At 43.3% G+C, this 57,671-nt stretch carries 46 protein-coding genes, 1 tRNA gene and 1 pseudogene (2 of these 48 cut by a window edge); 23 read left to right on the top strand and 25 right to left on the bottom strand.

Going from position 1 to position 57,671, the window contains the following annotated elements; all coding sequences use genetic code 11:
- The 7 genes from HJG39_RS14640 to HJG39_RS14610 form a co-directional block, all read left to right on the top strand.
- Nucleotides 1-306 carry the final stretch of a TonB-dependent receptor gene (locus HJG39_RS14640; RefSeq protein ID WP_268410142.1) on the top strand. 1,764 nt of this gene lie to the left of the window's left edge, so only the last 306 of its 2,070 coding nucleotides appear in the window; its start codon lies beyond the left edge, outside the window; its stop codon occupies nt 304-306.
- A 35-nt stretch (nt 307-341) separates the two neighbouring features.
- Nucleotides 342-950, top strand: a complete 609-nt coding sequence (pnuC, locus tag HJG39_RS14635; protein ID WP_268410141.1) for a nicotinamide riboside transporter PnuC — start codon at nt 342-344, stop codon at nt 948-950.
- Nucleotides 951-959: 9 nt separating this feature from the next.
- Complete coding sequence (locus tag HJG39_RS14630) at nt 960-1,928, top strand: phosphotransferase (RefSeq protein WP_268410140.1); 969 nt, start codon at nt 960-962, stop codon at nt 1,926-1,928.
- Between the two features lie 117 nt (nt 1,929-2,045).
- Nucleotides 2,046-2,122: transfer RNA gene (locus tag HJG39_RS14625), tRNA-Trp, on the top strand.
- 32 nt (nt 2,123-2,154) lie between these two features.
- Nucleotides 2,155-2,667, top strand: a complete 513-nt coding sequence (locus HJG39_RS14620) for a hypothetical protein (RefSeq protein WP_268410139.1) — start codon at nt 2,155-2,157, stop codon at nt 2,665-2,667.
- 36 nt (nt 2,668-2,703) lie between these two features.
- Nucleotides 2,704-3,159, top strand: a complete 456-nt coding sequence (gene rimI, locus HJG39_RS14615) for a ribosomal protein S18-alanine N-acetyltransferase (RefSeq protein ID WP_268410137.1) — start codon at nt 2,704-2,706, stop codon at nt 3,157-3,159.
- 160 nt (nt 3,160-3,319) lie between these two features.
- Nucleotides 3,320-4,066, top strand: coding sequence for a type IV toxin-antitoxin system AbiEi family antitoxin domain-containing protein (locus HJG39_RS14610; protein ID WP_268410135.1), 747 nt, complete (start codon nt 3,320-3,322; stop codon nt 4,064-4,066).
- Nucleotides 4,067-4,133: 67 nt separating this feature from the next.
- Here the strand turns inward: HJG39_RS14610 and nhaA are convergent, their stop codons facing one another.
- Entirely contained in the window at nt 4,134-5,333 is a 1,200-nt protein-coding gene (gene nhaA / locus HJG39_RS14605; protein ID WP_268410133.1) for a Na+/H+ antiporter NhaA, read from the bottom strand.
- 122 nt (nt 5,334-5,455) lie between these two features.
- Between nhaA and nhaR the strand changes: the two genes are divergently transcribed.
- From nhaR to HJG39_RS14565, 8 genes are all read left to right on the top strand, one after another.
- Nucleotides 5,456-6,373 carry a transcriptional activator NhaR gene (gene nhaR, locus HJG39_RS14600; protein ID WP_268410131.1) on the top strand — a complete coding sequence of 306 codons (918 nt, stop codon included), beginning with the start codon at nt 5,456-5,458 and terminating at the stop codon, nt 6,371-6,373.
- 244 nt (nt 6,374-6,617) lie between these two features.
- Nucleotides 6,618-8,201, top strand: coding sequence for a peptide chain release factor 3 (gene prfC, locus HJG39_RS14595; RefSeq protein WP_268410130.1), 1,584 nt, complete (start codon nt 6,618-6,620; stop codon nt 8,199-8,201).
- Nucleotides 8,202-8,206: 5 nt separating this feature from the next.
- Nucleotides 8,207-9,943, top strand: a complete 1,737-nt coding sequence (argS, locus tag HJG39_RS14590) for an arginine--tRNA ligase (RefSeq protein WP_268410128.1) — start codon at nt 8,207-8,209, stop codon at nt 9,941-9,943.
- 131 nt (nt 9,944-10,074) lie between these two features.
- Nucleotides 10,075-10,587, top strand: a complete 513-nt coding sequence (locus HJG39_RS14585; RefSeq protein ID WP_268410126.1) for a hypothetical protein — start codon at nt 10,075-10,077, stop codon at nt 10,585-10,587.
- Between the two features lie 460 nt (nt 10,588-11,047).
- Complete coding sequence (locus tag HJG39_RS14580) at nt 11,048-11,347, top strand: hypothetical protein (RefSeq protein ID WP_268410125.1); 300 nt, start codon at nt 11,048-11,050, stop codon at nt 11,345-11,347.
- Nucleotides 11,348-11,470: 123 nt separating this feature from the next.
- Nucleotides 11,471-12,250: a transporter substrate-binding domain-containing protein gene (locus HJG39_RS14575; protein WP_268410123.1), complete on the top strand. Its 780-nt coding sequence runs from the start codon at nt 11,471-11,473 to the stop codon at nt 12,248-12,250.
- Between the two features lie 86 nt (nt 12,251-12,336).
- Entirely contained in the window at nt 12,337-12,876 is a 540-nt protein-coding gene (locus HJG39_RS14570) for a manganese efflux pump MntP (protein WP_268410121.1), read from the top strand.
- A 355-nt stretch (nt 12,877-13,231) separates the two neighbouring features.
- Nucleotides 13,232-15,316, top strand: coding sequence for a hypothetical protein (locus HJG39_RS14565; protein WP_268410120.1), 2,085 nt, complete (start codon nt 13,232-13,234; stop codon nt 15,314-15,316).
- A gap of 88 nt (nt 15,317-15,404) precedes the next feature.
- Here the strand turns inward: HJG39_RS14565 and HJG39_RS14560 are convergent, their stop codons facing one another.
- Nucleotides 15,405-18,683, bottom strand: a complete 3,279-nt coding sequence (locus tag HJG39_RS14560; RefSeq protein ID WP_268410117.1) for a VPS10 domain-containing protein — start codon at nt 18,681-18,683, stop codon at nt 15,405-15,407.
- Between the two features lie 211 nt (nt 18,684-18,894).
- Here HJG39_RS14560 and HJG39_RS14555 point away from each other — a divergent pair, with 211 nt between their 5' ends.
- Entirely contained in the window at nt 18,895-20,766 is a 1,872-nt protein-coding gene (locus tag HJG39_RS14555; RefSeq protein ID WP_268410116.1) for a TonB-dependent receptor plug domain-containing protein, read from the top strand.
- A 95-nt stretch (nt 20,767-20,861) separates the two neighbouring features.
- On the top strand, nt 20,862-21,401 hold the full coding sequence (locus HJG39_RS14550) for a PepSY domain-containing protein (RefSeq protein WP_268410115.1): 540 nt from the start codon (nt 20,862-20,864) through the stop codon (nt 21,399-21,401).
- A gap of 53 nt (nt 21,402-21,454) precedes the next feature.
- Here the strand turns inward: HJG39_RS14550 and HJG39_RS14545 are convergent, their stop codons facing one another.
- The 13 genes and pseudogenes from HJG39_RS14545 to HJG39_RS14485 all read right to left on the bottom strand — a co-directional run bounded on the left by HJG39_RS14545 (nt 21,455) and on the right by HJG39_RS14485 (nt 38,569).
- On the bottom strand, nt 21,455-23,695 hold the full coding sequence (locus HJG39_RS14545; RefSeq protein WP_326849264.1) for a TonB-dependent receptor: 2,241 nt from the start codon (nt 23,693-23,695) through the stop codon (nt 21,455-21,457).
- A gap of 420 nt (nt 23,696-24,115) precedes the next feature.
- On the bottom strand, nt 24,116-26,134 hold the full coding sequence (locus tag HJG39_RS14540) for a flavohemoglobin expression-modulating QEGLA motif protein (protein ID WP_268410114.1): 2,019 nt from the start codon (nt 26,132-26,134) through the stop codon (nt 24,116-24,118).
- On the bottom strand, nt 26,118-27,161 hold the full coding sequence (gshB, locus tag HJG39_RS14535) for a glutathione synthase (protein WP_268410113.1): 1,044 nt from the start codon (nt 27,159-27,161) through the stop codon (nt 26,118-26,120). The genes HJG39_RS14540 and gshB overlap by 17 nt, the downstream gene beginning before the upstream one ends.
- 290 nt (nt 27,162-27,451) lie before the next feature.
- Nucleotides 27,452-28,225 (bottom strand): SDR family oxidoreductase, encoded by a 774-nt coding sequence (locus HJG39_RS14530; RefSeq protein WP_268410111.1) that lies wholly within the window; start codon nt 28,223-28,225, stop codon nt 27,452-27,454.
- A 1-nt stretch (nt 28,226) separates the two neighbouring features.
- Nucleotides 28,227-29,444: an MFS transporter gene (locus HJG39_RS14525; protein WP_268410110.1), complete on the bottom strand. Its 1,218-nt coding sequence runs from the start codon at nt 29,442-29,444 to the stop codon at nt 28,227-28,229.
- Between the two features lie 3 nt (nt 29,445-29,447).
- Entirely contained in the window at nt 29,448-31,316 is a 1,869-nt protein-coding gene (locus HJG39_RS14520; RefSeq protein ID WP_268410108.1) for a Vgb family protein, read from the bottom strand.
- Nucleotides 31,313-32,302, bottom strand: coding sequence for an NAD-dependent epimerase/dehydratase family protein (locus tag HJG39_RS14515; protein ID WP_268410107.1), 990 nt, complete (start codon nt 32,300-32,302; stop codon nt 31,313-31,315). The genes HJG39_RS14520 and HJG39_RS14515 overlap by 4 nt, the downstream gene beginning before the upstream one ends.
- Nucleotides 32,299-33,231, bottom strand: a complete 933-nt coding sequence (locus HJG39_RS14510) for a bile acid:sodium symporter family protein (protein WP_268410106.1) — start codon at nt 33,229-33,231, stop codon at nt 32,299-32,301. Before HJG39_RS14510 ends, HJG39_RS14515 begins: the two co-directional genes overlap by 4 nt.
- Nucleotides 33,232-33,325: 94 nt before the next feature.
- Complete coding sequence (locus tag HJG39_RS14505; protein ID WP_268410105.1) at nt 33,326-34,312, bottom strand: AraC family transcriptional regulator; 987 nt, start codon at nt 34,310-34,312, stop codon at nt 33,326-33,328.
- Nucleotides 34,313-34,368: 56 nt separating this feature from the next.
- Nucleotides 34,369-36,699, bottom strand: a complete 2,331-nt coding sequence (locus HJG39_RS14500) for a TonB-dependent receptor (RefSeq protein WP_268410103.1) — start codon at nt 36,697-36,699, stop codon at nt 34,369-34,371.
- A gap of 218 nt (nt 36,700-36,917) precedes the next feature.
- Nucleotides 36,918-37,263: pseudogene (locus tag HJG39_RS19440) on the bottom strand (GFA family protein).
- The gene (locus HJG39_RS14490) at nt 37,179-37,916 is read right to left on the bottom strand and encodes a DUF3307 domain-containing protein (RefSeq protein WP_268410101.1); all 738 of its coding nucleotides are present in this window, start codon (nt 37,914-37,916) and stop codon (nt 37,179-37,181) included. Before HJG39_RS14490 ends, HJG39_RS19440 begins: the two are co-directional and overlap by 85 nt.
- Nucleotides 37,913-38,569 carry a hypothetical protein gene (locus HJG39_RS14485; protein ID WP_268410100.1) on the bottom strand — a complete coding sequence of 219 codons (657 nt, stop codon included), beginning with the start codon at nt 38,567-38,569 and terminating at the stop codon, nt 37,913-37,915. The genes HJG39_RS14490 and HJG39_RS14485 overlap by 4 nt, the downstream gene beginning before the upstream one ends.
- A gap of 353 nt (nt 38,570-38,922) precedes the next feature.
- On the opposite strand from HJG39_RS14485, the gene prfB reads away from it, so the two are divergent.
- Nucleotides 38,923-40,021 (top strand): peptide chain release factor 2 gene (prfB, locus tag HJG39_RS14480; RefSeq protein ID WP_268410098.1). Its coding sequence is split into 2 segments (ribosomal slippage): nt 38,923-38,997 and nt 38,999-40,021, totalling 1,098 coding nucleotides; the frame shifts between segments, so codons are not numbered across the junction.
- Nucleotides 40,022-40,034: 13 nt separating this feature from the next.
- The gene (gene lysS / locus HJG39_RS14475) at nt 40,035-41,582 is read left to right on the top strand and encodes a lysine--tRNA ligase (protein WP_268410097.1); all 1,548 of its coding nucleotides are present in this window, start codon (nt 40,035-40,037) and stop codon (nt 41,580-41,582) included.
- 139 nt (nt 41,583-41,721) lie between these two features.
- Here the strand turns inward: lysS and HJG39_RS14470 are convergent, their stop codons facing one another.
- Both HJG39_RS14470 and HJG39_RS14465 read right to left on the bottom strand, forming a co-directional pair.
- On the bottom strand, nt 41,722-44,871 hold the full coding sequence (locus HJG39_RS14470) for an efflux RND transporter permease subunit (protein ID WP_268410096.1): 3,150 nt from the start codon (nt 44,869-44,871) through the stop codon (nt 41,722-41,724).
- A 2-nt stretch (nt 44,872-44,873) separates the two neighbouring features.
- Complete coding sequence (locus HJG39_RS14465; RefSeq protein WP_268410095.1) at nt 44,874-46,118, bottom strand: efflux RND transporter periplasmic adaptor subunit; 1,245 nt, start codon at nt 46,116-46,118, stop codon at nt 44,874-44,876.
- A 157-nt stretch (nt 46,119-46,275) separates the two neighbouring features.
- On the opposite strand from HJG39_RS14465, the gene HJG39_RS14460 reads away from it, so the two are divergent.
- Nucleotides 46,276-47,259 carry a LysR family transcriptional regulator gene (locus tag HJG39_RS14460; RefSeq protein ID WP_268410094.1) on the top strand — a complete coding sequence of 328 codons (984 nt, stop codon included), beginning with the start codon at nt 46,276-46,278 and terminating at the stop codon, nt 47,257-47,259.
- Nucleotides 47,260-47,269: 10 nt separating this feature from the next.
- On the opposite strand, the gene HJG39_RS14455 is transcribed toward HJG39_RS14460, so the two are convergent.
- A complete protein-coding gene (locus tag HJG39_RS14455) occupies nt 47,270-48,304 on the bottom strand; it encodes a putative porin (protein WP_268410093.1) in 1,035 nt (344 codons plus the stop codon).
- A 394-nt stretch (nt 48,305-48,698) separates the two neighbouring features.
- Between HJG39_RS14455 and HJG39_RS14450 the strand changes: the two genes are divergently transcribed.
- The 3 genes from HJG39_RS14450 to HJG39_RS14440 are packed head-to-tail and all read left to right on the top strand — an operon-like array spanning nt 48,699 to nt 49,926.
- On the top strand, nt 48,699-48,989 hold the full coding sequence (locus tag HJG39_RS14450; RefSeq protein WP_268410092.1) for a hypothetical protein: 291 nt from the start codon (nt 48,699-48,701) through the stop codon (nt 48,987-48,989).
- Nucleotides 48,990-48,994: 5 nt separating this feature from the next.
- Nucleotides 48,995-49,477 carry a hypothetical protein gene (locus HJG39_RS14445; protein ID WP_268410091.1) on the top strand — a complete coding sequence of 161 codons (483 nt, stop codon included), beginning with the start codon at nt 48,995-48,997 and terminating at the stop codon, nt 49,475-49,477.
- Between the two features lie 53 nt (nt 49,478-49,530).
- Nucleotides 49,531-49,926 (top strand): hypothetical protein, encoded by a 396-nt coding sequence (locus HJG39_RS14440; RefSeq protein ID WP_268410090.1) that lies wholly within the window; start codon nt 49,531-49,533, stop codon nt 49,924-49,926.
- Between the two features lie 137 nt (nt 49,927-50,063).
- Here the strand turns inward: HJG39_RS14440 and HJG39_RS14435 are convergent, their stop codons facing one another.
- From HJG39_RS14435 to slyD, 7 genes are all read right to left on the bottom strand, one after another.
- Nucleotides 50,064-50,300 (bottom strand): hypothetical protein, encoded by a 237-nt coding sequence (locus HJG39_RS14435; protein ID WP_268410089.1) that lies wholly within the window; start codon nt 50,298-50,300, stop codon nt 50,064-50,066.
- Nucleotides 50,301-50,502: 202 nt separating this feature from the next.
- Nucleotides 50,503-51,474, bottom strand: coding sequence for a sulfotransferase (locus HJG39_RS14430; RefSeq protein WP_268410088.1), 972 nt, complete (start codon nt 51,472-51,474; stop codon nt 50,503-50,505).
- A gap of 61 nt (nt 51,475-51,535) precedes the next feature.
- On the bottom strand, nt 51,536-52,471 hold the full coding sequence (locus tag HJG39_RS14425; RefSeq protein WP_268410087.1) for a LamG domain-containing protein: 936 nt from the start codon (nt 52,469-52,471) through the stop codon (nt 51,536-51,538).
- Nucleotides 52,472-52,689: 218 nt separating this feature from the next.
- Complete coding sequence (locus HJG39_RS14420) at nt 52,690-53,196, bottom strand: Mpo1 family 2-hydroxy fatty acid dioxygenase (RefSeq protein WP_268410086.1); 507 nt, start codon at nt 53,194-53,196, stop codon at nt 52,690-52,692.
- Between the two features lie 101 nt (nt 53,197-53,297).
- On the bottom strand, nt 53,298-53,906 hold the full coding sequence (locus HJG39_RS14415; protein WP_268410085.1) for a TetR/AcrR family transcriptional regulator: 609 nt from the start codon (nt 53,904-53,906) through the stop codon (nt 53,298-53,300).
- Nucleotides 53,907-54,073: 167 nt separating this feature from the next.
- The gene (locus HJG39_RS14410; protein ID WP_268410084.1) at nt 54,074-57,403 is read right to left on the bottom strand and encodes an amidohydrolase family protein; all 3,330 of its coding nucleotides are present in this window, start codon (nt 57,401-57,403) and stop codon (nt 54,074-54,076) included.
- A 233-nt stretch (nt 57,404-57,636) separates the two neighbouring features.
- Nucleotides 57,637-57,671, bottom strand: the end of a protein-coding gene (slyD, locus tag HJG39_RS14405; RefSeq protein WP_268410083.1) for a peptidylprolyl isomerase. The gene runs 445 nt beyond the window's last position; 35 of the gene's 480 nt are visible here — the last part of the coding sequence; the start codon falls outside the window, past its right edge; the stop codon is at nt 57,637-57,639.

The raw sequence follows: 57,671 nt of genomic DNA, 5'->3' as shown, positions 1-57,671 counted from the left end.
TTGCAGTCAGATTTAAGCGAAAATCTTCGTTTAAACATTGAAGCCGACGGTAAAGGCGAACATCGTTTTTCCGATGGTCATGATGAACTTTCGCCTTCTTATGTGCTTTGGCATGCTAATTTGTCGTATCAGCTAAATGATTGGCAGTTGAGTTTATGGGCTAAAAACCTATTTGATAAAACCTATTTTGTGCGTGGCTTTGGTGGGTTTAACAACGATCCAAGAGACGGTTATTTTCCTGAAGAGCCTTACTATCAATTAGGTGATGGTAGACAGGTTGGCATTAGCGCTGACTACCGATTCTAATCACGACCATAAAATAACTTATAAGAGAGGGTGTCATGGACAGCATAATCAGTGAAGTATCGGCGCTAAGCCTGCTTGAAATGATAGCGGCGATATTAGCCTTTGCTTACGTTTGGCTAGCGGCGAAACAAAATATGCTGTGCTGGCCATGCGCCTTATTCAGTTCCAGCATTTATACTTGGGTTTTCTGGGAGTCTGCGTTGCCACATCAGTCATGGCTGAACATTTATTATGTGTTGATGGCTTTATATGGGTGGCTTTCATGGCGCAAAATCGCTGCTAATCAATCCGTATCCAGCGTTAAAACGTTGAGTATCAAATGGCATTTATTGTCTATCGTTATTTTGTTATTCGCCACGCATTTATTTGTGCAACTGGGTGATGGTACAACACATATTTCGACGCAATACTTGGACGCAGGTGTTGCCGTATTTAGTGTCTTCACAACATTTCTAGTCACCCAAAAAGTCATTGAAAACTGGGGCTACTGGATAGTGATCAATAGCATTGCAACATACTTGTACGCATCTCAAGGATTATATTTCACCACGATCCTATTTATCGGTTATTTCTTTATGGCGATTTATGGCTTAAAGAATTGGCAGCAACAATCGAGAATAGAAACTGGCTCAATGACTACTTAAACTGGCCTCATGACTGAATCACCTTCTGAATCGTTGATTTTACGCCTGCACGAATTCTTGCAGTCTTTACCTTGGTTGCCGGCTGGTTATCAAGTTGAGTTGCAAGTTTGTGAATCCAGTAATCACACCTTTAAGGTGACTGCGGGTAAAGAGCGCTATTTTGTTAAACATTTTCATGCGACAAGTTTCATGCCTTTTGATCGCGTTGAACGGTTTGCCGTACAAAAAGCCTTGGCTAACTTAGCTTGGGCACCGCGGCCTTTGGCTTTATCAGACGATCAACTTTGGCAGATAGAGCAATTTGTTGAAGTGGAGTGCGATACGTTAAATAAAGCAGAGCAGGGCAATAGGCAAAAGGATGTCGTCTTTAAAATAAAACAAAAAACCAAAGAACAAACAGAAGTCAGTCATTTTGCTTCAATTCAAAAGCTCGCTGAAGTCATGGCGCTGCTGCATTCTAGTTTCACCTTAACGGCTGAGCCATCTATCTCAACATCAATCTCAAATAGTTCCCTAATCCCAAAAGAGATAAAAGAGCTTGCGTTGATCTCACATTGGCATTTGTATTTATCTTACATCGACAAAAGGAAACAAGACGACTATCTAGATGAAATCCATGCGCTAACGCCGCGTTGGCAAAGTATGGAGAAAACCACCTTGTGTCACCATGACTTTGCTCTGAATCATGTCGTTATAAATCCGAATCAACATATGGTGTTTGATTGGGAATATGCAGCAATCGGCCATCCTGCGTTTGATGTCGCCTGCGCGATTATGGCTAACAACTTCTCTTCACAAGAAGCGCAGTTCTTAGTATTGGCTTATGTAAAGTCTGCGCATCAACAAGGCTATCTTATAAATCATTCGGAAAAAGAGATTGCTGAGCAGGTCGCCGCAGCGAGGCCTTTAGTTGAGCTAACAAACCGCTTGTGGTTTGATGCTTACCATCAGCAGCTCCGTCAGCATTTAGCTTGTTAAATAGCCAGAGAAGACAATAAATAGTCAGACGAATCAATTAAGTGAAAAAAGCCCTTTACCTTTTTAAGTGCTTAGATATAATGCCGCAGCTTGTCGCAGATAAGCGAGTGTAACTCTAGGGGCGTAGTTCCAATTGGTAGAACAGCGGTCTCCAAAACCGATGGTTGGGGGTTCGAGTCCCTCCGCCCCTGCCACTCTCACAGAATATGTTGAAGTGGGTGAGTAAATGTCTAAGCAAAGTTATTTCCAAAAAGCGATACTTTCTGAGCTAGGCATTTCCTCGTGGCAGCTCTCAGATGTAACACTTTTATCTCCAGAGATTCAATCCTCCTCAGCTCAAAATTATCGTAAACAAGAATCTGTTCCTGATGAATCGATTACATCGGTTTATTCCGCACAGGAACCTAGTACCCAACAAGAAGCTCCTCCAAAAACATCCGTGGATGTAACAGGTAAAGTCGTCTTTGCTTCCAAAACGTTAGCAGAGAAGTTACCGCAATGGTGGGTGAAAGATGTGCTCATTACATTAGATGCCAACCAACATGATTTACTGATATTGGAAGATAACGAAATCGCTGCGAACGCTGAAAATGCCAAGCTTATTTTGATAGAGGAGCAGAGTGCGGCGTCAAGCATTGAATCGATTCCATCACTTACCTACAAAGTGACATCATCCTTAATGGATAGCGACGCTAAAAAGCGTTTATGGGATGTAATGCAAAACTCATCAAAGCGCTAATGTCGCAATAAGACAATTTAAAAGGGGACTTTGCTTGTGCCTGACCAACCTCAAATTGACGTTATTCCTCCTTCTCAATACCAAGACGCCTTTCAATTACAACTCAATTGCCATGTGTTTCCGTGGAGCGAAGGTCAGTTTGCTGATTGCCTTACCGAGCCATACTTTGGCTTCCAATTGCTGCAAAACGAGCAAATAGTAGGCTACTACATTGGCTTGAAAGTGTCGGTTGAAGTTACCTTGATGGATATTGGTATTGACCAAAGTGAGCGAGGGAAGGGGTTTGGTAAAATGCTATTGCAGCATTTCTTGCGTGAAAGTAACCGTTTGCAGGCTCATGAAGCGTGGTTGGAAGTGAGAGTGTCTAATATTACCGCTATCGCCCTTTATCATGATATGGGTTTTGAAGAAATCGAACGCAGAAAAAACTACTATCCAACAGAAAACGGCAAAGAGGATGCCATTATCATGCGTTTAATACTGGGGCAATAACCTGTACTTTTTGGCAGTTTAATTTTGTGATTCCCCGCAGGACAACACCCGCATTTTTCACCTTATTGGCAAGCGCTTATTTTCTCTTGCTTTCACACTTACATTCTTAAATAGTGCCTTGGATTACCTGCAAATTTTAGCTTTGATGAAGGTTCCTCCTATGGCAAACGATCTCCAGTGGCTTGAATCCCAACTTGCGCAACAAGGTGTGTTAGTCAGCGCTTATATTGTGGCTAACGGCATCTCCCACGACAACATTCAAACCTATATTGAGCAAGGCCAGTTGCAGCGGCTTTCCATCGGTTTATATGGAAAAGAGCAGCAAGATGTTAGTTGGCCTTATATTGTTAATGCGCTACAACATCAACAACTGATACCGGTTCGACTTTCCGGTATAACTAGTCTGAAAGTGCAAGGCATGATTAGTGAACCAATTACTTCTGGCGAGAAAATACAACTGGTTTCCAACCAATTTGAAAAGCTGCCGAAATGGGCGCATGAGCAATCGGTTTCAGTCGTGAATAAAGTCAGTCGAATTTTTTCGAAAACACCAGAAAACCAACTAACCAACGTTGAGCTGAATGGCTTAACGCTAGTGGCAAGCAGTGTTGAACTTTCAATTTTAGAATATTTAGAGCAAGTCACCGATGAGGCGCGTTTCGGAGCAGCGCTCAAGTTAATTCAGTCCATCGAATCCATTAATATCGATAATATGCTGTCTTTATTAATACATTCGGCATCGGATAAGGCGAACCGATTATTTTTACATTTTGCTTGTAAAACGCAGCAGAAATGGGCAAAAGCATTTAGCGAAGTCCCCGTTAGTGATGAAGTGGTTACGGTGATTCGAGATGGCATCGTGGATACTCGACATAACATTACAATCCCCGCATTTTATCCTGCTTAATAACTTTCCCCTCTTCCACATAAAAAAGGCCGTCCAAGGACGGCCAAAACTACGGATGTTGCTGTAGTTAGGGTTGGGAGACGGTTTTGGTCTTGGCTAATGCTTGACGATGCAAAGACCACTTCAAAACAAAAAATCCAACGCAAGCTGAAAGCATGGATGCGATTAAGATACCTAAGCGTTCATCAATCAGGGTGTTCTTGGTTTCATCAAAGGCAAGGGAGCCGATAAACAAACTCATGGTAAAACCAACACCACATAAGATAGATACGCCGTAAAGTTGTAAAAAGCTCATTGTCCGCGGTAGTCGAGCAATTCCCAATTTTATGCTGAGCAAACATAAGCCAAAAATACCCACTTGTTTACCCACGAATAAGCCCAGCGCAATACCTAAAGTGACGGGATGCATAACGGACTCAAGACTAATATTGCGTAAATCCACACCTGCATTGGCAAACGCAAATATTGGCAAGATAACGAAAGCGACTGATGGGTGCAGACTATGTTCTAAATACTTCACTGGCGAATAGGATTTGATTTTTTCTCGCGAACGCATAGGAATGAAAAAAGCGAGGATAACGCCAGCTAAAGTTGCATGCACTCCTGACTTCAATAACGCCGTCCAAAGCACTACGCCAACCAATATGTAGGCAGGAATATCAACCACTCGGCGTTTATTTAAAATCCCTAAAACGAGTAAACAAACTGCGGCGATAATCAATGGAACAAAGGCAATATTGTGGGTGTAAAACAGTGCGATAATTAGAATGGCACCGATGTCATCAATAATTGCTAACGTAACCAAAAATAATTTAACAGATGAAGGAACCGAGCGACCCAGTAACGCTAAAATACCCAAAGCAAAAGCAATGTCTGTGGCCGCAGGAATAGCCCAACCAGCGCGCGTTGCGGGCTCGTCATAATTAAAAAATGTATAGATAACAGCAGGCACCGCCATGCCACCTACAGCGCCAATCATGGGAAGTAATACATTTTGCGGGCGTGTTAACTGGCCTTCTAACATTTCGCGTTTGAGTTCAAGCCCAACAAGAAAGAAAAACACGGCCATTAAGCCATCGTTTATCCATAACAATAGGGGTTTATTAATGCCAAAATCGCCAATATGCACACCCGCTACAACGGAAACTAGCATGTTGTAATATTCAGACAGTGGACTATTGGCAACCAGTAATGCTAGGACTGTTGCCGCCATAAGCAGGATGCCGCTGGCTGCTTCGAGCCTGAAAAAATCTTGGAGTGAATTCATTGGTTTTGAGATTACCTCGTAAACGTTTTGAAAAATGGCTCTAGTCAACGTTGTGTTAATCTACTAACTTACATACCCAGAATAAACCTGCTTATTTCTGCTTCTGAATTCGGGAAATACGAATGATCACAAATATTAACTACAACCACTTTTACTATTTCTGGATGGTTAGTCGAGAAGGAAGCATTGCTAAGGCATCCAAATCTCTCTACCTAACCCCGCAAACGGTCAGCGCGCAAATCAGTTGCTTGGAAGAGCGCCTTGGCAACAAACTTTTTGAGCGCCAAGGGCGACAACTCGTTTTGACTGATTTTGGTAAAATAACCAAAAAGTACGCTGACGATATTTTTAGTCTAGCTGAAGAATGGTTAGAAACCACATCAGGTAACCATGGGGATTATGCGCAAAATGTAAAGGTGGGGATTTCCGATGCTTTGCCTAAATCATTGGTTTCTAAATGGTTGGCACCGGTATTACAGTCTAAACATAAGGTGAACATTACGTGTATTGATGGGGGACAGCAAGAGTTGTTAGCGCAGTTGGCAATACACAAACTTGATATGGTTTTTGCTGATATTCCAACGGACACACAATACCACTTGAAGGTGTACTGTCATGAAATCGAAAAAAGCGAGATTGGTTTCTTTGGTAAGGAAGAGTGGCTGAAACGCTTTACTCAACCATTCCCTCAATGCGTCACCGAGGAAAAGCTGCTTTTACCCGGCAAGCAAAGCCCGATGAATCGCGCGATTGAATACTGGTTGGCAGATAAGCAACTGCAAGTAACCATTGCCGGTCATGTTGATGACAGCGCATTGATGAAAGCGTTTGGTAATCGTGGCTTTGGTATTTTCCCTGCACCATTGATGGTGAAAAGCGAGGTGGAACGTAATTACAACGTCAAAATGATAGGCAAAATAGAGAATGTCTTTCAGTCATATTATTTGATAACACCAGAACGAAAAATTGCCAATGCGGCGGTAAACGAATTAGTTGCACATTTAACCTCAAAAAATAAACAAGAGGATGTACCCACCTAACAACGTAAAGCTCACGCATTGCCGTTTATGAAGCAGCATTTGGGTAGGTGATGAGTGCATTAAATCAGCCTCGCTATGTGTACTCATTGTTTACCCAATATTTTCTATCGTTTTCCTTAAGTTTTTGCTGATAAAAGAAAAGCAGGTTTTCATTTGAGCAATCATTGTTTATAGCGGCAAGATCAGGGAAAATAGCGCGCAATTTTTCAGTATTAATCGAAATTCAACCAGAAGATTTACATTCATGTCGAATTCAGTAGCGCAGGAAGTCGCCCGTAGAAAGACTTTCGCCATTATCAGTCACCCCGATGCCGGAAAAACCACCATTACAGAAAAGGTTCTTTTGTTCGGGAATGCCTTGCAAACCGCAGGTACCGTAAAAGGGAAAAAGTCAGGTCAGCATGCAAAATCTGACTGGATGGAAATGGAAAAAGAGCGTGGTATTTCTGTTACCACATCCGTTATGCAATTCCCGTATCGCGACAAGCTTGTTAACTTGCTGGATACACCGGGGCACGAAGACTTCTCAGAAGATACCTATCGCACCTTAACGGCGGTAGATTCCTGTTTAATGGTCATCGACTCGGCAAAAGGCGTAGAGGCACGTACTATCAAATTGATGGAAGTCACGCGCTTACGTACCACGCCAATTATCACCTTTATGAACAAGCTGGACCGTGATATTCGCGATCCAATTGAGTTACTTGATGAAGTGGAAGACATCCTCAAAATCAAGTGTGCGCCCATTTCTTGGCCTATAGGCATGGGCAAAGAGTTTAAAGGCGTGTATCACTTGTTACGCGATGAAGCGATTTTATATTCCACGGGGCAAGGTCATACCATCCAAGAAGAGCGCATCATTAAAGGCTTGGATAACCCAGAATTGGATGAAGCAATTGGCTACTACGCCGAAGAATTGCGTGAAATGTTGGAGTTAGTACAAGGCGCATCCCATGAGTTTAATTTAGAAGAGTTTTTAAATGGGGAACTAACGCCCGTCTTCTTTGGCACGGCACTGGGTAACTTTGGGGTCAATCATATGCTAGATGGCTTAACCGAGTGGGCGCCAGCGCCACAATCTCGCGAAACCGATGATCGAACTGTCCAACCTGAAGAAGAAAAGTTCAGTGGTTTTATCTTTAAAATACAAGCCAATATGGACCCAAAACACCGAGACCGCGTGGCGTTTTGTCGAATTGTCTCGGGCAAGTACGAAAAAGGTATGAAAATGCATCAGCCTCGTGTTGGCAAAGATGTACGAATCTCTGATGCCCTCACGTTTTTAGCTGGCGACAGAACCTTGCTCGAAGAAGCCTATGCTGGCGACATCATTGGTTTACATAATCATGGCACCATTCAAATTGGTGATACGTTCACCTCAGGTGAAAAGTTCCGCTTTAGCGGTATTCCTAATTTTGCACCAGAACTATTCAAACGCATTCGTTTAAAAGATCCGCTGAAACAAAAGCAACTTTTGAAAGGCTTGATTCAATTAGCCGAAGAAGGTGCCGTGCAGGTTTTCCGACCCATGATCAACAATGATTTGATCGTTGGTGCGGTGGGAGTGCTGCAATTTGATGTGGTTGTGGCACGGCTAAAAGCAGAATATAACGTGGATGCATTATATGAACATGTAAATGTGGCCACTGCGCGTTGGGTTTATTGTGATGACGATGCAAAACTCACCGAATTTAAACGCAAAAACGAAGTGAATTTAGCGTTAGATGGTGGTGATAACCTAACTTACATTGCACCGACTATGGTCAATCTATCTTTAGCGCAGGAACGCTATCCAGACGTGAACTTTAACAAAACTCGGGAACACTAAGCTTAATGAACATTCAGCAGTTACTTTTAGATAAATTCAAAGCCGCGTTAGTTAGCATTGGTGCACCAGAAAATGCTCCCACACCTTTAACACGAAGCACTCGTCCTGAGTTTGGCGAATATCAATTTAACGGTGCCATGGCGCTAGCTAAACTGATAAAACAAAAGCCACGTGATATTGCTGAGAAGATTGTAGCGGCGGTCGATCTTGATGGCATCGCAGATAAGCTAGAAATTGCCGGTCCCGGTTTTATTAATATTCATTTGCACCCCGAATTTTTGGGGCAGCAAATGGCAGCGCTGGTGGCCTCTGATCGCCTCAGTATTGAACCTCAGCAGCCGAAAACTGTTGTTGTAGACTATTCCTCGCCTAACCTTGCCAAAGAAATGCACGTAGGCCATTTGCGTACCACTATTATTGGTGATGCCGTCGTCAAAACTTTGGAATTCATGGGACACAAGGTGATTCGTCAGAATCACATGGGGGACTGGGGGACACAGTTTGGTATGTTGCTCGCACACTTGAGCGACAAACTTCAAGCCAACGAAGTCGCGGAAACGGCATTGTCTGACTTGGAAGACTTTTATCGTGAAGCTAAAGTTCGCTTTGATGAAGAAGACGGTTTTGCAGATCGCGCTCGAGATTATGTGGTTAGGCTACAGGGGGGCGATGAGCAGTGTATGCAGCTTTGGCATCGTTTCATTGATGTATCTGTTGCACACAGTGAAGAAGTATATAAAAAGCTCAATGTTAGCTTAACGCGCAAAGACATTATGGGTGAAAGCGCCTACAACGACGACCTTGCTAATGTAGTGGCTGAGTTACAAGAGAAGGGGATTGCCGTTGAAGATCAAGGCGCAAAAGTCGTTTTCCTTGAAGAATTAGCCGACAAAGAAGGTAATCCGGCTGTTTACATTGTGCAAAAGTCTGGTGGTGGTTACTTATATTCCACAACCGATTTGGCCGCTATCCGCTATCGCTCTGGTGTATTAAAAGCCGACAGAACGTTAATCTTAACCGATGCACGCCAAGCTTTGCATTTTAAACAAACCGAGATAGTTGCCCGTAAGGCTGGCTTTATGCTACCTGAGCAAAGCTACGAGCATTGTCCTTTTGGCATGATGTTGGGGAGTGATGGTAAGCCGTTTAAAACGCGTTCTGGTGGTACTGTTAAGCTTGCGGAGTTATTAGATGAAGCCGTTGAGCGAGCTGAAAAGCTTATTGCCGAGCGTAGCACGGATTTATCCGAAGCCGAAAGAAAAGAGGTTGCGCGCATTGTCGGGATTGGCTCGGTAAAATATGCCGATTTAAGCAAAAACCGCTCTACCGATTACATGTTCAACTGGGATTCCATGTTGAGCTTTGAAGGCAATACGGCACCATACCTGCAATACGCTTATACCCGCGTCATGAGTATTTTCAGAAAAGCCGATGTTGATTTGAATAGTTTGGATGCGCCTGTATCGGTCGTTGAGATGCAGGAACGCACTTTAGCAGTAAAATTATTGCAAATGGTTGAAGCCATCAACGTTGTTTTGGTTGAAGCAACACCGCATGTCTTGTGTACCTATGTTTATGAGTTAGCCAGTGCCTTTATGAGCTTCTACGAGGCTTGCCCAATCTTAAAAGATGATGTGGACGAGGCAACGCGTAACAGTCGCTTGATGTTAGCTGCTGCAACAGCAAATAGCATTAAGTTGAGTCTTGAACTTCTTGGTATCGAAACGCTCGACAAAATGTAACCTTTTTAAGCCACCTTGGTTGGCTTGGCAGTAAAACAATGGCATAAGGGGAGTTTTTTCTCCCCTTGCAGTATGGCATTCTTGACCGCTTCGGTCTCAATCTATCAAAAATAACTAGAAGGATGTTCTGTATGAAGTGGAAGTTGTTGTTGTCGTTTGTGTTGTTTTCCGTGTTAACTGGCTGTGCAAACGGGCCGTTATTTACCAAAGTCACACCAGAAGCGAATGAGTCGATATTTTATGTTTATCGAAGTTTCGACATTAATACGGTTGGCGAATGGCCATCTGTGCATCTAAACGGTAAACCTTTGGCAGTATTGCCAGAAGAGTCATACAGCTTCGCACGTTTAAAGCCGGGTAAGCACAACATTCAAATTTACAAGCATGGCATCGTAACGGGTGATAAAGAGCGTCCTTATTACGATGTTACCTTTGAAGTGTCAGCACGCTCAGAAATATACATGCGTTGGTCCAACTTAATGGGCAATCCAACCGTTATGTTGCCAGAAGGCCATGAAAGTAGCATGGTGTCTGTAAAATCGGTGGAGTATGGATTTGTCCATAAAGATTTAGGTCGTTCAGAAATCTCCGTGACAAAAATGGTAACACCTGAGCAATTGGGGGCCATCGAGGCGCTAAATTAAATTTAGCTATTCGGGTTTATTGCATTGTTTAAGGCGTCAATTTACGTTTCTTGATGAGTGTTAGAACAGGACTGTAGGCATAGATTGGCGTCTTACCTTTTTCACCATATAGCGTTAAAAATATTTATACCTTATTTAAAATCGTGAGCCGGTTCACAATTTTTTTAATTTAATTATTCTTTTCATATTTACACTTATTTCACATTGATGTTTTCCAAAAATGCTCCTTGAAAGCGGTTTCTAAATCTTACCCTCCTTATCTATAAAGCGTTTCCGATGAATGTTAATAAAATGTTTCTATTTCATTGATGTGTAAATAAAAAGTATTTTATTTACCTGTAAAATATATAAAACATTTTTTAATCGATGCCTATGAAACCTACCCGTCCCCAAGGCGTTCTAATAACAGGTATCCGTTGTTACTATTGGGTCTATGCAAGGTTAACTGCAAGGAGATAATATGAAATGTCCGCATTGTGGTACAAGTATCCAATTGTTTTCTAAAGCACTTAACAAGTGGGGCAGAGTTAAGAGTTGTCCATCTTGTGAAAAGAAGGTTAAGCTCGCACCGAGTCTAAAATGGCTGCTTATTTTATTTATTCCTATTGTTGCCTCCCATGTCTTCTTACTTAAACCTTATATTCTTGCGCTTGGTATAGATGGAGGAAGTTTCGCTTTCCTTTGGTATGTTAGCTTGATGTTACTAACATTAAGGCTGGATAATGCCGAAGATGAAGGATTTATTTATTCAAAGTTCTGAAAATTACCCAAAAGAGATTTTTCTTTTTCTCAATTACCAATAGGTCTGTCATACTGTTGGCAAGTTGGTCCGGCTATTGCTAGTCGGGTATTAAGAAGTTAAGACGGTTTTTGAGAAGGGGTTATGCGCATTTACCTACCACTCTTCATTATTTTTTTCCTTTTCGGATGCATACCGAGTGACGCTATTGCTGCTCAAAAGCCGGTTAAATTTATATTCTGCTACGAAAATAAAGAAGTCTTACCCCACTTTACGGGATCGGGTCGACGCGTGCCTGAGCACTTCCCCGGTGCTACGATTGAAATTATGCAGGAACTCAATAATCAGGTGGCAGCCGTGCAAATACAATTTGTGCGTTACCCGTGGAAACGCTGCTTGAGCGATTTACGAGATGGTTATGTCGACGGTGTCATTGGCCGCTACTCAGACGAGCGCGCAAATTTTGGGGTTTATCCTCGCAAATCCAGCGGTGATTTAGACAGCAGCAAGGCAATGTTGAGTAATCAAACTTGCTTCATTTTTAACCGTCGTCGTACAGACTTCACATGGGATGGTAAAACGCTAGTGATGAGTGCCCCGGTGAGTGTATCAGTTCCTAGCGGTTATCAGCTGATCCAAGATTTGAGCAGTAAAGGCTTGGAAATTTATGAAACGAATACAATAAATCTGGCTCATCGTCTTTTATTCAATGGTAGGGTTGATGCATCCGTTGCTAATTGTAAAGAGCAGAACTTACCGCTTGGCTTCGAGCACAATCCTATTCCCGTCGTCTCTAATTCTGGCTATTTAATTTTTAGTCAACCATTCTATAAAATGCACACACCTGCGGCGAAAGCTTTATGGGAAGCATTAGAAAGCCTTGATAAGGAAGCCTTCTACAACAAGTACGCCGATTACCATTAGGCAAGCGCAGAGCTCCTATACTTACCGCATTTATTTACTTAAAATCCCACGATGATGGTTAATCTTCTAAAGCTGGAATCAACATTGTGTTTGAAGTGAGCATTTTAGCATTGGCGTTAAGTATGGATGCCTTTGCCGTATCAATTGGCCTTGGCGCCAAACACTTATCCCGCACCTCTTCTTTGCCTATTATGGCTGGCGTTTATTTTGGATTATTTCAAGGCGTTATGCCGATGCTTGGCTACGCAGGTGGAATTGGCCTTTTGGGCTGGATACAAGATTACGCACCCTGGGTCGCTTTCATTCTGCTCTTATTAATTGGAGGCAAAATGATTTATGAGTCTTTTGCTGAAGGCATTGAGGATGACATTGCCCAAATAACTCACAGAGTTATGTTAATGTTGGCCATTGCTACCAGCATTGATGCTTTGGCCGCAGGTTTTTCTCTTACTTTGCTTGAAGTTGATGCATTCTTCGCCTGTTTCATCATTGGTGCGGTAACTGCGTTATTCAGCGCGGTAGGTGTCAAAATAGGCGCCAAGAGCGGCACTTGGTTAGAAAGCAGAGCAGAATTATTTGGCGGCATTGTTTTGATTTTGATCGGTTTTAAAATGCTTATTTTTTAAGTTTTAATTCTTGAAAAAGCTTTATTTTCAAATGTAATAATTTGTTTTTATGTGTTGATATTAACGCCTTTTTTTAAAATATAATTTGTATGAATTCTGTTTTTATTTCCTGAATATTTTCATAAGTATATGTAAAGAAAGGTTTTTTATTTTCTGTGAATTTGTTCTCAATATTGACAAGTAAAAAACATTTGAAAAATTCCACTTATTAAAATCCTCTAAAATTAACGTTATTTTATGTGAAAAAATATTATTTAATAGAGTCTTATGATTCACATTAAAGGTTTTTTAATTGACCTAAATGTGATTTGTTGTTTAGTTTGTCCTCGCTTAGTAAGTAAAAAGAGGATAAATAATGAAATTTTTAAAGCAGTTAAAACTCCACTGGTGTATACCGTTTTTAGGTATGCTGTTTTCCAGCTATTCACTCGCACTCACTCCCAAAGAAGCAGGGCAAAAAGGGATGGACTTTATCACCAAGGCTGCGGTGGACTGGCAAAATGCAAGAGGGGGAAGTGATAGATCTTGTTTCGCTTGTCATACCCAAGGGTTAAGCATTTGGGGAGCCTCAATTGGCACAACGCGTGGCTATACCGTAAACCAACAACATTTGGCTGAGTTGGTTAAAACCATTGTACGAGAACAGGATGCCGACGATCTTTGGCGTCATCACGGTGGGAATATTGCGCCAACAATGACCACAGCAATCGCTTCTTCTGGATTGGCTTTCTACGATAGAAGTGTGGCAACCGATGCACAGCAGACCTTTTTAAGTGGTGCAGAAAAGTTGTGGTCTCGGCAAGAAGCGAGCGGACGTTGGGTGTCTGATGGTGTTTGGAAGAACCATAGTTCAGAAGTCTTCCGTTTTGATAACAATAGCTCTGTTACCGCTATGTCGATTATTACAATGCGCAGAGCCTTTGAGATCACCAAAGCCCCGAAATATGAAGAATCCTATTTGAAAGCGGTAGAGTGGCTAAAAGGCGTTCAGCCATCAGATACTCAGTCGTTGGGTTATAAAATGGCAGGTTTAATCGAAGGGAAAGTTCCCAAGTCCGACGCTGCAATTCAATCCGTGATTACAACGCTAAAGGCAAGGCAAAACCCCGATGGTGGATTTGGCGTATATCAAGGAAGAGCAAGTAGTTCGTTTCAAACTGGCGTTGCGGTATATGCATTAAGGTTGGGTGGGTTAACCTCAACTGACAGTGCAGTTAGTCGAGGAGTTGCTTATTTACTTAATTCTCAGCGAGCCGATGGTTCTTGGCCTGTTGGAGCCGCCCAAATTAGCGCGAATGATAGAGTTGCGTCTAACATGTGGGCAGTAATCGCATTAGGGGAATTTGGTGAATTTGGCGTTGATATTCAAGCTACGCCAGAAGGCCAAGAGTTGCTAGCCTTTAGCGATACCCATCAGATTATCAATTATGTTTTTACCGTCACAAATACGGGGAATGCTGAAACGCCGGAAACCTTTGATATTAAATTGTCGGGTGGTTATCCCGGATTCCCAGCTGCATTAGATAAGAGCGTGGTGACGTTAGCATCGGGTGAATCTAACGATATTCATTTCACTATGTTTGCGCCGCCTAATTTACCTTTTGGCTTCCCTGTAACGCATTCGGTGATGGCGACATCGCAAGCACGCAGTGAAACCTTTGCCATTACCTCGGTAACGAGTGCAACACCACCACCGCCACCAGCAGTAGGACACAACACGAATGTGATGTTCATTGAAGGCGAAAATCTTGTTATCGACACCAATGATACCGTACGTTTAGCGGTTCATGTGATTGATACGCAAACAAACAGTTTTGTGGTAGGCAGTAGCGATCCAAACCAAAGCATCGGTAATGTAAGCTTCTTTGTTGGCGGCGTTAACATTGGCGGCGATAATGACGCAGACGGTGATGGCGTGTTCGAAATCTCTTGGACGCCGGGCTATAACTGGTCGAGTCTTGGTGATCAAAGCTTACTCGTCACTTACTCTGGTATTGATAAACCTGAGCCGCAATCGGATTTACTCTTTAGCTTTGCTATTTCTGCCATCAATATTGAAGCGGCACCTGTGACGCCAGAAGTAATTGCAGAAGAAGTCTTGGCTGATATTGCTGATGTGGTTGCGCTGCTTCCTGTGAATGCAAGTCCTGCCGTATTCAATCATTATCAGAGTGCGCAAGATGCTATTAACGCTGCACTAGAGGCGTTGTTAGTAGGTGATTCAGCCGCAGCGATTGGCTTCTTTGAAGATGCCATTTTGAGCTTGCAAGATGCCATTAGTAAAACCGATAAAGAGCGTTGTTCTGCTAATAAGAACACTGGTAAGAAAGGTAACAAAGGCGGTAAAGACTGTATCGAAGACGACTTAGCTGATTTAACCATTATGCAAATTAATAGTGTTATTGAGGTAATTCGACAAGCTATTGCGTTAATTGCATAAGCGTTAGCTTATTAAATATTTCACAATGAAAAACAAAAATGCCGCTGTTATTGAGCGGCATTTTATTTATGTAATACAACTTATTTCATTATTGGATAACAGGGGCGCCCATTGTCCACGGTCCACCTGCGTTAATGATGGATTGTTGTAGTTTAACAATCGCATCTTCTTGAAGTGCAGACACCCGTTTGGTTACTGAGTCTAACCCTTCCATTGCATATTTGAACTGGTCTTTATGTTGTTTCGTTGGGCCGTAAGATGATTGCAGCGCCGACATCGCATAACTAAACCTGCTTTCAATATTCGGGGGTTTAATTCCCATATTATTTCGTGACTCAAGTCCGCTAATTTCTTGATTAATTGCGTTAATTTCATCCTGAATATCGGCATATTGCTTTTCAAGAGCCGCTATATTATTCGGCGTTCTGTCAATGGCGGTACGAATCGACTTCATTTGTTCTTCTATAGTTTCCAAAACTTGAACTAATGCAGACGCTTGTCTTTCCGCAGCAACAATTTTTTGATTGAATGCAAGCACTTCCTGATGCGTCATATTTGGTAAAGTGCCTTCATAAATGGGCTCTAACTTGAATGAAACAGGTTCAGCTAATGGTGTTACTGTAGTGCCTTCACGTTTATAAAGTGTTGCGGTGTATGTGCCCGGAGCCACCATTAATCCTTTGCCTAACGGATCCCAAGGAGAGGGCTCTTCACCGGTTACAGCGCCTACTTTGGAATATGTCATGCCCCAAGTTACACGATGTAAACCTTTCTTATTGTCACCCTCAACACGATTCACAATATTGCCATTGGCATCGGTGATTTCCACATAAACAGCAGGTTTCGCTTCCTGATTTTCAGCTTCGATAGATTCCCAGCTTGGATATTTAGGATATTTCTTATCTTTCACCATGGCTTTTTCAGCTTTCTGGCGTTTTTCCTTTGCTGTTAGTAGGCTTTCTTTTAGGAAGTAAGTGAGTGTGGCGCCATGTTCTGGGTTTTTGGCTGCGAAGCGGTCATCACCATCAGATTTGGTGTGATTGCCGTCTAAGCGGAACCATTTGGTTGGGCGGCTAGGGCCAAATAGCAGCGCTTCTTTTTCCATGGCTTGTTCGGTTAACTTACGCAGTGGTGCGTAATCATCTAGGATATAAATACCGCGTCCGAATGTACCCAAAACAAGGTCATTTTCACTTCGTTGAATTTGTACATCACGAGTCGAGATTGTCGGCAAGCCGCCATTGAGTTCTATCCATTTTTGACCGCCGTTTACGGTGAAGAACACGCCAAATTCTGTTCCGATGAACAAGAGATCCTTGTTGACATGATCTTGCACTATACGCCAGACAAGGTGTTTTTCAGGTAGATCTTCGGCGAGTGATGTCCATTTCTTGCCCAAATTCGTTGACTTGATTAAGTAAGGCTTATAATCACCATATTTGTGGTTATCAAGGGCAACATATACGGTGTTAGGATCGAATAAGTCGGCGCGAATATCATTAACGTATGCCGTTTTGGGTACACCTCTTACCTTACTCAGATCGATCTTCTTCCAGTTTTTGCCGCCATCGGTTGTCACTTGAATAAGCCCGTCATCGGTTCCTACCCACAAAATATCTTGGTTAACCGGACTTTCCGCAAAGTTAGCAATGGTATGGAATTCGGACATGGCATATATATCCCAGCCAGCTTCCACGGACCAAGTTCTGCCCATCATTTCGCTGTGCATACGATTGCCATTTTTGGTTAGGTCGCCCGAAATGGGAGTCCAGCTGTCTCCACGGTCATCTGAGCGCCAAACTCGTTGAGAGGCGAAATAGATGCGTTTAGGGTCGTGTGCCGAAACATTAATTGGCGCATCCCAGTTATATCGTTCAGCCGGATCGCCGGGGAGTGGTTGTGGCTTGATGTAAACATTCTCACCCGTTATACGATCATGTCGGGTTAAATTACCTTGTTGCCACTGCGAGTAAAGAATGTTTGGATTGCCGGGTTCGGTCGCAGGTTGATGACCGTCGCCACCCAAAGTAAGGAACCAATCTTTATTTTTGATGCCTTCCGCACGGTCAGTTCGTGAAGGTCCGCCTTGCGTTGAGTTATCTTGGGTCCCACCAAAAACATGATAAAACGGCTTAGCGTCATCAACGGCAACCTTATAAAACTGTGAGATTGGTAGGTTGGCGATAAAGCGCCAGTTTTGCATTCGGTCGTGAGACATGTAAATACCGCCATCTGAACCGATAAGAACAAAGTCTGAATCGGTTGGATGGAACGCCATTGCATGATCATCAACATGCTTGCGCTTGTTATTGATAGGTATCCATGTTTTACCGCCGTCGTTGGAGACTTTACTGTAGTTACTGGCAATGTAAACACGGTCAAATTGGTGTTGATCAGCAAAAATTTCTTGATAGTAGTGAGGGCCCGTTCCACCGCCGACTTCATCAGACATTTTTTCCCAACTTGCGCCTTGATTTGCAGAACGATAGAAGCCGCCTTTGCGATTATCAGTTTCGATAGTGGCGTAAAGTACATCTGGATTGATAGGAGAAATGGCTAGGCCAATTTTGCCTTTATTGCCTTTCGGCAAGCCTGTTTTGAGTTCGGTCCAAGTTTCACCACCGTCATCAGAAGCATGGATACCAGCTCCTGGCCCGGTGCCAACGTAAGCCTCTATTTTTCTTTGACGAGACCATGTTGCGGCATAGAGTTTATTTGGGTTGCGAGGGTCCATTACTAATGAGGTAACGCCTGTCCACTCATCTTTTGGTGTTAATACCAGTTTCCAAGTTTTACCACCATCTACGGTTTTGTATAACCCACGCTCACCGCCACCACTCCATAATGGTCCTTGAACGGCTGCCCAGACAATATTTGAATCGTTCGGGTGAACAATAATATCTGAAATATGTTCAGATTGCCCAAGCCCCATGTTTTTCCAATTTTTACCGCCATCTATCGATTTATAGATGCCGTCACCGAAGCTAATATGTCGACCACCGTTATTTTCACCAGTGCCAACCCAGATAATGTCTGGGTTGCTTGGATCGATAGTAACATCACCCGTTGAATATACGGCTTGCTTATCAAATACCGGAGTCCATGTGGTACCGGCGTTTTCAGTTTTCCAAACTCCGCCAGAACCGACGGCAACGTACCATGTTGACGGGTTCTTTTGGTCCACGGCAATATCTGCAATACGACCTGACATATAGGCAGGCCCAATATGACGAAGCGTCATCGCTTCAAATGTCTTACTGCTAAACAGTGCCTTATTGTCGTCATCATTTTTTGTCTCTTTCGCTAAAGCATGAGCAGACGAAAGCATAATGGATGATGCTAAGGCTATCTTTATTAGGGTTTTCATTTCATTCCTCAAGTGGGCTAAATGCCAAATTTAGAGCAATATTACGTTAGGGATGATTTTTTATTAAAGCAATGTCGTTGAACGACCAAAATAGCCGTTTAACGATACTTGTTTGACAACTTCATGGGGCATGACTTTTGATAGCAGGCATTATTTGAAATTGGCCTTTCTTGGTTTTCCCAGTCCCTAGTGAAGTACATTTATCGTTTTTATGAATAAGAAAAATATGATTGTTTTGGCGCTGTTATTTAGCCAAGTCGCCGCTGCGAATATGTTGAATGAACACATAGAAGTAATAGGTCAGGCGCCACATTATCAACGTGCATTGCTAAATATTTTACCTGCTCAACAGCTCATTGATGAGAGCAGTTTCAGTGCAGACAGTGTGGCGACTTTGTTGGACCAGTCGCCGATTGTAAATTTAAACGGGCAGGGGGGACTATTCCAGTCGATTAATATCCGAGGCTTTGCTCGATGGCGTGTTCAAACCTTAATTGAAGGCATCCCCATTCATACCGAGCGCCGTGCTGGCACGGCGGTTGAGTTTATTCCGCCAAGTTTTATTGGTCAGGCTTTTGTAACCCAAGGTGCCGCTTCAACTCAACTGGGATCTGGTGCAATCGGTGGCGGTGTTGACTTAGTGTTATCCGCACCAGAAAACAATGCGGTAAAGCTTAATTGGGGACAGGTTGCTGACTACCGGGAAATACAGTTTGAAGGAAAAACCAATACCGACGATACACATTGGTTGGTGAATCACCGACACGCCAATAACAGTGAAGATGCTCGCGGTAACGTTATTCAAGATCGTTTTGAACAGCACAGCATTGCGCTACGACATCAATTAGATGCAGGTCGATTGCGTGAAGGTTTATTGTTGTATTCATCTGCGAATAATATTGCTAAGGCCAGTGCAGACGACCCCGCAAAGCGTTTTACACTGTATCCGAATAATGATCATTGGTTAGGGAAGTTGGATTTTGACTGGCTGAATGCGACGACTTACTTTCATCACGCTAAGCAACGCACAATAGTTGAGCGTCCAGCGTTGAGAACTAACAGCATTGATAATCAATTTCTCGATTTTGGCGCGCAAATCCACGATGATCCTCGCGTGGGTCAGTACCAATTGTATTGGCGTGCAGGCGTTGATGCGCGAACCAATGTGCAAGGTTTTGAACAGGAAATAAGCGCACAGGGCGATGATGTTTTTGCTCGGTTAACACTGGATGCCGAGCAATGGGAATCGTTTATTAGTGCGGAGTTTAGCCGAAATTTTGGGCAAGGTACTTGGATTGGTGGGTCGAGATTAGCGCAACAATATCAGCACGATAAATTATCTCAACACTCGCATTATGATACTAATCTAAGTGCATTTGCTGGCTACGCTCATCAATTTGCTCCCCATTGGCAGTGGTCTACTTATGTGAGCCAAGCTTATCGTGTACCTAGTTTGACGGAACGCTATTTCGATGGTTCGACGCCAAGAGGTCAGGTTAAAGGATCTTTACTGCTAGAGACAGAGACAACACTCAATGCCGAAACGAGTGTGTCTTATCGTCATGGTGGATTTGATGTTTCCATAACAATGTTTCAGCAGGATATTGATGATTATATTGAGCGCATTCGCGTTGCGGATGATATTCGGGCTTATCGTAATATTGATAACGCCACTGTCTCGGGGGGAAGCTATCAAGGGCGTTATCAATTTGCGCTAATGCAGTTGCAGTGGAAAATTCACTTTTCTGGTCAGTGGTTACACGGAGAAAACAACAGTGGGCAAGCGATTGCCGACATATCGCCCACTCAACATCGGTTATCTGTTGTGGCGTTAGGCGATCGTAGCCAAGGCTTTGTCACACTAACACATCGTCATTCAAGCGATCATCTTGTGGATGGAGAATTGCCGGTTTCAAGTGTGTTGATCATGGATGCAGGGTACCAATACCAAGTCAACGATAGGATGCAATTGGCGGTAAATTTGACAAACGTAACCAATCAGGATTATGTCACCTCTCGTGATGATCTGGCGCCATTTGCTAAAAGCCGAGACCTCAATATTTCATGCGAGTTTATGTTCTAGATGCTTGCATATCTTCTGGTGGCAAAATGAGACATTCGAAGTTTGCTATACAAAGCGCTATGATGCGCGCCAATTTTTAATTAAGAGTTGTGCCCTTGTTTAATTATTTACGACAATTCAGTCGCCGTATTCATTTATGGCTCGCATTAGTTAGCCTTATCCCTGCGGTTATCGTGATAAGTAGCGGGATATTGTTGCAAGTTAAAAAGCAATCGGATTGGATACAACCGCCGACACAAAAAGGCCAAGCCACTTCGCCAAGTATCGATTTTGAGCATATTTTATCTATTGCAAGGTCGATTCCAGAGTTAGGTGTTGCTGATTGGCAGCAAATAGACCGGCTAGATGTGCGTCCTTCAAAAGGAATAATCAAAATTCGGGCGCGTAATAGTTGGGAAGCACAAATTGATGCGGAATCAGGAAAAGTCTTACTACTTGCTTATCGTCGCTCAAATACGATTGAGTCGATACACGATGGCAGCTGGTTTGCAGATAGTGCCAAATTATGGATATTTCTACCGGCGGCAATTGCCCTATTGATAATGTGGTGTAGTGGCGCTATTTTGCTTTATACCACGTTAAAAAGTAAGTATAAAAAACGCCGCGCAAGGCAACACTATCACAAACCGGATTAGGGGTTTCAGCCACTTCCTTGCGGCTGATCCATGTTGGCTAATGTGTCTTAGAATTAAAGCTCAAGCTCTTTAAAGAAGCGTAAGCCAAATTCGCTACGGTCATTACTACGCACGATGCCAACAAAGCCTGTTTGCTGCAATCGCCCTTGATCGTAGATCTCGTTAGTGATGTTTTCACCGTATAAGCTAATAGACCAATCACCTTCAGCCGATTCATAAGTCACGTTAAAACCAATTAACTCACGAGAATCAATCACTTCGTTTGGATTGAAATTGGATTGACCTTGCATCTCATCACGGTAGGAATAGTCGGCGCTGAAGTTAATGAGGGCGCCACTGTCTAGCTCCATAAAGTAGGTTGGGGCAATCATAACTGTCCACTCCGGCGTCTGTGCTGGCGAATCGCCTTCACCAATACCAATGACACCCGCATCCACTTCGGTAATTTCTGCATCGATGTAACCCACCGCTGTACGAAGAGTAAAGTTGTCCGTTGCTTCCCATGTGGCTTCTATCTCAATACCTTGTGCTTCTGATTCACCCGCATTTTCAACGATGGTGACGAAGCCGCCGCCGGAGGTTGGGTCAGAAAATGGCAATGCTAGGTCGGTGTATTCTGTGTAGAACAAAGCTGCTAGGACTGATAAATCATCAGTAATTTTGCCCTTCAAACCAAACTCATAGTTGATAGCCGTGGTTTCATCAAAAGAAACAAATTGGTCAGGACCACCAAATGGACGCGGCGGGAAACCACCTGTCTGATAGCCTTTTTGCACTTGCCCGTACACGTTTAGGCCGTTGTCTAGCTGGTAAGAGGCGTTAATATCCCATGTTACTTCGCTAAAGTCAGCGGAAACAAATTTGCGCTCAGGGAAGCTCGGGAATAAAGCATTGGCTTCTTTTTCGTCACGGGAGTAGCGTAAACCACCACCAACACTTAAGCGATCTGTGAGGTCGTAAGACATGTTGAAGTAGGCAGCGTAAGCGTCTGTTTCTTGGTTTAGGTCGAAGTAGCCAAAGTCACCAAACGATGCAGTGACACCATCGTTTAACAAGCCATCTGGCGTATTAAATGGGCTGAATACCCACGGACCAGAGCGTGTGAAGCCGTCTTCGTTGAAGTAGTACAACCCTGAAACGAAGTCCCAGTTATCGTAAGTGCCGTTGATTTGTATCTCTAGTGAGTATTGATCTGCGCCGCCTTCCTCTGGAAATTCAGAAAGATTCAATGCTGTAGCATCATCGTCCAAACCGCCTTCGTAATCAGAAGTACGATAGCTGCCTATGAATTTGGCTGAAAGTGTATTATTGACCGTCCAATCGGCTGTCAGTGATGAGCCCCAGCCATCATGTGCTGTAGATTCAATTCCAGCAACGGTAGTGGCCAAGTCATCTGGGTCAGCAGGCAGTAAACTTTCATCCAGAAGCGGGAAGTCGCCGTTAAATGGGTCGTTTGGATCAAGCCCTCCTGTGAGTTCAATAGTATAAGGAGATTGACCCGACTCGTTGTCTACAGAGTCGAGAGACCACGTTAGTGTAAAATCATTGCTAACCGTCCATTTGGCTGCAAATCGACCACTGAACTCTTCTTCTTCACCGATTTCTTTTTCAGGATTTTCAAGGTTAATAGCGGTGCCAACACCGTTACGAGTTTTAAACGAGGCACTGCCAGAAATGGCAAAGTTGTCGGTTACATCCACATTTAAATAAACGTCTGAGGCCACGCGACCACGGCTACCAGCTTTAACAGAGAAGCTGGCAATATCTTCATCGCCGGGCTTTTTAGTAATCACGTTTACCGCACCGCCTAATGTATTACGACCATACAATGTGCCTTGTGGGCCGCGTAATACTTCAACACGCTCAATGTTGGGAAGCGACATATTCGCACCCATTTGGCGGCCTAAATAAACGCCATCAAGGTAAACGCCTACGCCCGGGTCGGTCGTAATAACGTGATCTTGCAGACCGATGCCGCGAATAAATACCGCTGCGTGGGCTGTGCTGCCCACGCCGTATCGGCTGATGTTTAAGTTTGGTACATACTTACCTACATCATCAATGTTACCGATGTTAGCCGCTTGCATCAGGTTCTCGCCTAATGAAGTAATCGCGGTAGGGGTTTCGAACAAGCTTTCAGTACGCTTACGCGCCGTAACCATAATCTTTTCAAGCGATTCATCATTGGTAGCTTTGGGGGCTTCTTGTGCTAAAAGTGGGGTGCTTAACAGTAAGTGCGTCGTTGCGGCTAAAAGGCCAAATTTAAAGGGAAGTGTGTTTTTGGGTGTGTGCATATAGTTGTGCTCCGCGTTGGATGACACCTGCACCAAGACTATGGATAAGAATATCCACTGTGTTTTTATTTTTCTTCACTTTTGTCTATGGTTTTTTGATACACCATATTTCGCCATTAAGTATTAATTTAATTCAAAAAAAATGATGTAAAAAAGGGCAGGTTTAGTCGTTATTATTCGATTTCCGTGCGGGTGGAAAGTGTACACTGGTTAAGCGTTAAAACGCTAACAAATATTGGAAATAAATTAAAAATACCTTCTTAAGTGGTAGATATGTTTACTTTTGGATTAATTAATTTCCTACTTTTGCCGTTGGAGCGTGGAGCAGGTTTATATCAGGTGAAATACCCTAAATGAGCCACAGTGGTTGTCAACCTGATATAAAGAGAGCGCCATTGAACAGATGACGCTCTTGGTGGATTAGATTGCCACTTGCTTGCTTTCTGTTCGACTCACAGTATTGACCAGATACGCCAAAATTTCTGGAGGACGGGTGGGGGTAGACATAAAACGCGGCAAAAATGTTGGTGATGCAATTAAGTTACGTTGCATCAACTCATTGATTAAAGGTAAGTATTTGAATCCGGTTTTACCAATGAAAAGCCCTGTTAGGTCCTGATTTTTATAGGTTTCAACAGCCGTGGTAAAGCCTTTTAAATATAAGTGATCTTTAGTAAATCCGCCGCCTCGATGAACCCTTACTGCCAATTTAAAGGCATTACTTTGTGGCATCTTATATTCTTCTGCTAAAACGTTATAAGTGTGTTTAAAGCTACCATGGTTCAGCATTTCTTTAACTGCGACCACACGTAAGGCTAAATCCTTAAGGCGAGATAAACGTAAATTACCACTTAAGTATTCACTCAATAAAGCCAAGCCTTCTTGTGTGAAAGTGTTGCCCGGTAAGCCGACAGAAAACACTTTTAATGTTTGCAAGTTGGCATTCAAGGTGGTTGCCATGTGCACACCAAGTTCATGTTCAACTAAACCACGGGCTTCCCAATCGGTTACACTAATTTGCTTACCCACATAAACCGTTTTTTTGCTATTCGACACCATGGCTTTAGCTGCTAAGTTAGCGCTGGTTTCTACTTTACATTGCATTCCCATTGCCTTGGCTTGTACTTCTAACATCGTCACTAAGGCATTGGTATCCAGCATGCTGACATCTTCGTTAGTTTCAAATTCCGCGGCATGGAGTAAAAACTGGGCGTGACGCTCATCTTCAAGTGTTGGCTCGCCATAGTATTTTAAAGAGTCATACAAAAACTCAGGCTGGCCTGCATTTGCGAGCATATCGATTTTTGTTGCCAATGAATCAATCACATCTCGGTACATTTTTTGAATGCCGGGATCGTTAATTTCATCAACGGGTAATCGATAAATGTTTTCCCTGAACAAATAGGTATCAATGTTTAACGGGCGATACAAAAATTGGGGTTGATAATCGCCATTATTGGCGAAGAAACGGCGCTTTTCCTGACGTATATTGGTTGGGTTAATAAACCGAAGGGTTTCTAAGTCCTTGGCAATTTTAAATAACGCTTTATCCACTTTGAGTAACGCTGGGTCGACCACATCCGACAACATATCGGTTTTTTTCGCACGAATTTTGCGAGTGTAGCCTCGGCTGAAATATGCTGCGGTATCGGTAAAGGATTCTTTAATACCAAGACTTAAGTCGTTAATAATGTGCTGATAGGGCTCGCCGCTTAACTCATCCATGTAAATTTTCTTAATTTCGGTTGGAACCACCAAGGTGTTTTGAAAACGGCTATTGACGTGAGCAATCATGTAACCACGCCCATAAAAAATATCGTTACATTTGGCTTTAATATTGTTGTTTGGTACGTCGATTTTGTTTAATCCGCGCTGTAAGTGACGGATGACTTTGCCCCAGCGGTCCATATCAACCTGCTCAACACCCAAATTGAATACCGGTAGCTCTCTATCATGACGTTTATAATTGTATGAGTGAACATCGTACACCAAGCAAGCACCGTAGCGTTTTTCGATGCTGCTAATGAGCGCATCCAAAATACGGTAGAAGCATTGATGTTTAGCTATGCTGCTTTGTTTCTCACGACTTGGTAAGGCGCTGCGCCACACTTGTTTTCCCCAAGCGCGCTTATAAATACAGGTGGCGATAGGGCGGTTCAAATCATACCGATAACGCGAATCGTGGCACACTAAAGTAATGGGCATGGATTGAACGAATTGGTCTGTGTGAGGATCTTCTTCATACAACCTTTCGTCTTCAGATAACAGACAATGTGCCGCGGCCTTTTCCGTAAATTGATGACCTGCGTGAACCGCAGTACAAATAACCGGTGCATAGGCTTCGACTTTTAGCGTTAGCGAACCGTCTTCCAGCGTAAGCTGAAAGACGTCTTGGTTGGCAATTTTATCAAGCAGGACCTGTTCAGATACTTTCTGCATCTTCAATCGCCTTACGAAATGCGTTTTTACGTTGAACGACCAGTTCTCTAGCCGCGACAACATTGCTAATAAAGTCCAGCACTTGTGTCTGGAGCTTGACGCGATTCAAGCGATTAATACGAACAATACCACCGGGGCTCAATACATTGACTTCGATGAGCTTACCGTTGATAACATCAAGACCAACGAAGTATAAGCCGTCCCTAACCAACTTAGGACCAATGGCTTTGCATAGCTCTTTTTCTTCCTTGTTGAGTTGGTGTTTCACTTCCTGACCGCCTGCATGAATGTTAGAGCGGATGTCGTTCTCAGACGGGACTCGACGCATGGCACCGATAGGCTCGCCATTGAGCATTAAAATGCGTACATCGCCTTTTTCAGCACCTTCAACATATTCTTGCAGAATGACGTAGTTGCCATTGCCATTAGCATTGCCGCCAATGTAGAAGTCCAATAATGAGCGAAAGCTTTGACGCGCCGATTTTTCAACCACAATCACGCCTTCACCACCAAACCCATTTAACGGTTTCATGATCATTTTTTCTGTTGCTGATTCAGCCAATACTTGCTCTAGGTACTCACGACTTTTAGATACGTGAGTGGTAGGAATGAAGCGGCTGGCTTCACCACTGAAAGAGGCAGGGTAAAGCTTGTTATTGGCAACACGTAACCCGTCAATATCGTTAAAGATAAAGGTATCGTTGCGAACAGAATCGAGGAAGTTAAGAGCAATGGTATCAAGAGGAGGATTGGCGCGCATAATAATGGCATCAAACCCCGCTAGCGGCAGTTTACTTCGCTTAAATTGTGCTTTGTTGTAAAAAGAAACACTGCTCGTAGGAACCTTATCCGAGCGTTTCAAAACATTACAAAAGGCATGAGGTACGCTATCACGAATGGTTAAGCTGTTTGGTGTGGTGATTGCCACAGTTAAACCGCGACTAGCCGCTTCGTGTATAAGGCGTAAAGTGGAATCTGTTTCGGGATCAATTCGTTCCCACGGATACATTAAAAAGCAAATTTTCACGTTAATTCATCACATATTTAAGGTTTAAAGCTACGCCGATTTGCGCTGACTTAATTCGGCGCGATTATGAGATCATTTTAGTCAATGACACAACAAAAAAAGTAGCCGAAAATTAAAAAATAATGTTGAATTATCGCTCAATTTGGCATCAAAGATGCTTTATGCCAGAAACTAAAGGGGATCGTCTTTTTAATTCTCTCACGAGTCAATGCAAAGGCGTTATTGTCAGGAAGCGAAATCAGGCTTATGAGCGGTGCGGCAGAAAGCCTTTTTAGTTATGTTGTGTACGTTTACAGAAACTCTTTTTTGGCGCTACTTTTCATCACTCGGCGATAGATAGACGGAAACAGCGTATTAAGCCAATATGCTAGTTTAGCAACGCGCCCCAGCCGTAAATAGTGCTGTTTGTTTTCGATGCCTCTCAATATCAATTGCGCCGCTTGGTCTGGTGAGATTTGCTGCCCATTAGTGCTTTTTTTCATTGCTCCGGGAGAGGATACGCCAGCGTTGACTTGCGCGGTTAATTCTGGACGCGATTTAACAAACGAAGGGGCCACAATAAAAACGTGTACGTGGTTGTCTTCTAACTCGCTTGCTAATGATAAGAAAAATCCCTCCATTGCGTGTTTACTGGCACTGTATGCACTTCTTCCATATAAAGGTGCGAATCCGGCAACACTGGATATTGCAACAATTTGCCCTTGCGATTTTTGCAAATAAGGAAGACACAAACGGGTAATATTCACACTCGCTGTAAAGTTGACGGCCATGATTTTATCGAAGGTCGTTTGTTCGGTGTCAGCAAAACGGCTCATATGAGTGATGCCCGCATTGTTGATTAAGATGTCGATATTACCAAAGCAACTAATCACCTGAGTAAAAGCAACTTGTAAAGCATCGGGTTGGGTGATGTCGACCTTTATCGATAAAAGGTTGTCCGCTTTTATTGAGGACGTGCTCATATCAAAGATGGCAACATTGGCGCCTGCTTCTAGGAGTTTCATTACCAGAGCCTGACCTAATCCTCCGGCACCGCCCGTTAGCAGGACTGTTTTACCTTTCACATTATATCGCATCGGAAAAGCGCTCTAGTTTGCGAAAGTGTGGCATGAAAAACCAACATAATACGACGCTGGAAACAATGAGCCCTGAAAATATCTGTAGTGCCATCATCGGAGTGAAAACTTGCGCTAGAATACCCGCGCCAATGCCACTTGCCGCAGGGATGATCTGGCTTATCATACTGTAGAAACTCATAATGCGACCACGATGGGTAACAGATGAATAGGCTTGAAGCCCAGCAACAATAAAGCTAATGCCGATTCCACCGCACAAACCTGCCACGATTAGCGTTAAAACCGATAAACTTAGTTCGTGTTCAATACTCAAATTACCAATGCCTACACCAGCTAGGGCAATACTCAGCAAAGTAAATTGACCAATGCGGCCTTTGTTTTTCATCCACATTGCTGTGATCCCTCCAACAATGAGGGAAAAGGCGATTAAGCTTAAATAATTTCCTTGGGCGACAGGGCTAAGTTGTAGGTGCTTTTCAGCAATAGATGGCAGGACAACTTGCATTGGCCCCATTAGCAGATAAGTAATACTGGCAAGTAATAGCAGCGCTTTTAAGAAAGAGGACTTCTTTACAAAAAGTAGGCTCGCTTTTATTTCATTGAGTGCCTTCTCTGCGGGCTTGCCGGTAAACTCAAATCGGAGCGGCAGTAGCAATGCACCAGAAAACGCAAACAGCAGTGCGCTGGTTAAAAATACGCTATTCCAACCAAATTGAAATTCAACTTGTTTTAATATCATTGGCGCTAAGCCAAAGCCCGTCATCACCATTAGGTTCAGCCCTATAGAGGCGCCGGTGAGCTTTTCTGGGGAGACATAAAAAGGAAGTGTGGCAAAACGTGCAGGGGCGACAAAAGACCAGCCGATACCGGAGAAAAACGCCGCCAGCAGGAGTAAATGAGGTTGGTACTCTGTGGCGGCTAAGGTGCCCGTGTATAGAAGGATTAACGAAACGAAGTAACTATTTTGTGCGATTAAAATAACGCGTCTTGGTGAGTAGCGATCGCAATACACACCAGCTATCCAGCCCAGAATCAACGGCGGTCCAAAGCATAAGCCATAACCAATCCCGGCTAACGCGTGAGAGTTAAACCGCTCTAATGCCAGAAAAATGATGCTGTAATTGATGATATGCCCACCAATAAATGCCAGTAAGCAGGACAACAAATATATTGGCAGATGTTGGCGAGGCGGGGCCGTTTTTTGCATCTATTAAGGTGCTCCCTTTTCCTGTGCTTTAGAAGCGTTAAGGGGCGAATGGTGTTGGCTGATACTCATCTCAGTTTTTGCCTCGTTGGTTAAAGCATTCGGCTGTACCCGGATTAACGTTGGTTGCGCGTCTTCTATATGCCAACTTGGGAAGCTAGAGTTGGAGGTATAAACATCACCATTAGGGGCAAATTCTACATCGCGTGTGAAAGTGACGCGTTTGGGAAGCGGGTAGTGAGACCAACTTTCGCTATTGATGTCGAAACGATAGAGTGCATCAGAAGTGTTACCGTTTACCCACACCTGATCTCGCGCTTTATCGACATTTAAGGAATAAGGCGTTTCGCTGCCTAAAGGATGCACAGGTAAAGGGTAATTGCTGAATGTTTCCGTTTTCGGATCAAATTTCACAATCATTGATTCAGGAAAGGCGGCTATCCATAAATTGCCTTTTGAGTCCGAGCGTAAGCGGCGTGGACCAACAAAAGGCGTGTCGTAAATGGTGATTTCATGGGTTTTGGCGTCAATTTTGCCAATTGAATCGGCGTGTAATCGTGCAAACCAAATGTCGCCATTGGGCGTAATGTCGATGCCGTAAGGCAAAGGAACACCTGTGGACTTTTCATCAATAGAAAACCAATTTGCTAGTGGCAAACCCCATTCCATCAGTTTAAGAATGACTCCCATTCCATTCACGGTAAGGGTTTCCCGCAGCCCCCGGTTTGGCAAGTCAAACATGGTGAAAGCTTGGGTTGAACGGTTAAATAACGCAACCTGATTCGACAACGCCATGGTAAACCACACGTTGTCTTGTTGATCGACGCGCACAGTGTGCGGGTAATAACCTTCTTCCATTTTGTGGTTAATAAAGGTTTTGTTTACCGGATCAAATTCAACCAAGCGTTGTTGGTAGGAGGTGGTGATGAAAATGTGCCCATCTTTCGGAGATTCAGCAAAAGAGTGAATTCCCGAAAATGCTTCGTGCTTTGGAAAGCTGGTAAGGCGTTTGCTCATTAAACCGCCGTGTTTATCTGTGTCTTCACGCTTGAGCTTGTAAACCACATATTTGCCAGTTTTTGGGTCGACCTCGTATAGACGATCTTGCAAATTATCGCCTACGTATACCAAACCATTTGAATGGTAGAGCAAGTCGTGCATTTGAGAAAACGCATCTCCTAACGGCCACTCTGTCACTTTTGTTTGTTGTAAATAAGGTTCCCAAGGCGTTGCAGAGGGGACTTGCTCTGGATTTTCATACAGCGTTTTATAGCCATTGAATAGCAAGCTCGGTAGCTTCTCTTGCGCTTCATCATGTAAACGAGAACCATAACCCACCATACGGTAAATCACCTCATGCCAATTTTCTTCAGGGCGAGGACGGCGGAAAAAGTGGGAACCTTGCTGGTGGCAAAAGCCACACTGCATCACGTAATGCTTTTTCAACATGTCATCGCCGCCCAAATCTAATTTGGCTAACCAAGTGTTCGCTGGGCGAGATTCAGCAAGCTTCAATGGATCAGTAATGGGCTGCAAAGTAACGGACAGATTTTGGTCTGGCGATAGAATGTGCGTGCTATCTTGGTGATCGGGAAACCGGACTCGAATTCGCACCTGCTGACCAGAATAAGCCGTAAAAGTGGCTTCACCTTGTTCATTGGTAAACTGTGTGAATGCCGCATTCGCTTGATTTTCAACGCCATGAGGGGGATAGCCTGAATCGGAAATATCCAGCGTTGCGCCGACCATAGGCACTTGCATTACCATCGCATTTGCTATGGGGGAGCCTTGAGAGTCGATGACTTTAATGGTGTTTTCAGCGTGAGCTTGAATGAAGCTCAAGCAGGTTAGCGAAATCAAAACCAAGCGTTTCATGCTAACTCCTTTTGGGTTTGTTGCTTAAGGAAGGCATCGAGCGCTTCAACGGTGTTGTATTGAAGCTGATGTGAAAAAGTCGATTTCAGCTTGCTGTTATCCAGTACCGGACGGAATTTAATAAATTTGGTTTGTTCGGGGCCGTATTGGCTTAAGCCTAAAGGTCTGGCGATACTAAGCGCGAATTTGATAAACCATTCTGGTAGTGGCAGGTAGGCTTTTTTCAAATGTTGCGCTATTTGTTTCATGGTCAGAATACCATCGCCCGCCATATTGAATTGCCCGGTAATATCCGTTTCCAACCCTTCCATAATGAAACTGACAACATCTTCGGACCAAATGAAATTAAACGGGCCGGGATACCCCATAAGACCCGTAATAAGTTTTTGTTGAAACAGGTTAACAACTGGGCCTTCAAAGTTAGGACCAAGAATGGCTCCGGGACGAAACACAATCTGTTTAAGCTCAGGGTGATAACGACGATACTGTGTCATGAGTGCTTCAATTTCAGCCTTATGAGCAGAATAGAAATAGTCGATATTGCCTCGGGTAGGCCGAGATTCAGTAATAATGTCTCGGTTTTCAGGGTAATAGCCGTATGCTGCGCCGCTGGTGGTAATAATAAACTTATCGACGCCTAACTCTGTACTTACTTCGAGTAAACGCTTTGTTGCTACAACGTCAATATCATAGGCGATATGACGGTTTATGCTTGGCGATAGTTGTAGTACCGATGCCAAATGCACAATTTGACAAGGGTTTATTTGTCGAACCCATTCTAAAAAATCCGGGGAACGTAAATCATAACGTTGATATTGTAGCGCACCTGCTTGTTCCTCTTTAGGAGAGAAGGGGCAGGGCTTAATATCGGTGGCATAAACGTGATTGCCTTGTTTATTGATCAAGCGCTCAACTAAACGTTTTCCTAAACTGCCTGCTGCACCTGTCACTAATATACGTTTCAGTGTGCCAGTGGTTTGACTCATAACAAAGACTCCTTAGCGCGAGAGGTCGCAACAGGATCAGGACCATTTGGCCAACGACTAAATAAATAGGCAACGGCCAATCCTGACACTAAGTGCCACGTTCCCCAAAATGCACTGATGAGCGCCATACCCGCCTCGGCATTAAATTGAGTAAAAACAATGGCAATAGCAAGTGAGGAGTTTTGCATTCCCACCTCGATAGTCGTTGCTTTTGTATCTCGGTTATTTAAACGAACTAGTCTGCCTGCTGAAAAGCCCAGCAAATAAGCAAGGGCATTGTGAAACAACACCACTAAAAACATGAGTTCGAAATGTGCTTTGAATGCATCTATGTTTCGATAAATGGCAATGGAGACGAAAGCAAATAAGGCTAATATGCTGGTGATTTTTAATATTTTATGCAGTATCGACGCGAATTTTTGCCAAAAAGCTTGAACAACTAAACCAAGCACAAGCGGGAGTGCTAATACCATTAATAGGTTAAGGAATAATGCGCCACCACTGACTTCAATACTCTGCATTAAGGCGTGAGTAGTTGGGTTGACCTGAGACCAAAATACAAAGTTGATAGGTAGCATAAAGGTCGCAAGGGCGCTGGAGGTGGCCGTCATGGAAATGGAGAGCGCGGTATTGCCCTTAGCTAGGTGAGTCACGAAATTGGAAACTGCACCTCCGGGACAGGACGCAACGAGTATCATACCAAGCTCGATGCCGGCATCTAGGTCAACAACAAGTGTTATTAAAGTGGTAAATAACGGGAGTGCAATAAATTGAGCGACTAAACCCGCGAAAATCGCAGTGGGCATTTTTAAAATGGCTTTAAAGTCACGCCAATGTATATCCAGCGCAACACCTAGAATCATGCTGGCAAGCACAATGCTGAGTAGCCATTGGGAGTTGGCATCGTAATAAATCGCGCTGGCGTCCATAACTCTTAACAAAATAATAAAACCGAGTAGGCAATTTAGTTAAAAAGGGCATGAAAGTCATGACTTTGCGCGCCATTATAGTGTCGTCTTGGGTTTATTCGTTGTTGCGATATTGTCTTGGTGTTTTGCCTGTCCAGCGTTTAAACGCCCGCTGAAAGGCACTTTGTTCCGAGAAACCTAGCATTTGGGTAATGTACACAATTTTGGTATTCGTGTTGCGTAAGTAACTCAAAGCCAACTCTTTACGAATGGAGTCTATTAAGCCTGAAAACGTGATGTCGTACTCACCCAATTTTCGTTGCAAAGTGCGTACGCTAACGTGCAGGTTCTGTGCTGCATCTTCAATTTCAGGCACGCCAAAGGGTAATTGATTAGTGATGAATTTGGTGACGCTTTCTACTGGGCGCCTTTCCGCGAGGCGATTTAATAAGCTATCGGCATGTTGACATAAAAGTGCGTGTACTTCTGGGTCATGGCGGTTGAACGGCTGGTTTATTGTGTCTTGATAGATTTTAATACCATGATAATCGCAACTAAAACGGACTTCGCAATCATAAAAATCTTCATAAACTCGCATATCGCTTTGGCATTCGTGACCGAAGTAAATACCAATAGGCTTAATTTTTTTATTACTCAGTTTGCGAGCCATTGCGGTCCAACCCGTAATGATTTCTTCTACGGTGTTGTGACTACAGGCATAGGAAGGCAGCCATTTTAATATGAGCTTGTTATTACTGATCTCTTGTAACGGCGTGCCCATGTTGCCGACTAAGCTTTGGTAGCGACGTTGGCATGCAAGTGCTTCTTTTATCGAAGGAGAGGTAAAGGCGATATAGCCCAATGTACCCCATCGGTCCGGTTCGATATTTTGGCCGAGTTCAAAGCCGATGGTTTTGCTATCTAAATGCCTTTCAGCAAAGGCGTAGAGGGATTCATAGAGTCGGATGTCGATGAGTTCGCCAGACACATTCAAGCTGGATTTGGTCATTCCTAAATGCGCTAACATCGCCTCTTTTTCTATTCCTTTAAGGGCTAGGTGATTGAGTAAAGAGCGCAGGGTATCTAAGGCAATTTTAGGCATAAACAAGCAAACGTTCGGGGCAATAAACGACTGACCCCGAACATAGCAGAAGTTAATTAAAAATTATACTGGAACTGGAGTGAAAAGCTGCGTCCCGGCTCTACCCAAACACTATAAAACCCCGGACCAATTAACGGCATATCGGTTGAATAATTGATTACCGTTTTGTCGGTTAGGTTCTTCGCGAGAAGGGCGACTTGCCATGAGCTTGCTGAGTCGTTTAGCGCGACTCGAGCATTCAGCTTGGTGAAAGCCTCTTGTTGGGTAAATGGGTTCAGGTCAGAGTTGGTGTAGTAGTCGGACTTGTAAATTACATCTAAATTAGCTTTTAGCTCATAATTACCAAATATTTCCGTGTAATATTCAAGGTTCAAGCTACCACTAAACTCTGGGGCAAATGCATTGGTTTTGCCTTCAAGATTACAAGAAACGCCATTAGCTTCTACGTTGTCTGGCACTAAAGTGACACTGGCAAAACATTTCGCTCCTGTAAATTCATCCCATTCGAAATCTAACCAGCCTACGCTACCACTTACGAGCCAGTTGTTATCAATTATCCAACGCCCGTCAACCTCAACACCAATAGATGATGCTTCACTACCATTCTCAACAAAAAAACCGGTGTTACCATCGAAAACTGACGTTTGCAGATCTTCAAAGTCCATTGAGAAGGCGGCAATATTTAAGTCGGCATCACCGTCTAGTAAGGTTAATTTAGCCCCAATTTCGTAGGCGGTAACTTCCTCATCTTCAAACTCGAAGTCATTGGGATGATTGGCTCTGGCGTCAAAACCTCCGGCTTTCGTACCTGTTGAAACTGACGCATAAATCATAGCGTCGTCCATCTTATATTTAATATTAAGCGAAGGCGTAAATTCATCTTCTGAACGACTGCCGTTAATGTCGTGATCGAGGAAGTTCTGTGGCGCAAGAACAACTTGGGAGTACACTGCCCCGGGCAGTCCTTGTGGGAAGGCTTCTGCAATAACAGGCGCTTGGACTAATGGTAAATCGACAATACGGGTCCGTGTTGTCGGGTCAACCGCAAACAAACTACGCACACCATCTTTATCTTCAGATGAGTAGCGTAAACCTAACGTTGCTTGCCATTGTTCCGTGAACGCATAATCTAGTTGTGCGAAGGCTGCCCATGTTTCAGATTCCACATTAAAGTGGCGATCGCCAAGTACATTTAACGGATAAACGAGATAATCTTCTTCATAAGTGAGTGATGAGTCTTGATAGTACACGCCCGCAATGTAATTAAACTTTCCATCGAAGTTAGAAGTGATGCGAAACTCTTGGCTGAGTTGGTCAAATTCTTCGTCTCCTCGCACTCGGAAGACTAAAGGCAGAGCACCATGGTCGCCATCATCAGACTGCTCTAGGCTGTAATCTTGCCAACCTGTAATTGAGGTGAATACGTAGTTGTCGAAGTCGACTTCCATATTCAATGTTAAATGGTCTGCTTCAAAATCAGTTTGCTCAATTTCACCTAATAAGGGGTTGGCTTTGTGGGTGTTGTCGTCAATGATGACGTCTTGAAGCTGGGCTAAAATCGGGGCGCCGCTGGCGATAATAGCGGGTTCAACGAAGGCTTGGCTATTGGTGAATCCATCAGACTCATTTTCATCGTGTTGAGCCGTCAAGGTGATTTTGGTATTTGATAATGGTTCCCAAGCAAGCGTCAAGCGGGCAATAGCTGTGTCGTTGGCGACTTCTTCTTGACCACTTAAGGTGTTATCCATAAACCCGTCAGTGTCTTCAACTTTTACTGCGAGTCTGCCACTGAGGGTATCTGTTAAACCGTTAGAAACTGCCGCTTCAATGGTTCGGGTATTGAAGTCGAAGTTGTAAGTGGCGTTTACGTAGCCTTCAAAATCTTGCGTTGGTTTGGCGTTAGTTAAGTTCAATGCTCCGGCGGTGGTGTTTTTCCCAAACAAAGCACTTTGTGGCCCGCGTAAAACTTCAACGCGCTCTAAGTCCAAAAAAGCGCTACGCATTAGATGAGCTCGACCACGGTAAACACCATCTACATAAGTGCCAACCGTTTGTTCAAATCCTTGGTTTGGCCCAGAGCCTAAGCCACGCATAAATACGTTAAAACCTTGGGAGGTTTCGCTAATGCTAAAGTTGGCAATGTAAGCGGAGAGTTCTTCTGAATCGGCAATGTTATTTTCGAGGAGTTTATTTTTGTCGATTGCCGACATGGAAATTGGCACTTCCTTTACATTTTGAACTCGCTTCTGCGCTGTAACCATAATCACTTCTAAGCCACTATCTTGTTTTTTGTTTTCTTGGGATAAGGCTGGATAAGCGGATGTAGCGCATAGAGTAGCGGTTAACGCCAAAGCTACTTTGCTAACACTAAAACGACGATTAAGCATGTTGTTTCCTCTTTTGGCGTTAAAGCGAATTCAACAAGCTAAGAACTAGGCCACATTTTGAACTGCTATAACGTAGTAGGGTATAGGTTGAGTTTTTTCTTTTAAAAACAGTAATTCATCGTGCTTCGAAAATAGTGACTCATGACGCCAAGCTGGTGGCATGTGAAGTTAATAAAATGTAAATGGTAGGTAAGGGGCCGTTATTTTAGGCCCGGTTCCTACTTTTCGGAGTGGGGGAGTTGTGCGTCTAGGTCATCCCAGTTGGCTTTGGATGTCACAAAATTATGGGAAAGCGGACGCTCTGAAATGTCTGAATCTAAAGAGCCTAATCGTAGTCGCCACTTTCCCGGATATTTGGCATTTTCACTGTAAATTGGTGTGCCACAATTGGCGCAAAAGTGCTTTTTTACCTGTTTCACTTTCATAGGATGTTAACTTGTTGCTGTTATCCGCTAGCGTTAATTCGTCGCTATCACACGTTATTTCCCAAACACGATTAGTCGAATAAAGATGCCGATGCTGGATGTCAGTGTGACGGATAATAAAGAACCAAGTAGGACATATTCGGTTAAGTTGTGGTTCTTCGCAGTGTTCAATTCTCCAAACCTGAAAATAGATTTTGCCGCCAAAATAAAGCCGATAACTGAATACTGTTCAAGTACAACGAAGGTTAAAATTAATGTTCTTTCCAAATAACCAATCATCTCGCCGCCGGCCATGAGGCCCTTGTTTTCACCAGATTCTTGTGGTGTATATTTCTTTAAAATTTGGCTGATTAAAATTGATGATGGCTTAAATATAAAAACGTAGCCAAGTAATAGCATGAGGTGCTTAGGCGTTAATGCTAAATCAATTAGCTTGTTTATGCTGTTATCGATGTTGGCGGCATGTAGCGTAACTAACGCTAAAATAACAATGTGAAGCGCTTGGTCGATGATGAAATAACGCAGCCCTTTTTGGTAGGTTTTCCAAAGGTCAATAAGCCAGTGAGACAAGCTCACAAGTAAGAATAATACAAATGCTGAGCGCCAATCTGAGATAATTAACTGTGCCGCAATGCCAGATAGCACACCGTGCAATAGTGAGTGCAGCAGCATTTTTGGAGAGCGGGCGTGTTTGTTTAGTTTGTCGTTTACCCATGAGGTTGGCTGACAGTAAAAATCAACCAAAAGGTGGATAACTAAAAGTGCGCTAAATAACGTGATAAAACTGTTCACAAGAAAAATGCTTCCACTTTCTTAGAGAATAACGATAAGTATTCCATGATGAGATTCAAATTGGCGGTTTTCATTGAGCGGTTGATGGATACGCGTTTTGCGCCAAGGCTATTGGCTATTTCCGCTTGAGTAAGTGAGTTATCGGCTTTCAAAATAAGGTGTGTAATGGCACATTGGCGCTCTGTCATTTCTGAGATTTGTTGATCGAGGTATTTGGTCAGTAAAGCAAAGCACTCATTAAACGACTCATTAGGTGTTGTGATTTTTAAGGTGTTTGTTGCCATGTCATCCAGAGTTCTACCCGAGAGAGTAAAAGCATCCCCTGTAGAGCGACTGACGGTGTGCCTTAATGAATAATCGTTGCCGATACCAATGCTAATTCGGCAGTCGTAATGTTCGTTTTGTCCTCGTAGCGCGGTGCGGATTAAGAGTGCATATTTGGCTGCATTTTCAGGATCATGTAATAGCACCTGAAAAGCATCGCCACGAGACAATTCAAACTCGTTTTCGGGGTGATAATCGCATACTAAAGTGAGTTGATTGTGCAAGGTATAAAGTAAGTCTTCGTATACCTCATGGGGTAACTCTGTTGAGCGAATTATATCTCCACTTAAAACGGCAATCGCTTTGTTTTTCTGTGTTTCATTTACCATTAGGTATTTTTACTTCTACATTTTGAGTGATTAATACACACTTGTGTAACCTATTTGGGTTACTTTTATAGATTGTAACCTACTTGCGTTACATCCTCAATATGTAACCTATTTGAGTTACACACTGCGTATGTAACTTGTTTACGTTACCTTTGTCATAAGTAACCTATTTACGTTACTTTTATGAGGCGTTTTGCGATAAACTTCCTTGTCATGTTGTAATAAATTTACCTGAAATGACCTAGTTTACTATTGTGAAGAATTGCTGCTTTGTCTAACTGTCAATAGCAGGGCTTTTCCGGTAGAATCCCGCACGCAAAAAATTAAGCTTAAAGACAAATCGTAAAGGTTTTATGTTCGAAATTAACCCAATAACCAATAGTTTAGCCGATATCCGGGAGCGTACCTCGCTGCTTAGGGGGTATCTTTGACTACGATCTGAAAGTTGAAAGACTGGAAGAGGTCAGCCGAGAATTAGAAATGCCGGATGTTTGGAATGAGCCGGAAAAAGCACAAGCGTTAGGCAAAGAAAAAGTGTCTTTAGAAGGCGTGGTAAAAACCATCCAAACATTAGAGCAAGGCACCGAAGACATTGAAGGTTTAGTTGAGCTTGCTGTCGAAGCAGAAGACGAAGACACCTTCAACGAAGCGCAAGAAGAACTAACGGCTTTGACTGAAAAGCTTGAAGAACTTGAGTTTCGGAGAATGTTTTCTGGCCCTCATGATAGCAATGATTGCTACTTGGATATTCAATCTGGTTCCGGTGGTACTGAAGCGCAAGACTGGGCAAACATGCTACTGCGAATGTTCTTGCGTTGGGGAGAAGAACATGACTTCAAAGTGGAACTTATTGAAGTGTCTGATGGCGATGTAGCAGGCATTAAGTCTGCTACAATTCGTTTTGGTGGGGAGTATGCTTACGGCTGGCTTCGCACCGAAACCGGGGTGCACCGGCTTGTCAGAAAGTCACCTTTTGATTCAGGTAACAGACGCCATACCTCCTTTGCATCCGCTTTTGTTTACCCAGAAGTCGATGACGATATTGAAATTGAAATCAATCCGGCGGATTTACGTATTGATACCTACCGCGCCTCGGGGGCGGGTGGTCAACACGTTAACCGGACCGATTCAGCGGTTCGTATCACTCACTTACCAACCAATACCGTGGTGCAATGTCAGAATGAACGTTCGCAGCACAAAAACAAAGACCAAGCAATGAAGCAGTTAAAAGCTAAGCTTTATGAGCTGGAAATGCAAAAACAGTTGGATGAAAAACAAGCGATGGAAGACAGCAAATCCGACATCGGTTGGGGTAGTCAAATCCGCTCTTATGTGTTGGATGACTCTCGAATTAAGGATTTGCGCACGGGAGTGGAAACCCGAAATACGCAAGCCGTTCTTGACGGCGACTTAGACAAATTCATACAAGCCAGTTTGAAATCTGGACTTTAATGCAGGAAACACCATGACCCAGCAAGTAGATGAGAATAAATTAATCGCTGAACGCCGTGCTAAGCTGGAAGATATCCGTAAAGGGTGTAATGCCAACGGACATCCAAACACATTTCGCCGCGAGCACTACAGCGCAGACTTACAAGCCGAATTTGGCGAATTTGATAAGGAGCAGCTAGTAGAAAAAGCCAAACGCGTTAGCGTGGCTGGCCGAATTATGGCTAAACGTGGTCCTTTCCTCGTATTGCAAGACATGAAAGGTCGCATTCAGGCTTATGCATCAAAAGACGTTCAAAAAGATTTAAAAGCACGTTATGGTAATTTAGATATCGGTGACATTATTGGTGTCAGCGGCGATCTTCATAAATCAGGTAAGGGCGACCTTTACGTGGACATGGCTGAATACGAGCTATTGACCAAGTCTTTGCGTCCGCTACCCGAAAAATTCCACGGTTTGGCAGATCAAGAAACCAAATACCGTCAGCGCTACGTTGATTTAATTACCAATCAAGAATCGCGCAATACCTTCTTAATGCGTAGCAAAATAGTGGAAGGTATTCGTTATTATTTATCGAAAAAAGACTTCATGGAAGTGGAAACACCTATGCTACAGGTGATTCCAGGTGGCGCAACGGCTAAGCCTTTCGTGACTCATCACAATGCCATGGACATCGATATGTACCTGCGTATTGCGCCTGAGCTTTACTTAAAACGCTTGGTTGTTGGTGGTTTTGAGCGCGTTTTCGAAATTAACCGTAATTTCCGTAACGAAGGCTTATCAACGCGTCATAACCCTGAATTCACCATGATTGAATGGTATCAGGCGTATGCCGACTACAATGATTTAATGGACCTAACCGAAGACATGCTACGCACATTGGCGTTAGATGTGTTAGGCACAACCACCATTGTTAATACAGTGAAAGACGCAGAAGGCGAGGTGATTGAAAGCATCGAGTATGATTTCAGCAAAGCGTTCACGCGCATGACCATGTCTGAGGCGATTTTGCATCACTATCCAGAAGCGGATGCGAGTGTCATCAACGACCCTGAAAACAACCTAGAAGGCTTAAAAGCGTTAGCAAAAACGCTTCACATTAAAGAGCCTGAAGTGGATGGTATTTGGGGGCCGGGTAAATACTTGTGTGAGATCTTCGAGGCGGTTGCAGAAGAAAACCTCATTCAGCCTACCTTTATTACTGCATACCCGTGGGAAGTGTCGCCGTTGGCGCGTCGTAACAATGAGAATCCTTTCGTTACGGACCGTTTTGAATTCTTTGTGGGTGGACGCGAGTTAGCCAATGGTTTCTCTGAGCTTAACGATGCAGAAGACCAAGCTGCACGCTTCCGTAAGCAAGTTGAAGAAAAAGAAGCTGGCGACGATGAAGCCATGCACTTTGACGAAGACTACATTCGTGCGCTGGAATACGGCATGCCGCCAACCGCAGGCGAGGGCATTGGTATCGACCGTTTAGTGATGTTGTTCTCTGATTCTTCTACCATCAAAGATGTGATTTTATTCCCTCATATGAAGCCAGAAGCAGGCGCTGAAAAGGAATAACCAAAGCGTCAGTCCCGCCCTAGAATAAAATGGCGGAACATTGCAACAATAAAAAGGCCGGATGAGTGACAAACTCTCCGGCCTTTTGCTTATTTACCGATTTTACAATCAGTGGTTTAGGAAACTGTTTGGGAAAGGACTACTGCATTTCTGATTGTTTCGTATTGTCGCTATTCTTACGCACTAAGTGATAGAACACTGGCGTTAATAACAAGCCGAAAACGGTGACGCCAATCATGCCTGAAAACACGGCAATCCCCATGGCTTGACGCATTTCTGCTCCTGCACCCGTAGAAAATGCCATGGGAACAACACCCATAATAAAAGCTAATGACGTCATTAATATTGGTCGTAATCTGAGTCGCGTAGCTTCCATTAAGGCGTACATTAAGCTGTGGCCTTTGTCTTGAATTTCCTTCGCGAATTCTACAATCAAAATGGCGTTTTTCGTGGCCAGTCCCACCAGAACAATAAAACCTATTTGCGTGAAGATATTATTATCGCCACCGGAAATGATCACGCCTGTCATTGCTGACAGCAGTGTCATTGGCACGATAAGAATAATCGCCAACGGCAAACTCAGGCTTTCGTATTGTGCGGCTAACACAAGGAAGACCAGCAACACGACTAAAGGGAATACCAGTAAGGTGGTGTTGCCCGCCAGAATTTGCTGATAGGTTAAGTCTGTCCACTCATAAGCCATACCTAACGGCAGGGTATCTGCTAGCACTTCTTCAATAGCAGCTTGTGCCTCACCAGAGCTGTACCCCGGAGCTGCGGCACCGTTGATTTCAGCGGTGGTAAAGCCGTTGTAGTGCATCACTTTGTCTGGGCCTGCGCTGTGTTTTACCGTGATAAAAGAACCTAATGGGATCATCTCGCCTAACACATTTTTCACTTTTAATTGCGCGATTTGATCAGGCTCTTGGCGGAATTCCTCTTTTGCTTGCAAGTTAACCTGATAGGTTTTGCCAAATTGATTGAAGTCATTCACATACAACGACCCTAAATAAACCTGCATGGTTTGGAATATATCGTTTATTGAGACCCCTTGAGACTTGGCTTTGTCTCTGTCGACTTCCACTTCCAATTGAGGCACATTCACTTGATAACTGGAAAATACACCCGTTAATTCAGGTCGTTGATAAGCTTTTTGAATGACCTTTTGGGTGACATCGTAAAGCGCTTCATAGCCTTGGCTTGAACGGTCTTGAACTTGCAGTTTAAAGCCGCCGATCGTGCCCATTCCTCTAACCGGTGGTGGAGGGAAAATGGCAATAAAGGCATCTTGAATACCAGCAAACTGTTGCCCAAGTTGCCCTGCAATTGCTGGCGCGGACAAATTCGGCGAGGTGCGTTCCTCAAAGCTTTTCAAGGTGACAAAAATAACACCACTGGATGGGCTGTTGGTAAACCCATTGATGTTTAAGCCGGGGAAAGCAACCGCGGATTCTACGCCTGGATGTTCAAGCGCTAATTTCGATATGTTTCGGACCACCTCTTCGGTTCTATCTAATGATGCGCCGTTTGGCAACTGGGCAAAGGAAATCAAGTATTGCTTGTCCTGACTCGGTACATAACCCGTCGGTGTAGACGTAAACTGACCATAAGTTAAGGCTAATAACCCAGCGTAAAGCACAAGAACAATGCCACTACCACGGACAACGCGTTTTACGATTAAGCCGTATTTCGCTTCGCTCCAATTAAAGAAACGGTTAAATGGGTTAAATAGCCAGCCTGAAAACAACTTGCGTAGCGTGACCGATAACCAGTCGTTGTCTTCACCGTGCTTTTTCAACAATAACGCAGAAAGAGCAGGACTTAACGTGAGTGAGTTAAAGGCGGAAATAAAGGTAGAAATAGTAATGGTTAAGGCAAATTGCTTATAGAATTGGCCTGTTAAGCCAGACATAAATGCCGTTGGAATAAACACCGCTGCCAATACTAGAGTCGTGGCAATAATCGGGCCAGTTACTTCTTTCATGGCCTTTTGGGTTGCCGCCATTGGCGCGAGTCCTTCACGAATATTCCGCTCTACGTTTTCGACCACCACAATGGCATCGTCAACCACAATACCAATGGCGAGCACGAGTCCAAATAAGGATAACGCATTTAAAGAAAACCCAAGTAAATGCATGATGGCAAACGTGCCTACTAATGAAACGGGCACGGCTGCTAATGGAATAATAGATGCGCGCCATGTTTGTAGGAATAAAACCACAACAATAACGACCAGTAAAATGGCTTCGAAAAGGGTTTTCACCACCGCTTTAATTGAGCCGCGTACAAATACTGTTGGGTCGTAAACAATGGAATAGTCCAATCCTTGTGGGAAGTATTGGCTGAGTTCTTTCATTTTGGCACGAACATCATCAGAGATTTGAATCGCATTTGAACCGGGGCTTTGGAATACCGGAATGGCAACGGCCTGCTGATTATTTAATAATGAGCGCAAGGTATAAGATTCAGAGCCGAGTTTGATGTCAGCGACTTCTTTTAAGCGCGTAATTTGACCTTGTTCACTCACCTTAATAATGATGTTGCCAAATTCTTCTTCTGAGGTAAGGCGGCCTTTTACGTTGATCAATAATTGGAAATCGTTGTCGCCGGACGGTTGCGCCCCTAAACTACCCGCTGCCGCTTGCTGATTTTGCTCGCGTATAGCGTTAATGATGTCGTTGGTGGATAAATCCAAAGAAGCGATTTTGGCTGGGTCTAGCCACACCCGCATACTGTATTCGCCAGCGCCAAAAATACGCACGTCGCCTATACCTTTAATGCCAGCTAGCTCATCTTTAACAAATAAATTGGCATAGTTCGATAAGTACAACATATCGTACTGATTATTGGGTGAGGTTAAATGCACTACCATGGTCAAATCGGGAGATGATTTTTGGGTAACAATGCCGAGGCGTTGCACTTCTTGAGGCAGCCTTGGAACGGCTCTATCTACCCGGTTTTGTACCAATGTTTGGGCTTTATCAATATCCGTACCGATAGCAAAGGTGATGGTTAACGACATGCGACCATCGGAGGTCGATTGCGACGAAAGATAAAGCATATCTTCGACGCCTTTGATTTCTTGCTCCAAAGGCCCTGCAACCGTTTCTGCTATTACTTTGGGGTTAGCGCCAGGGTAACTGGCATTCACCACTACTGTAGGTGGCGTGACTTCAGGGTATTCTGTAATGGGCAATTGCCAAACAGCGAGTGCCCCAGCAATAAAGATAATAATGGATAATACGCCAGCGAGGATCGGACGATGGACAAAGTGCTTCGAAAAGTCCACAACTAACCTCCTGTTACTGCTGTATGAGTGTCCGATTTCGCTAAAACGGAAGTATCAAGTGTGGCATCAAGCCTCTCTTGCATCGCTTGCAGCGCTTTTAAGTTCTCATTGCTGGTCATCTCAACGAGCTTTGGCGATACTTGCGCGCCGGGGCGTACTTTTTGTAAGCCGTTAACCACAATCTTTTCGCCTGCCTTCAAGCCACTTTTAATAATACGCAAACCTTGCAGTTTTTCGCCTAATTCAACGGGGCGATAATTGACTTGGTTTTGCTCATCAAGTACCAATACGAATTTGTTGTTTAGATCGGTTCCAATGGCGCGATCGTCAATTAAAATACCTTGATAACTTGCACTACCAACTAAGCGGATGCGGGCAAATAAGCCGGGAATAAGCAGGCCGTTTTCATTTTTAAAAATAGCGCGGCTTCGAATAGTGCCAGAGCTTTGATTAATCCGATTATCAACAAAGTCGATAACGCCTTGGTGTGGAAAACCTTCGTCGGTGGCAAGTGCCATAAGTACAGGCTGCTTAGAGCCTCGTGTACTTGGGCGGCTGCCTTGGCGAGCAAGTTGGTTATACTTCAAGAAGGTTTGTTCATCTGCATCGAAATAGGCATGAACTTCGTCGGTAGAGACAACCGTGGTTAACACACTTTGGCCTTCATTAACGTAGTTGCCGCGAGTAATTAAGGCGTTGGATACTCGGCCGCCAATAGGAGAGGTGACACGAGTATAGCTTAACTGTAGTTCAGCAAGTTCTAACTGCGCTTGTACCGAGGCAATTCTTGCTTTGGCTTGTTCTTGGGTGGATAAGCGTTGATCGAGAATCTCATCGGAAATTGCGTTCTTTTTCACAAGGTCGATGGCACGAACGTATTCTTTTTTCGCTAACGTATAAAGGCTTTTGGCATTGATGAGTTCTGCTTCTAAGCGTTTAACCTCTGCTTTGAATGGGCGATTATCGATAAAAAACAGCGGCTCACCGGGCTTCACCATTTCGCCTTCTTTAAAAGCAACAATGTCGATATAGCCCGAAACACGAGGACGAATTTCAACGGTTTGTGGTGCTTGCAAGCGTCCGGTAAATTCATCCCATTCAGTTAATCGCTCGCTGACTACTTTGGCAACGGAAACAACTGGCGCCATAGGTGTTGATTGTTTTTGCTGCGGTTGTTCAGAACACGCAACAAGGCCCATCAAGGAGGCAGTAAACACGACGATGGATAGCGATGGAATTAACTTCATTTAAATAACGGCTCCTAAACCTATACTGAATGACAATTATGAAGTGGAAATTAAAATAAATTAAATTATACTTTCATATGTCTCTCATCATAATTAGTGATGAGTTTCGGAATGGTTAAGTCTTCTTAACGTCTCACCCGTAAATAAGAGAAGTAACATGCGCCCACAAGAACTTAATTTGCTGATGGTTTTTGATGCCATCATGACCGAACGATCGATTACTCGTGCGGCTGAACGACTGTCAATGACGCAGCCAGCGGTGTCGAATGCACTGAGTCGAATGCGAGTGGCATGGAAAGATGAGTTGTTTGTAAAAGATGGTCGTAATATTCGGCCAACAGGTCACGCTCAAAACCTATGGGAGCAAATTAAAGGGCCGCTTGGCGCGCTTTCTGAGGCTGTTGATAACAAAGCTTTTGACCCAAGTACATCGCAGCGTACCTTTCGTTTAGCGGTTGCCGATATGGTTGTTACGATGGCGTGGGCGCCACTTCGAAAAGTGATTGAAACAGAAGCTCCCGGGGTCAATATTCATGCGATTCCTTACACATTACAAAGTTATGAACGGTTACTGGAAAACGCTGAAGTGGATATGACGATTGGGCTTTACGATTCTGCGTCGGAAGTGCTAAGGGGGGATTTTCTATTCTCAAGCAATTATGTGTGTGTGATGCGCAATGATCATCCTCTTGCACATGCTGATGTTTCTACTGAAGAGTTTGCTGCCGCAGAGCATTTGTTGGTGACACTCTCTGGTGAAGTGACCGGATATACTGACCAAGTGTTGTCGCAACACGGGCTAACACGGCGAATTGCGATGACGATGAACCATTTTGCTAATGTCGAGGAAATCATTTCACAAAGCAATTTGATTGCTGTTGTGCCAGCTGGTGCAGTATGCGATGCCATTATTAACGGGCGCTTATCTGCGATAAAAATGCCTGTAGAATTACCGACGAAACAAATTTCAATGGTGTGGCATAAGCGTCAGGAAAAAGACGGTGGTTTGTGTTGGTTAAGAAAACACGTCAAACGCATTATGGCGGAAGTCAACGAGTATCAAACGCAGCAAGTATTTCGTTGTCTTTGCAAAAGCCAAGGCTTGGGTTGCGCACAGGTGCCCGAACGTCATGCTAGCTGATTATCCTACATTAAAAAGTATACTGGGTTTCAATACGAAGGCGTTTGCCAGTTTCCTCTTCGTCAGAAATCGTTTCTGTATCGGAATAACGCATACCTAGCCACCAATATGCACCTATTTTGTGGCGCAAACGAAAATCCCAGCCTTCCATATTGGCGGTGGTAAAACGTGATACGGCATTTTGGGCAAACTCCCGAATGACGCCAAAACGCTCAACACGAAAGACTCTAAATTGTAGCAAAGTATCGTTTTCGTACTTGAGTTGTCCGTGGCGTAACTCAACCGCGAAACTGGTATCTTCGCCGTCAAAATTGCCGGTTATACTCTTACCTACATCGGCACCTAGTTGCCAAGGGCCATAGTTAGCGGACATCGACACCCTAACAAATTCATTGTCATATTGGGTGTCTTTGGTCGCAAAACGGGCGTTTGTGTCGCCGTTGTAATTCACCCACCAAGGCATAAATGTAAGCTGCCATTGCTTCCATCTTGTTGTGCTTTGCCACTGTGCAACCGTTAAATTACCAACGGTAGCTCCTTCACCATCAAGCGGCTTAAACTGTGAGACGTGAAGTGTATTGTTGTCCGATATTTGCCAATCCACGGAAGCGCCGATTGGGTTGAGATCTCGATCCCAAAAAATATCGGTAATTTGTTTACTGGCCCAAGGTTGCTTACCAAGTTTAACGGTAAGCTGTGAAAAAGAACCGGTAAGGAACGCTCTATCAATGTAAACATCATCGTCAGGATTGGGTTGATCATTAAAACGATGAGCGGTAATTGCTGGCACATTCTGACGATTTCTTAGTCCTGTACTTAGCCTTACTTGCGATTGCCAACGTGTACTCCAGTGAGACTGAATGCCTACATGAGCAATGACTCTCATTCGTTCTCTATCACGCAAGTTATTGTGTTCTGTGTCGTTTTCGTAACGTAGTAGTACATCAGCAAAGCTTTCGTGTCTTAGTGTTTCACTGTGAATACCGTTGCAGAACAATGCGAACACCAAAAGTCCAGTGACTTTTATTTGTTGTTTCATTTTCATAGCGCTTCCTAGTGCTTCTAATTGCAAATGTTAAGCCCTATTGCTTATGAAAAAATTACCCTAAAAGTCGGTAAATGCTTTAAGGGGAAATTCCGATTCTCACTATCGCTTTATTGTAAAGCAGGAGGTAAGTGTTTAGACATTACGCTATGAAATGTGCGGTGCGACTCACTAATGTGGTTGATGTAAAGCGTTTGGTACTGCGATTACAATGTCTTAAGGTTTGTTTTTAGTAAAGACTTTAAAAATGGTAATTATTTTACTACACTAAATGCTCATTTGGTTTTTAAAGTTACCTAACTGGCAGTGTGTGAGTTTTCTTTAACAGAAGCGCACAACTACGGGCGAATCTTGTTAGCTGCCTTTCATTCAACTGGAAAGATAAGGTTTATTAATGTTCACGATATCTGTAGAAGCTGTCGTATTTTTGTTTGGGCTGGTGATCTCTATTCCTGCAATTAAGAATTTTAGTAAAGACACCTATCTTTATGTTTCTGAAAAGTATTTTAAGAAAAAGTCAGTTTTTAACTTTGAATATGAGGATGCGGATGGGCAGCGAGTGAAATACAAAGTGAAAGAAGGTGAGGAGCTACAAGACTTCCTTTGTTGTCCTCGTACACATTTGATTGAAAAGCGGATTTTAGATGAAAACGGGAAGGTGGATGCCCAAAAATGTAAAAAGTAACGTCCTTGAAACGTCCATTTTCACAAGGTCCTCTCAGCCTTATTGGCATTTCGGTTACGCTTGAGCAAATTTTAAGGCGGATTCTCAGTGAAGAGTCGTTGATTTTCCCCGCTACTCAACTCATTTCCATGTTGCTTGCCTTTGGTCTCGTCTCTTTATTTGATTACTTTAAAGGCAAGTTGTTGGAGTTCAAGCACCAAAAACTCCTTTCTCAAATGAACCAACAAATCGATACTAAAGCAGAGGACTTAAAGCGCGCGGAATCAATAGGTGATGTCGAGCACAGCAATGAAATTCGTGGACAAATCAAAATGATGACCCGAGAACGTGACAACTACGTCAACAATCGCTTAGGGATTGAAAAAGGGTATTTGTTAAAAGAGCACGAACTGTATTACCAAAATACGGCACAAGAAAGTGAAGCTACACCTGCAACTGAGACCGTCACTTCAGAGCCTCAAAAGGCAGAAGACAAGTCTTCTGTGTAAGCTATAATGCAGTGTTCATGGCAGAACCTCATTGAAGCTTTCAGGAGAATGATGTGAAGGTTAAAAATCTCAAAGGGAAAACAGAGTTCTTTTTATTACTTTTGGGTGTTGTTTATTTCTACTTAAGTGGACTGCAATTAAGTTTTTTCATCTTTTGGGCTTACTTGGCGCTGTTTAGTGCTGTTATTTGGTCTGGCATTTTAAGTCTGTATCAAAAAACCAAACCTGCCTCATTTTGGGGATTTGTGGTTGGTGCGAATGTATTCATGTTGCCCATCCATATTGAGTGGTTTTTAAATAACAATATGCAAACCAGTAGCTCAACCAGTAGCTCAACCAGTGGCCTTATTTTTGCGGTTATGCCAGCGTGGGCGTATATCTTTGGTGGCGTTGGAATGGTAATTTTTGCTGTTTTTGCAAAGTTTTGGAAGCGCTACAGGGCGAGTTAAATTGTTTATATGATGTTTAATTGAAGCAAAACGCTCTTAATAAAAATTCGCCCGCTAGTGTTACAAAGCTCACACTTGCAGGCCAAAAAATATTGTATTTATTTGTATTAGCTCAGACTTATCTAGCCAGTAGGCTGTTATTCCGCATTGCCACCCGCGTTTTGGGGTTGTTCTTGCGCTAATAGCTCTTGTGCCGCAGAGCTAATTTGCACGGTGCTTTCCCCAGTATTTGGCTGTTGTTGCTCTTCTAGTGCATCGTGACGAGCTTGCGTTTCTGCCACTCGCGCTTGCTGATTACTCGGTGCGTTTTGTTCTATTTGTTGTGAATTAAGTTGCAAACTCGATGCTTGCGAAGCGTTGGCGCCTATTTCCATTTTCAATACCTCAGTTAAACTAAAAATTTAATGTCTCACTTTTACGATATTGCCATGGTAAAAATATTTGGCTGAAATGGCAAGTTTCGTTTTTGAAAAATACTTTTGAGAAAGAGAAAGAGAAAGAGAAAGAGAAAGAGAAAGAGAAAGGCCGCGAAAAGCACATTACTCTAATGCTTAACGACGACATGGCATTAAGGTTTTAACCTTCCTTTTCTTTTGGCGTGAAATATTTATCAATGTTTGCTTTGTATGAGCTGACAATATCTCCAAGGGTATCCTGTTGAGTTAATTCTTGAACAAAGCTATTCAATAATAACGAATTAAACTCTAATCTTTCGTTATGAGGAAAACTAAAGTCCATTGGAGCAAGGAGCTTCTTTAAAAATGAGAACTTTTTCGGTGTATGTTGAAGCTGTACTCGGTATAGCTGCCGTAGATCTTCATTAAGTCTATTAAAAGACAGCGCAAGTTGCTGATCTTTCCCCTTTATACGTTTGTTTAATATTGATAGGGCTCTTAAAAGTTGAGCATTTTCTACGGATAAAGATGTGTTCGATTTTGACGTTATATTAAATAAATTCAAAGAGGCTGATATGCCTAGTCGATGACTAATTTCTGTGTTGGCTACACTTGGTTGTTCTACTAGTTTTTCAAAAGGGTAAACAATAACTTTTTCTTCCCCGTATGCCTCTTGCCAGTGTTGTAGAAGTGTCTTTAAATTTAACACGGATCGTAAATACTCTTTTTGCTTCCTTATGAAACTGGCATAACCAAAATTTGCTCCTTCTTGAATCATTTGTAAGTAGACTGAGCGAAGCCATTTTTCGGGTGAGCGTACAACAAGAAAAATATATGCGTCAGGCTCCATTTCCTTACAAATGTTGGCAAATAGATATTGTCCGTAATCATATTCTTGCTCGGTTACTTGATATCCCCAAGGTAACCCACACAGCCCTTCAGATGAATATAAGCTTATCTCTCCAGAATGCGTCATTCTTGGCCAGAGTTCTAAAAGCTGATTTGGGTCCGAGCCTGAAACAATGGCTTTTCGCGTCTCTGTAACAAGAGAATAGAGTGAATCAGAAGCATAGTTGATGTCTTGCCTCAAGCTCCACTGTGATTGAAGGGAGGTACTTGCATTTTTAGGAAGGCCAATATGTATTATTTTCATGCACAGATTTTATTTGCTTGCAGAAGAGCTACCGTTACTGGGTAGCTCTAACTTATGGAATTTAGTCTTTTCTGAAGGTGAATCGAGCGGAGAGGATATTACCGCCTTCTTCAGCAGGGTCTGAAACATACCATCTAAAAGTATGTTGACCGGCTGGCCACCATTCTTCCACGCTAAAGGGCTGGGCACTTAATGTATATGATGTGCCGGGGGCGACATTAATTGAGCTTGTTGGATGCACAACAATATCTTGTCCGTCTTCTAAGGTAACGATACCCCAAGTTTGAAATGTGCTGGTTGTATTGGTGTCATCGTTATTAAACGACAAATCATAATTTATATTGCCACCTGTGCTGGGGACACTCGGAGCTTCTACACTGGGTGATAGTGTGATGTTGAAGGCCGAAGAATAGGAGTCATTCGCAATAGACCTGACAGCCTCATCGCTTAATGCTTCGTTGAATAATATGACATCATCCAAGAAGCCTCTAAAGTTTTCGTGGTTTCTACCATTGGCATTTGCACCAATAATGACCGGGCGATTAATAACTGCAAGTGTTCCGGGGTTGGTTACAGATTCGTGGATGAAATTTCCATCAATATACATTTTCGAAGAACCGTTGTTTAAAACCACTGCAACATGGTGCCAGTTTCCGATGCGTATAACGTTGCGGCTGGATGATGAGGTTCTTCCATCGCTCCAGTTGGATTGGGCAAACAGGAATGTTCCGTTGTTTTCTCTGCCCATGCGAACATCAAAGCTTTCAGTGGTGATACCGTTATTAATAATTCCCATGTAGTCGGTATTTACAGTACGATTCATCCAGAATGAGATAGTCAATTCACTTCCGAAGTTGTAGTTTCTTAGTTGAGGAATTTCAACTACATCTCCTGAAAAAGACAGGGCACCACCAAACACTCCATGTCTATCTCTAGCGCTGGATACTGAGCCATAAACCACAGAACCGTTGTAACTATTTGGTCCTATATCTATCAAGTTCCCGTCCATAGGGAAATTAACAATTTCTCCAGCAAATAACTGAAAAGATGATGCTGCTACTATTGGTGTTAATACTGCCTTTATAAATGAATTCTTCATTATACCTTCCATAATCGGGTACTGCATTAAGAGTGCAAAAATTGCCTTGTAAGGGTATATGTAAAACCAAATTTGTAAAGGTAGATTAATTAAAAAATGCGTTTAATTACATAATGTTACATCAATAGTTTACGCTTCTCTTGGGCGATGCTCTCAACACGCTCATCTAATTCTTTAAATAAATTAAGCGCAAAGCATATTTCTGAAACTAAGAATAAGGGACCAATTGCTAATTGTGCTATGTCGTCAACAAATGCGGGTTTTGCTTTTTCATAGTGATGACCTAAAAACTGAATGGCCCAGCCGATTAAAAATACGCTAATGGCGATGCCATACAAGTATGGATGATCTTGAAAACTATTTGCGTGATAAAAAAGCGGGCTTAATAAGCAAATAGCAACCAGCCCTAAGCTGGGTTTTAGCATAATGTAGTAAAGGTATGTACAAGCTACAACTAGCCCTAAAAGGCTAACCTCCACGCCCCAAATTGGCAATTGGAAGCTACTCAAGAATAAGGCTAATGACCATAGTATCAGCGGGACACCAACAAAATGTGTGGCGACATTCTTCTTATTTAAATGCACACTTTTGTACTGACTAAGTTGTTCAGTGATTGATTTCATAATGCGTTTCTTTTGCCTCACTACTTTAGACTGATATTTACGATAACATTGTTATTTATTGTTAGGAAGTCATTCTTTAAAGAGTCGGGGGAGGGGGTAACTTAGGCGTCGGTGGATAGGGCGCAAATAACAAATTCCACAAAGCTTGCTTTTATAGGTGCAAGGTCGGCGTTTTCTTGTAGTGTCAGCCACCGGATAAGGATTCGGTTTACAGAGCCAATAATCATATCTAATGCATGAACCATATTTAGCTTTGGCGTAATTTCCCCTTGTGATTGCAGTTCGAGGAGCTTTTCTTGTAAAAAAGTGATGAGGGCTTGCTGCATAAAATATTGAGGTGACATCCAATACGCTTGTGGAATATTGAGAAAAACGATTCTAGCAATCGCTGGGTTTTGTTGGTAATAGTCAAACCAAATGTCAGAAAAGGTTTGAATATTAGTACGCAAATCTTGTGGTTCTTTAAGCGCTTCTATGACGGTATTGGTCAGACGATCCATATCTTCTTTCACGCAAAAATACAGTAAGTTTTCCTTGGTTCCACAATATTTATAAATGGTATTTGGGCTTACTTTTGCCAGCCTACAAATTTCACGTAGTCCGACTTCGTGAAACTGACCCTTGGAGAAGCAATCGATGATGGTGTCTTTTAGCTTTTTTAACACTTCAGGTTTAATTAGGCGGTTATCGGGAAGAGGTGTAGTGGTCATTTAATGCTCTTTCTTTTTTGCTTGGGCGACAAGATACAGGTAACTTCGCTGCCTGCAAAGAGCGACTTTCGTTCTATTCATCTCTGCAACGCAAAACGCACTGTGAATTGCTTCAGAGTGCGTTTTTATTGAGTTAAGAAAAGGTTGTTAATAGGTTAACTAATACTCTAGTGCACCCAATGATGTCTTTCTTGCTTTGCCTGAATTTCAGCTTTGGTGTCTGACGGCATAAACTGTTTATTGTTATCTTCAAAGAAGAACTTGTTGCGTTTGTGCTCGCCACCAACCTCATTCATGGTTGCGGATTCGTAAACGCGACCGTTTAACACGGTGTACTGTACAAATTCACTCTTACGAATATCGGAAAGCACATCACCATCAATGATTACCATATCAGCGAGTTTGCCGCTTTCAATGCTTCCAATGTCTTTGTCCATGCCTAAGTGTTTTGCACCATCAATGGTTGCGCCACGAATAGCTTGCCACGGTGTGAAGCCGCCTTGATTCATGATCCACATTTCCCAATGTGCCGCTAAACCTTCACGTTGACCGTGTGCGCCAATGTGCACACCAACACCATTTTCACGTAGTTCTTTGGCGTATTTTGCAACACGTTGATGGTTGTATTGTTCATCTGGTGCAGTAGGACGACGAATTGAACGTTCATCTAACAAGAAGGAAGGTGTGTAGCGCAACAAGCGTGGGTTTTTCCATACTTCTGTGCGGTCGTACCAATATTCCTCACCCATCATGCCACCGTAAGAGACAACGAAGGTTGGTGTGTAACCAAATTCAGTTGAGGACCAGAGCTTGGTTAAGTCGTTGTAGCCTTTTGCCACAGGCAAGGAGTGCTCCAGACCTGTATGACCATCAACCAACATCGTTAGGTTTTGGTGGAACTTACCGCCGCCTTCAGGTACTACCATCATGTTTAGTTCACGAGCTGCTGCTAAAATTTGCTGACGTTGTGAGCGCGCAGGTTGGTTGTAACTTTTGACTGAAATAGCGCCCATGTCCTTCAAGCGTTGCATGTGGTACAAAGCGTCGTCGTAGTCTTTAACAATCGCTTTGTGCGTTAGCAATTCTGCACCATACAAAATCGTACCTGTTGAGTAGATGCGAGGCGCTACAATTTTTCCTGCGCGTTGTAACTCAGAGGCAGAGAAAATTTCAGTGGAGTTATTCGACGGATCGTGAATGGTGGTAACACCAAAGGATACATTTGAGTACATCATCCAGTTTTGTTGTGGAATGATTTCACGACGACCTTGTGCGCCATGGGCGTGCGCGTCAATTAAGCCGGGAATAACGGTTTTGCCTTTAATATCGATAACCTGTGTGCCTTTTGGCAAGTCGACATCTTTGCCAACTACAACAATGCGGTTGTCTTTAATTAGTACCGTGCCACCTTCAATGACTTCTTCCACTTGGTCGGCATTACGCATAGTGACGATGTTTCCGCCAACCAATGCTTTGTAACCAGTTGGTTTGTCGGCACGTTGTTTGAAGGAAAGGTTAACCCCTTCTTTGTCGATTTCTGGCAAGGCTTCAGGTGCACCTTCTACAAACGTAAACGCATCTTTTAGGTCGCGCTCAAAGTAGCGTGGACCATGGAACCAGCTAACCGTTTTGCTATCGGGAGACCACACAAGGTTCTGCCCAGCACGACTAGAAAGTTTTTTCACCGGCATTGACTTCATCATTGCACTGATGTTTTGCTTTTTACCTGTATCGGCAAACGGCGCTACATAAACGTTGTATTGCTCGACGAAGGCAACCCACTTTTTATCGTGAGATAAACGGTACTCTTGTACTTTATCCGCGCCATAAAGGTGCTCTTGCTTGTTTTCCCCGTTTAGGTCAACACTCACAAGTTGCTGCTCAGGATAAGGCGTGCCACCTACACGAGTGGTGAAATAAACGCGGTTGTTATCGCCTGCAAAGTGCGGTGCTGATCCAGACTTGCTGACACGAGTGGTTTCTTTGGTTTTTACGTCAAGTACATAAATTCCCGGATTTACAGACCATTTCGATGGCAACAAGTAACCGCCCGTGAATTTTTGGTACGTGACTTTTTTACCATCGGTCGAGAACGATGGCTCAATGTAGTGGCCGGGTTCTGTGGTGAGTGTTTTACCTTTGCCACCACGCGCAGAAACCATCTTAATCGAACCTAAATCTTGGTCATTCCACGTGCTATAAACAATGTATTTGCCATCGTTTGAGTAACGCGGATAGAACTCATCATGATCGTCTTGCTTGGTTAAACGGCGCGTTTCACCGGATTTAATATCTTGGATGTAAAGCTTACCCAGTGCTTGGAAAAGCATGGATTTACCATCTGGCGACTTTTGCGTCCAACGAAGCATTTTTACATCGAATTCGTCAGGTGCAACTTCGACAGGGAAGCGCACTGCATCGGCGTATTTAAGTTGTGCATCAACTTCAACATTGAGTGTTTCAATGTCCTTATCTTTTACATCAATTTTGTTGAACTTACCGCCTGTCCAATACACAATTTCTTTTGAATCGGGTGTCCAGTCGAAGTAGGGGAAATAACCTTCAGAGCCAAAACCTTCTTGGTTGTCGTGTTCCAAATTCAACGTAAGTGCGGTTTCTTCACCTGTCTTAATGTCTTTAATGAATAATGCAGTCTTTTCTTTTACGCGACGAATGAACGCAATTGACTTGCCATCCGGTGAAGGCGTTGGGACCACCGCGCCGCCTGTGCCAGAAATGTAACGTTCTTCTTCACCTTCCTGCATATCATAGCGAGTAATGGCGAAGATGGATTTCAGCGGATCGCGGTTATAGGAGAAGGTGTGTCCACCTGAAATATCCTGAGTGAAGTATATGTAGCGTCCATCGTGCGAGAAGCTAGGATCGGCAATGTTTTTCTGATCTTTCTTACCGTTTACTCGCTTTTTAATGGCAACACCTGAGCCACCGGCTTTATGGAAAAGCCATACTTCGCCCGCAGGAATGCTGCGGCGAGACATAATGCCTTTGGTAGCAACAATGTATTCACCATCTGGACTCCATTTTGGCGAATGCATAATGTTGGTTTTTTCTTTACTGATTTGTTCAAGAACATTGCCTTCTAAGTCCATTGTCCAGATATTAGAAATACCGCCTCGGTCTGAAGAAAATGCAATGGTTTTGCCGTCTGGGCTTACTTTAGGTTGAATATTCCAAGCAAAATCTTGCGTTAATGCTTTTGCTTTGCCACCGTCGATGTCGACGATATAAATGTCACCCAGCATGTCAAAAACAATGTGTTTTCCATCCGGTGTAACATCCAAACTCGACCAAGTGGTTTCGTTAGTTTTGATATTTACGCTACTTAATTCCATAGGAGGGTTAAGTACGTCCCATTCCTTCTTGTCCGTGTCTTCTTTTGCGCTCATGCTTGAGGCTTGTGCAGTCACACTCAAGCCAAGCAAACAAAGGCAAATGGCCTTTTTCGCGCTAGGTATACGTTGCAGATAATTGTTCATTGATGTTCTCTGTTTATAGTGTTTTCGTTGCTACAGTGACAACGGGCTATAGAGCCCATTCAACACTGAGTAAATTTTGATTCAGAGTCTGTTCGATTATATTGCAAATTTGTAAAAATAAGGGAGGAGAGTCGAATTAATTCGTGGGGAAAATGTATAGATTTGTTGCAAATTTGCGGTGCATTTTCATCGTTTGGAAAAGCACCGCAAAAAATCGATATTTGGTCGATTATTTAGTGACTACAACTGTCGTCATTATGTACGTGAC

The sequence above is a fragment of the Alteromonas sp. a30 genome, assembly GCF_026788005.1.
GTDB lineage: Bacteria > Pseudomonadota > Gammaproteobacteria > Enterobacterales > Alteromonadaceae > Paraneptunicella.
Note: the sequence above shows the minus strand (reverse complement) of the source record. Positions and strands in the feature narration are given on the sequence as shown.

Coding starts and splice junctions, on each gene's coding strand:
- HJG39_RS14560 (WP_268410117.1), bottom strand. CDS start 18,683: ATGAAAACCCTAATAAAGATAGCCTTAGCATCATCCATTATGCTTTCG.
- HJG39_RS14585 (WP_268410126.1), top strand. CDS start 10,075: ATGAAGTGGAAGTTGTTGTTGTCGTTTGTGTTGTTTTCCGTGTTAACT.
- prfC (WP_268410130.1), top strand. CDS start 6,618: ATGTCGAATTCAGTAGCGCAGGAAGTCGCCCGTAGAAAGACTTTCGCC.
- HJG39_RS14450 (WP_268410092.1), top strand. CDS start 48,699: ATGTTCACGATATCTGTAGAAGCTGTCGTATTTTTGTTTGGGCTGGTG.
- pnuC (WP_268410141.1), top strand. CDS start 342: ATGGACAGCATAATCAGTGAAGTATCGGCGCTAAGCCTGCTTGAAATG.
- HJG39_RS14525 (WP_268410110.1), bottom strand. CDS start 29,444: ATGCAAAAAACGGCCCCGCCTCGCCAACATCTGCCAATATATTTGTTG.
- HJG39_RS14420 (WP_268410086.1), bottom strand. CDS start 53,196: ATGAAATCAATCACTGAACAACTTAGTCAGTACAAAAGTGTGCATTTA.
- nhaR (WP_268410131.1), top strand. CDS start 5,456: ATGATCACAAATATTAACTACAACCACTTTTACTATTTCTGGATGGTT.
- HJG39_RS14575 (WP_268410123.1), top strand. CDS start 11,471: ATGCGCATTTACCTACCACTCTTCATTATTTTTTTCCTTTTCGGATGC.
- HJG39_RS14460 (WP_268410094.1), top strand. CDS start 46,276: ATGCGCCCACAAGAACTTAATTTGCTGATGGTTTTTGATGCCATCATG.
- HJG39_RS14565 (WP_268410120.1), top strand. CDS start 13,232: ATGAAATTTTTAAAGCAGTTAAAACTCCACTGGTGTATACCGTTTTTA.
- HJG39_RS14435 (WP_268410089.1), bottom strand. CDS start 50,300: ATGGAAATAGGCGCCAACGCTTCGCAAGCATCGAGTTTGCAACTTAAT.
- HJG39_RS14415 (WP_268410085.1), bottom strand. CDS start 53,906: ATGACCACTACACCTCTTCCCGATAACCGCCTAATTAAACCTGAAGTG.
- lysS (WP_268410097.1), top strand. CDS start 40,035: ATGACCCAGCAAGTAGATGAGAATAAATTAATCGCTGAACGCCGTGCT.
- HJG39_RS14510 (WP_268410106.1), bottom strand. CDS start 33,231: ATGGACGCCAGCGCGATTTATTACGATGCCAACTCCCAATGGCTACTC.
- argS (WP_268410128.1), top strand. CDS start 8,207: ATGAACATTCAGCAGTTACTTTTAGATAAATTCAAAGCCGCGTTAGTT.
- HJG39_RS14630 (WP_268410140.1), top strand. CDS start 960: ATGACTGAATCACCTTCTGAATCGTTGATTTTACGCCTGCACGAATTC.
- HJG39_RS14555 (WP_268410116.1), top strand. CDS start 18,895: ATGAATAAGAAAAATATGATTGTTTTGGCGCTGTTATTTAGCCAAGTC.
- HJG39_RS14500 (WP_268410103.1), bottom strand. CDS start 36,699: ATGCTTAATCGTCGTTTTAGTGTTAGCAAAGTAGCTTTGGCGTTAACC.
- HJG39_RS14485 (WP_268410100.1), bottom strand. CDS start 38,569: ATGGTAAATGAAACACAGAAAAACAAAGCGATTGCCGTTTTAAGTGGA.
- HJG39_RS14410 (WP_268410084.1), bottom strand. CDS start 57,403: ATGAACAATTATCTGCAACGTATACCTAGCGCGAAAAAGGCCATTTGC.
- HJG39_RS14430 (WP_268410088.1), bottom strand. CDS start 51,474: ATGAAAATAATACATATTGGCCTTCCTAAAAATGCAAGTACCTCCCTT.
- nhaA (WP_268410133.1), bottom strand. CDS start 5,333: ATGAATTCACTCCAAGATTTTTTCAGGCTCGAAGCAGCCAGCGGCATC.
- HJG39_RS14620 (WP_268410139.1), top strand. CDS start 2,155: ATGTCTAAGCAAAGTTATTTCCAAAAAGCGATACTTTCTGAGCTAGGC.
- HJG39_RS14580 (WP_268410125.1), top strand. CDS start 11,048: ATGAAATGTCCGCATTGTGGTACAAGTATCCAATTGTTTTCTAAAGCA.
- HJG39_RS14505 (WP_268410105.1), bottom strand. CDS start 34,312: ATGCCTAAAATTGCCTTAGATACCCTGCGCTCTTTACTCAATCACCTA.
- HJG39_RS14610 (WP_268410135.1), top strand. CDS start 3,320: ATGGCAAACGATCTCCAGTGGCTTGAATCCCAACTTGCGCAACAAGGT.
- HJG39_RS14545 (WP_326849264.1), bottom strand. CDS start 23,695: ATGCACACACCCAAAAACACACTTCCCTTTAAATTTGGCCTTTTAGCC.
- HJG39_RS14520 (WP_268410108.1), bottom strand. CDS start 31,316: ATGAAACGCTTGGTTTTGATTTCGCTAACCTGCTTGAGCTTCATTCAA.
- HJG39_RS14515 (WP_268410107.1), bottom strand. CDS start 32,302: ATGAGTCAAACCACTGGCACACTGAAACGTATATTAGTGACAGGTGCA.
- HJG39_RS14540 (WP_268410114.1), bottom strand. CDS start 26,134: ATGCAGAAAGTATCTGAACAGGTCCTGCTTGATAAAATTGCCAACCAA.
- HJG39_RS14465 (WP_268410095.1), bottom strand. CDS start 46,118: ATGAAGTTAATTCCATCGCTATCCATCGTCGTGTTTACTGCCTCCTTG.
- HJG39_RS14455 (WP_268410093.1), bottom strand. CDS start 48,304: ATGAAAATGAAACAACAAATAAAAGTCACTGGACTTTTGGTGTTCGCA.